Raw genomic sequence first — 55,978 nt, 5'->3', positions numbered from 1 at the left:
GGCCGCTTGCAGAATGAAGCTCCAGCCCATCCCGTCTTCCGAGCCCTTGTAGGGATTCACGGCGTAGGCCGTCATCAGCACGGTTTTCATGAGGCCAGAGCGGTTTCGCGGAGCACCGCCACCGGCTGTGCCTCGCGGGTGGAAATCACGCGGGCCGGCACCCCGGCCACGACACTACCGGCGGGCACCGAGCGCGTAACCACGGCTCCGGCCGCGACTACACACCCCGCCCCAATGCTTACGCCGTCGAGCACCGTCACCTTGCTGCCAATCCAGCACCCGGCCCCGATGTGGATGCCCCGGCGCACCACACCCTGCAGCCGGATGGGTACCCGCGGGTCGGCGTGGAGGTGGTTTTCGGGATGGCAACTGAAATACTGGCCGATGATGCAGTCGTCGTCAATCTGCAAGCCGCCGCCGCCGCCCAGGTAGGCAAACTCGCCGATGCCCACCCGGTTGCCAATCAGGATGAATGCGCCCGGCTCCTGCAAGGAAGTCGAGACAATAACCTGGCTGAAAGCGCCAATGCTCACGCGGCGGCCCATAATCAGGCCATCGGTGCTCAGGCCGCTGAAGCGCACCTGGTCGCCGGCCTTCAGCCAGGCTCCGAAGCGAATGCCGCTCAAATAGGCGAACTGCACGCCGTGGCCCAGCATCGCGCCGTGCGGGTGGCGGCCGCGCAGGCCCAGCGCCGCGCCGCGCAGCAGCGCGCCGGCCGTGCGGGCCGCAAAGCCCAGCAGCCAGCTCGTGGGCACGCTCGGATGAATGAGAAAGTCGGGGTTGCGCCGCCGCACCCACTGTTCGAGGAAAGTGCGCATGATTATACCTCCGCTTGAATGTACTGGCCGATGAGGTCCAGCGTGTTGTCCAGATTATGGTTCTCGATGGGCACGTACTGAGACTGCGGGTACTGCCCGGCTAGCTGCCCGAACAGGGCTCGGTACTTCTGGGTGAGCTGCACGATGGTTTCGCCCGAGAGCTCCTGCTTGCGGTGCAGAATCACATCCGGGTCGGCGTAGAGGAAGAAGTTGAGGCGCGGCTTGCTCACGAAGGTGTACAGGGCTTTGGTGAGGCGCTCGGGCAGGCGGATGTTGCTGCGCTCGCCGTCGTTGATGAAATCGAAGTAGTACCGGTCATACAGCACCACCTGGCCGCGGCTGGTGTACTTCAGCCATACCACCACCTGGCCCAGCAGGTAGTCGAGGTAGTAGTAGCCGAAGCGGACCAGCGAGGACTTCAGGCGGCGGTTGCCACCCCGGCGTGGCAGGCGGGCCACCGAGCGTCGCTCGGCTTCGGCCTGCCCGTGTTGCCAGGCGCTGAGGATGGGCAGCACCGAGGGGCGGTGCCGCAGCACGACCACGCGTTTGCGCCACTTTTTTTCGAGGTGCTCCTTCACCTTTTCGATGACCGTGGACTTTCCGGCTCCATCGACGCCGCTGAAGGAGATGACGAAGCCATTGGGCTGGAAAAACGAGGTGGCCTGGCCCCAGCCGTAGCGCAACGCCCGCCACTGACGCTGGAAAAAGCCGCTGCCGGGCTGGTCCCGTAGTTGCTCTCGCACCTCCTGCGCGGCCTCGGGGTGGTAAGTAGCGGCGGCCCGGATGCTGTCGAAGCGCAGGTTGTATTTGGTGGCCAGGTGGGCCAGCAGTTCGGCTTGCTCGGCCGGGCTGCACTGCTCGTAGTGCCGGCGGTGGGCGGCGGGCAGGTCGCTGCCATTCAGCCAGTAAAACAGCCAGGTGTACTCGAAATCGTGGCGCAGCGCGGGCACCGTAACGCCGGCTGCGGCGCGTGCATAAGCCAGCATCTCGGCGCGGTCCATCATGGGCACCGACTTCCGCCAGAGCTGGTGCAGCAAATCGACGGACAGAAATGTGCCGTCCTGAAAAATGCAGTCCACCGAATGCATGTGGGCCTGCCGGCGCACCGCCACCGAGCGCACTAGCGGGAAGCTGCGCAAAAACGCCACCGAACGGGCCATTTGCGCCCGGCTCACCAGCAAATCCAGGTCGGCCGTGGGCCCGGGGTAGTAGGCGTTTTCGGCCCGCTGTTTGAGCACCACGCTGGCGCGGGGCTGGAGCGAATCCAGGAAATCGTAGAGGCATAATTGGCGGTGCGCAGCGTGGGCGGCCAGCTCCAGGGTCAGCAGCTCGTTCCAGCCGACCAGCTGCCACTGCACCTGCGCATGCCAGGCTTCCTGGGCGTGGTAGGCCAGGGCGTAGCGCGAAACGTGGTGCAGCAGGTACAGCTGCCAAGCCAGGGCCAGCTCGGCTTCGGGAATGGCCGGAAACTCGGCGCGGGCCTGCTCCCACATGGTGGCGCGTACCTGCGCGGGCTGGCGGCGGCTCACCAACAAGCCCTGCTGCACGTGAAAGTGGAACAGGTCGTAGAGCAGCGGAGCCTCGGGCTGGGCAAACTCCAAATCGTAGAGGGCCACGAGGTCGGGGCCGAGCCAGCAGTTCCAGCTCGTGAAATCGCCGTGGGCGAAGGCCAGCCCTACCACTTGCTCCGAGTCGATGCGGTGGTAGAGCTGCAGCAGCTTGGCGCGCAGGCCGTAGGGAATACGGGTTTCCGGCAGCCCTTGCAGCTCCGATACCTGCGCTTCGGTGGTCTGCCAGAACGTGGTATCGGCCAGGGGGCGGCGCACAGAAGTTTCGCGCAGCTGCTCGTGCAGGTAGGCCAGGTGCCGCGGCGTGAGGTGGCCGACGCGGGTGGCCTGTGCGGGTTTCACTTCGGTTTGGTGCAGGAAATCATCGTGCGCCGCCACCACCTCCGGCACCCGGAACGAAGCGGCCGGGCGGCTGGCCAAACCTTTCAGGGCCTGCGTTTCGGCCTGCACCCGCACCGCCGCCGCCGGGGTCAGCGGCATCTTCACAAAGAAGCGTTGGCCCGTGGTGTCCGTGTGGCAGCACACGGCCTTGCGGTAGGTGCCGGGCGTGCCCGTAAAGAGTGCAAAAGCCGTCATCGACCACCCCTGCACGCCGGTGCGGCCGTAGCGGGCGGGCAAAAGCGGGAACAGCAAGCCCTGCAGGCCACAGGCAAACGCCAGCCGTACCGCCCGCTCGAATAGTTTTGCCTTCGGCGAAGCCGCGTTATAGAATTCCAGAAATAAGGGCTGGCGCAGCGTTGCCGGCCACACCCAGCGCAGGCTGCCATCGGGGTTGCGCATGCCCCGCAGCCGAATGCCGCGCGCTTCCGTCGGCAAATATCCCAGCTTGCCCATCAAGCCGGTTAGCAGTACCTCGTCAGGGGCTGATAATGTAGTAGTGGTCATGCCAGCCCTGATACCAAGGTGGTGCCAAAGCTATTTTTATGTTTAACTACTTGATAGTATGATTAATGTAATAGGGTCGTCGATTGCCGCGCTCCATAAACTGGAGTGCCGCTCCAAGGCATGGGCACCGCGAATGAGCGCCGCCCCCCTGACGCTGGGGCACCGGCTTCCAAGAATAGCGAAAGCCAGCGCTGCGGCGGAAGAATCCGCACGAAGCACTGGCTTGGGTGGTGGCTTCCGGAGCCCGGAATTGGGGCCGGGCCGCTAGGGCCGGGAGCCGCGCCGAAGCGGGCCGTAGCCCAGATGCGGGGCCCGGTGCATGCGTTGGCGCGACATCGGGTAGCGCGGGTCGGCGCTTTTCGCCCCGAAATCGGCGGCGGGGCCGCGCTCCTCCCGCTCAGCTGCGGCATACAATGCCAGCGTTTCAGGCGACGTGGCGGGGGGCCAGCCCCAGCGGCTCGCCTTCGGCATATTCCTGCTCCGAGAGGGCACTGTCGGTCAGGTGGGGCGAAAACACGCGGGAGATTATCAATATGCCCATCATCAAAGAGATACGGGGCATTAGCAGGAGGTTGTCGATTACTTTCATGATGAAGGGGTTTTGGAGTGAATAACAAGTGGAAATTGGGGAAGAGGCTGCCGGTGCGGTTGGGCTTAGCCGGCCAACGCCAGCTCGGGGCGCATACGCTTCAGAAAAAGCTGCTCGGGCGTGCTCAGCCGGGGGTTGTAGCGCAGGCTGATGAGAAAAATCAGCAGCTGGTAGAACAGGATGCCGTAGTTGGACAGGCCGAAAATGCCGAACTCGGTGAAGGAGTTGATGAGAATAGGCAGGAAGATGCCCAGCAGCAGCAGCCGGCCCTCGTGGGTGGGGTAGGCGGCAAAGCCGCGCAGGGTGAAGGCCAATTGCGCCAGCACGATGGCGAAGCCCACCAGCCCCAGGTTCAGCAGCACCTGGATGAAGGTGTTGTGCGTCATTTGGGCGGCGTAAGTGTGGGCGCTCTGGAAGTAGTCGCCGTAGGCAATCCGCATGAAGCCGTAGCCCAGCAGCGGCTCCTTGGGCAGGCCCTCGGTGAGCAGGGCGTGCCAGAACGGGAGGCGGCCGGTCAGGTTCAGCACCTCATCCAGCCCACCCTGCTTGATGAACAGCTGCCCCACCAGCGGCAGGGCCAGCAGCGTGGCCGTGGCCAGCGCCAGCTTCAAGCGGGTGCTGCGGGCCTGCCAGATGTGGAAGCCCACAATCAGCAGAAAGCCCACCAGCGAGGAGCGCGAGCCGGTGAGGACCAGCGCCGCCAGCACGGGCGCCATCTGCAACGCCGTGAGCACCGGGCGGTGGCCCCGGTAGAGGCCCAGCCACAGGCACGAAAGGCACACCACGCACAGCATGCCCAGCTCGTTGGGGTTGATGAAGTAGCCGCCGAGGCGGATTTCGGCGGCGCCGTGGGTAAGGCGGCCAAACACCTCGGGGGCCACCACCAGCCCCACCACAAACAGCAGCACCAGCCAGAACGAAGCCGTGCCCAGCACCTGCGACAGGAGCACGGAACGAGCCGGGAAAAACGCCTCAAGCAGCAAAAAGCACTTCACGAAAAAGTAGGCGAAAACCAGGCTGGCCACGTCCATCACCAGCTGCAGCAGCGAATACCCCGGGTTGGTAGACCACAGCAGCGACGCCACGCCCAGCAGCAGGTAGGCCCCGTAAAGCAGCGGGGCCAGGCTATGCTGCCACCGAAACGAGTCGACGGCCCCGCGGGCCAGAATGAGGCGGTACACGCCGTAGGCCGCCCCGGTCATGGCCACGCGGGCCACAATTTTGGCCGCGCGGGTAACGGCCACGTTGTCGGTCCAGGTAAAAAAGCTGGCCAGCATCACGAGCACGATAACCGTGAGGAGCACCTGCACCAAGCGCAGAAATGCGCTGTAGTCGGGGGCGAAGGGCAAGGAGCGTTTAGGCAGCATGGTAGGCGCGGTCGTACATGAGTTGATAGTTGTGCAGCAGCGTGGGCCAGGCAAAAGCCGTGGCCACCATGGTGCGGCTGCGCTGCCGGAATTCCAGCTGCCCAGCCCCGCCGCACTGCGCGTGCAGGCGGTGCAGGCTGGCGGCCAGCTGCTCGGGGCGGGCGTTTTCCAGCACCTGCCCGCAGGCAAAGTCCCGGATGTAGGAGCCCAGGTTGGTGGCCTCGGTCACCACGCACGGAATGCCGAGCGCGGCGGCTTCGAGCACGGCCGTGGGCAGGCCTTCGTAGTGAGAGGGATGGGCAAAAGCGTCGAGCTGGGCCAGCAGGGCCTTTTTATCGGCCCCGTAGCGGCTGCCGAGCAGCTTCACCTGGCCGGCGGGCAGCCGGGCCGCCCAGCGCGCCACCCGGTCGCGGTCGGGGCCGTCGCCAATAATCCAGAGCTCGGCATCGGGCAGCTGCTGGGCAAACTGGCCGAAGCCGGCAATGAGGCAGTCGAGGCCCTTGCTGCGCTCGTCGAGGCGCCCGCAAAAGCCCACCCGGAAGCTGTCGTGGGGCACCGGGCCGGGCTCCGCGCCACCGCCGGTTTCGTCCTCGTAGCCATAGGGCAGCAGGCAGGTTTCGAGCTCGGGCAGCAGGGCCTTCACGCCCTGCACCTCGCTTTGCCCCAGGCAATGCACCACGGCCGCGTTGCGGAGCACGAAATGCTCGCAGCAGCCCAGGTACAGGCGTTTTAGCAGGTGGTTCTTGCCCAGCGCGTGGGCATTGTAGGCTCCGTGCGGGGTCATCACGTACGCCACGCCCAGGGTTTTGAGCAGCTGGGCCGCCGAGTAATACGCCGGAATAAAGCCGCCGTGCAGGTGCACCACGGCCCCCTCCCCCGCTACCTCGGTCAGGGCCGTTATCAGCGGCTGGGACAGCTGAAACGGGTTGCGGCCGGCCCGGAACAGGCGGGTGGTGAATTCGCGGGCCGGGTAGTTCACCGCCACGTCCGGGGTGATGCCCCACACCTCCACGTCCCACTGGGCGCGGCTCTGGTGGGTGGCCAGCGCGTGCACCACTTTGTTCACGCCGTTCATGCGCTCCGGGTTGGCCTTGCCGAGAATGAGGTGAATGATTTTCATGCGTTTTCCGCTTGTAGCGCGGGAATAATGGTTTCAATACCCTTGTTTTCAACACTTTTCACCTGCACCCGCCGCACGGCCAGCGCCCAGTACAACCCCAGCACGGCCTGGGCCACCACCCAGCCCAGCACTACTCCGCTGGCCTGCCACTGCCCAATCAGCCAGCGGGCCAGGCCAAACGACACCGCCACGCTCAGCACGTAGCCTTCGAAGTAGAGCCGGGCGTTGGCCAGCAGGCGCACCGACAGCCGCAGCGGGTACACCAGCAGAATCACCACGTACAGCAGGCAGCACCAGCGCAGCACGTTGGCGTGCGCCTCGCTGCCGGCCTGCAGCCAGCCCACTAGGGGCCCGGCCAGCGCAAACAGCAGCGCCAGCGGCAGCGCGGCCACCAGCAGCAACGTGCGCCCCAGCCGCGCCCGCTGCGCCGCAAACAGGTGCGGCTGCCGATGAAACGTCTGGCTAAGCCGGGGCAGCGCGTAGTTTTCCACGGCCTGTAAGCCCACGTTGAGCACGCCCATCAGGGTTTGCGCCAGCCGCAGGATGCCCAGCATGGCCGCGCTGCCCATAAAGCCGGCAAACACCAGCAAGGCATTCGACGAGGCCCACTGCAGCAGCGCCGTGGGCAGCAGCCACCGCGCCCGCCGCCAGTGCGCCCCGGCGAAGTGCCGCAGCCCCGCAAAGCGGAGCGTGAGGCCCAGCACCCGGCCCGAAAGCAGCAGCGCCGGCACCGTGGTGAGGCCCATGGCCCAGAGCACCGCCGGCAGCGCCACCGGGCCGGAACCCAGCGCCCAGTACAGCAGCACCAGCACCTGCCCGCCCGCCGAGAGCCCGTCGCTGACCAGCGCGGCCCGCACCCGGCCTTCGGCCAGCAGCAGCTTGCGGGCGGTGTCCTGCCCGCAGCCCGCCACCAGGCATACCAGAAACGCCGGCAATACCTCCGCCGCGCCCCTTGGCAGCAGCGCCGCCCCGCCCGCCACAGCCGCCACCGCCACCAGGCTGAATGCCAGCTGCATGGCCAGCAGCGCCTGCCGGTAGGCCGGCTGTTGTGCCGGGGCCGTTTCGCCCTGCACTATTTGCATGGGCTGGGTAATGAGCGCGCCCTGAACCGACAAGGCCAGCAGCAGCACCATCTGCCAGGCGCTGTACTCGCCAAATGTGCTCAGGCCGCACAGCCGGGCAATGAAAATATTGGTGAAAAACGATGTGCCGCTCACCACCGCCTGGCCCGCCACCACCCAGTAGCGGGCCGGCAGGGCTGCCGCGCTACGCCGCAGCCAGTGCACCAGCATGAGCGGTATCGGCCGCCGCAGCCCAGGCCGTTTGGCGGGCCGGGCGCTGCCACAAGCGGGCCAGCAGGCCGGGGCGGTAGCCGGCGCGGTTCAGGCAGAGCTGCACGTTAGGCAGCTGGTACTCGGCCACCAGCTGCTCCAGCTCGCGCAGGCGGTGCAGGGGCGTGGTGCGGCTGTCAACCAGCACCAGGTTCACGGTGGCGCCGGCCATCACGGCGAGACTCAGGCTGTCGGCGGTTAGGGGCACGTTGTGCACCAGCAGCAGCTCGGTGGCCAGGGCGTCGGGGTTCAGCGAACCGGCATTTTCGATGTGAATGGCGCGCACCTTTTTGGCCTGTGCGGCCAGCGCTACCCGCAGGTGCTCGAAGAAAAACGTCTGACCTTCGCCCCCCGTGAAGGAGCTCACCAACACCTTGCTGCCTATCGCCAGCAGGCCCTTCAACTCGAGCCGGATGGCCAGCTGCCGGAAAAAAGCCAGCTGTTGGCCGGGAGATTCCAGGTGGGGCAGGCTGGTGGCCAGGGGCAGGCTCGATTCTTTCTGCACGGCATAGGTGTCGCCCGGCGTGCCGCGCAGCCCCGCAATCAGGTACACCAGCAGCGTGCCGCCGAGCAGGCCCAGAAACCCGGCCACGGCCATCACCAGCGCGTGGTTGGGCGCCACGGCTTCCCCGGCCGCGTTGCCCCGCGAAATAATGCGGTGCGACGACGTAGGCGCGGCCTTGGCAATTTCGGCTTCGGTTTTCTTCTCGTGCAGCAGAATGTAGAGCTTCTCGTTCAGCTGGAAGTCGCGCTCCAGAATGGCCAGGTTTTTTTCGCGGGTGGGCAAGCCCACAAAGCCGTGCTGGGCCTGCCCGATGGCGCGACCCAACTCGTTGTACTTAATGGTGAGAGCGTTGCGGGTGTTCTTAATGCTTTCCAGCAGGTAGTTGTTCAGGTCCACCAGTTTCCCGTCGATGGCGACTATCTTCTCATCCTGCGGCCGGAAGCGCAGCAGCAGGTCGCGCCGGTCGGCCTGCAGGTCCTTCATTTTTTTCACGATGTCGTTCGACAACTGGTCGTTGAAAGCGCCGAACGTGGGGGCCAGCTGCAAAATATCCTTCTTGCCCGACTGCATGTAGCGGTACAGGTCGTTGGCCGCCGCCAGGCTCATGTACAGGTTAGCCCGCTGAATCTTCAGCTCCGAAATCTTGTGCAAATCGGTTTCGGTTTCCTGGCCGATGTTCACGATGCGCTTCTGGTCGCGGTAGCCCTGCACGGTGTCTTCGGCGTGGCTCAGGCTGGCACTCACCGCCCGCAGCTGCTGGTCAATCACGTCCACCGAGGCATTCACCACCTTGTATTTGTTTTCCAGATAATCGACCATGTACACGTCGGTGAGGGCATTCACCAGGTCGGCGGCCTTCTCGGGCACGGGGCTGCGGTAGCTCACCCGAATCACGGCCACGTCCTTTTCCACGCTGGTTACGTCGAGCCGGTCGAGCACGTCGCTCATCAGCTTGGCCGGCGAGTGGTGCACAAATTCGTAGCGGTCGGCCAGCTGCAGGCCGGGGCGGGTTTTCAACAGGGGCTGGTTGGGGGCGATGGTCACCATCGCGCCGGGCAATTTCATTGGCTGCCCCAGCCGGCCCCACACCACCCCACCGGCTGGCGTGGTGAGCAACAACCGGCCGTTCGGCGCAATCTTCAGCTTGAACAACTCGTCGTCCCACTGCCCGTTTTGCTGCGTGATGGTGACCAAAAACGGACTTTCCGTATACATTTCCGTCTTGCGAATCTCGCCCACGCGGTACGTGCTGACGGCGAAGGGCAGGCTGAGCAGGGCCCGGCCCACCAGCAGCTCCGATTTGAGCAGCACCACCTCGGCCACGGCCTTGTTGAATGGCGCAAACGCGTCCGACGTCTTAATCAGATTGGTATTGATGGGGCCTTCGTTCACTTCGGCCAGCTTGATTTCGGCGCTGCTCTCGTAGAGCGGCGTGGCGTAGCGCAGGTACTGGTGGGCCAGGGCCAGGGCCAGGGCTAGGCAGAGTGCCACAATGGGCAGGCCGCGCCACAGCGGGCGCAACAGGCGCAGATTTTGGTTTAATTCGTTCATATCCCAGTGATGATGCGGGTGAATAAAAGGATGGCAGTAATGGCGGAGGTGACGGCCAGAGAGGTGCCGGCTTTCTTGTCGAATTGCTTGCCTTTGCGGGCCGGCACGTACACCACATCGCCGGGCAGCACCACGATGTTGTTGGCGTAGTTGCGGTCGAGTTGCGTGAGGTCGATTTCCATTTCGCGCAGGGCCGTGCCCTCCGCGCGGGCCACTTTCACGTGCCGCTTTTCGGCGTACACGGTCAGGTCGCCGGCGCGGCCCAGCACTTCCAGCAGCGTGTTGCGCTCTTTTTGCAGCAGCAGCAGGCCGGGCGTGTTCACTTCCCCCAGCACGGTCACCTCCTTGTTGAGAACCTGGATGGTAACCTGCGGATTCACAATCCACTTGCCCAGGGCGCGTTCGAGGTTGTCTTCCGCCGCCGCCACGGTCAGGCCTTCCACCGGAAACGCCCCGACTTTGGAGAACCCGATTTTGCCGTCGGGGTCCACCAGTACCCACTTGCCCTGCTCCTCGCCCGAGCTGTTGACGCTGTAGATGGAGCCCACGCTCAGCTCTTCGTGGTCCCACACGCTGATGGTCAGCTTGTCGTCTTTCCGCAGCTTGTATTCGTAGGCTTGGTCGGTCGTAAACGCTTGGTACTTGGTTTTGTCCGTCGATTGGAACAGGTTCTGGGTGCAGCCCGTCAGCAGGCACAGCACCAGCCCAAAGAGCAGTTTTCTGGCCACGGTTTTAGCAGGAAAAGAGAATGGGGTGAACGAATAGCAGCGCGAGGCTGGCGAGGCTGAAAAACGACCGCAAACGTTCGGGCACGCTGGTGGGCTTCTGCGCCAGCAGCTCGCCCATGCCCTCTATCTTGGTCAGCACCGAGCCCACCTTGGTGCTGAGCTTCTCGTCTTTCACGATGTAGTCGAACGCCCCGTACTTGAGCGATTCCACGGCCACAGCCACTTCGTGCTGCCCGCTCACAAACACCACGTAGATGTCCGGGTTGAAGCGCTTCACGGCCTTTAGCGTGTCGATGCCGGAGACACTGCCCATCACCTGGTCCAGGAAAATAATATCCGGTTCGTCGGTGAGGGCGTTGAGGCAGGCCGCGCCGCCATCGTAAGTATGCACGTCCGCAAACCCGTTGGTTTTCATGACGTGCTTCATCAGGTTCTGGCAGAACGGGTCGTCGTCTACTAGAAAGACTTTTTGTTGTTTGTGTAGCATAATGATGATGATTGTGCCAGAACATACACCATCGCCATACCAACAACCTATATTATATTCAAATACCTGTCAATCAAATTCTTAATAAAAAAAGCTATTCATGCCGTTACTCTGTAAACCGGACTTGTCTCCAGAAAATAGAGTGCCGGGATGGGCCAAACAAGCAGCAGACGCCCACTGGCACCGGCTCGCGCCGGTTGAGTGGATAGTTGCTAACCGGCATTCAGGACCGCACCACCGGGTGCGGGGGGGGACCAAGCGCACATCCCAAAGTGTGTGGCAAAGGCATGCTGCACTAACTCGGCAAGTCGCTTCCAGTGGTGGGTGCTGGCCTGGGGTAAAAATATAGTGTAGCAGTTGTGCGGACTGCCCCTGAATGTGACAGCTACTGCTGGAAATATTGCCTCCAAAGCCATAATTCCACTATTGTTCATTAATACTTTCGTGGCTGTTGCAGAACCCGGTTTAAGTGGTCCACTTTCTGGTCAGCGGCTTGGCGAGGGTCCGAGTTGGCGCTTCCGAGCGCCGGCATTGCCGCCTGACGTGCCCATTGACCGCCAGCAGGGGCCGTGGCAGGGCCACGGCCAGGCTAAGTTGCCGGTTGGGGCGGTGCTTGAGCAGTTTTTTGAGGTTGTAGGCCACGGCCGCGAGCAGCATGGTTTTGTGGGCCCCGGCGTGGCCGCGCACGTTGAGCCGGCGCATTACTCAACGACTACTGGTACATCGCCGGCACGATACCGAAAGGAAGCAAGGGAGGAGGGTTTGAAACTATCATTTCAGCCCGCAATGCCCAAATCATGAGTTCAACTCATAGCAAATAAGCGTTTAAGAAAATGGTCCGAATCGCGCAAGGGGGTGACCGTAGGGCAGCTAGGTTACTTGCCCCAACCACGCCGCCGCCGCCTCTTCGGTGTCGAAGACGCGGTACGTCAGCGCGGAGACGTTGGCGGCGTGCGTGACCTGGTCCATGGAGAGGCGGGCAAAGACGTCGTGGGCCAGGATGACGGCGCTGTGGATGCCCCCGGCCCGCTGCCGAGAACGGTCGAGCCAATACTCGACGATCCAGGCCCGTTCCTGTTCGGAGAACGGCGCCATTAGGCGCTGGTCCCCGAGCAGGCGGTGCCAGCGGTTGCGCTCGAGCAGGTTGCGCACGTGGGCCAGCAAGGCCTGCAAGTCCGTGAACTGGCGCGGACCGGGTTTGTACTCCAGCACCACGTAGCCGTCGGGGTGTTCGAGCAGGCGGCCGGCCTTGTTTTCGAAATAGAGTTTGGGAGTCGTTGGAGACAACATGGCACGAACAAAGCAGCGGCGTAGCACCGCGGGGGAGAGGGCCCAAAAATACAGCCTCTTGCTCCGGGTGCAACCGCCGCACTGCTTGCCTACTCGTTCGCGAAAACGGTCGTGGGTGTTGCGGAACTCCGGGCCGGGACGGCCAGCCGTGCTTCGCGCAGCTGAACGAGACCCCGAAGCGGGCTTCTGGCGCCTGTCCTAGTAGGTTTGCCCCCCAACTAGCCGTCCGCAAGCTTACGGGAGCGTTTTGCACCCGCCACCGTCGTTATGTACCACCCGCATACCCAGCATTCCCTTTCGGGCAGTTGCATCACCCAAAGGGTTTGCCATGATCTAATGGAAGCATTGGCGCGCAATCACACGCCCGTACACCGACCTTGAGCCCGCCGGGACGACATCGTCCCGTGCCCAGGAGCGGGGTGGGCAGGCACGAGCCCTGGGCATCGGGCTAAAAAAAACGATTGCCCCCTTTCACCCTGTGAACCCGCTAAATACCTGCCTGAACCCAGCACGGCGCGAAGGGTTCGCCTCGCTACTTCCCCGTCAGGGTAAAAAAAAAACCGGGTTTCCCTAAGGATTCCCCGCTTTCCCCGACTAATCGGGAAACACCGAGCATCTTGAAAGAGCAGTTCCTCCTCCTCCTCGAAACCCATCAGGGCCTGATCCAAAAGGTCTGCAACATGTACTGCAACACCAAGCAAGACCAGGAAGACCTCTTTCAAGACATCGTGCTGCAACTCTGGCGTGCCTACCCCACTTTCCGGGGAGGCGCCAAGGTCACCACCTGGATGTACCGGATCGCGCTCAACACGGCGATCACCCGGCTGCGGAAGGAGACCCAGGGCGAGCCATTCGCCGAGCTGGGCCCCGAGGCGTTCCAAGTGCCGGCCGTAGAAGAGGGCTCCCGCGAGGAAAGGGCGGCCATGTACCGGGCCATTCGGCGGCTCTCCCAGGTGGACCAAGCCCTGACCCTGCTCTATCTGGAGGACTGCAGCTACCGGGAGATGGGCGAGGTGCTGGGGATTTCGGAGGCGAACGTGGGATTCAAACTCAACCGGATCAAGGCCCAACTAAGGACACTCATGAGCATCGCGTAGCATGGAACTGGACGAATTCAAAAAAAGCTGGGGCGCCGTCCGCCGGGAAGGGTCCGAACAGGGGGGGCATACCCGGGAGGCATTGGACGGGATCCTCGAGCGCAACGCCAGCTCCCTGGGGGAGTTAAGCGAGAAGAGTGCCTTCTGGAACAGGATCGGCGGGTGGAACGCCGCCCTGCTGGTGCTGCTGACGGCCGGGTACCTGGTTTGGCAATACCACCGGGGCCTGGGGGCGCGCGCGTTGGCCGGGAAGCTTCCCCTGGTCGCCGTCCTGGTGGGTTTCGCCCTGTTCTCTGGGTGGACCTACCGCCGGCAGGAGGCGATCTTCTCGGAGAACACCGGCGCCAGTTCGAGGGAAGCGCTCAGCGGGATCCTGGCGGCATTTAAAAACTATTACCGGTTCACCAACTCCGTCTTCCTGGTGGTCTCCCCGGTGGCCTTCTACGCGGTGTTCGAGATCCCCGGCGCCGGCCTCTCTGTGGCAACAACCAGCCTGGCTTCCGCGGCCCTGACCGGTTTCTCTTTTCTGCTCCGCTACTGGTACTACCGGGCTGTTTTTTTTCCGAGGATCAAAGCCATGGAATCCAACCTGCGCGAACTAGAAGCACCCCCCGGCTTCGACTCCCCCCTCGGGGATAGCGGTTGAGGCGTAGCCTGTTTGCGGGCAGCGTCCCAAATGGACGCAACCGGCAAACCCGCCCGCCATACACCGGCCACAAGCCCCCCTTGTCCGCGCCCTCGTTACGAACCACTACTTTCTAACCCCTTACCCTTACCCTTTCAACATGAAACAGCTTCTATTCACCCTTGCCTTGGCCGTTAGCTGCCTGGTCGCCCATGCCCAGCACTTCGAGGGCAAAATCGTTTACCGCAACACCTACACGAGCAAAACCCCTGGCCTCTCCAATGGGCAGCTAAATTCCATGATGGGCGACGTGCAGAACTGGTACACCAAAGCAGGGGATTACCGGTCTGAGCTCAACGGCACCCAGATGGCCTGGCAGGTGTACCGCAACAGCGAAAACAAGCTGTACAGTAAGTTCACCGGTTCGAACAAGCTGCTCTGGAATGACGGGGCCGCGAACCCCGACAGCGTGCTGAGCATGACGCTTCGCAAAGGCGCCGCGACGATCCTGGGGTATGCCTGCGACGAGTTGACCCTGGTGTGCCGAAGCGGGGTGCAGAAATACTACTTCAGCCCGCGGCTGCCGGTGGACCCAGACCTGTACCAAGCGCACCGGTACGGCAACTGGTACGCCTACCTCTCGAAAGCGGGTGCGGTCCCGCTGAAGATGGTGATCGAGACCCCTCAGTTTAGCATGGAGAGCGTGGCGACCGGGGTGCACCCCATGAAGCTGGGCAACACGTTCTTCGCGATCCCCGCGGATGCGCAGACCAGCAAGAGCCCTTACTGAGACCAAAGCCCCCGGGTTATGCCAGGGGCTTTTTGAAACCACAGGCGCTTGCCGAGAGGCCCGAAGCTGAGCCGCTCTAGCACTAGCGGCCAGCAGCAGGACAGCTATTGCTTCTATTATGGCCGCCAAAACCAGCGGGGCGGCGCCCGACCAACGGCGGACACACGACGAGGCGTTCAAAGCCTAGGCCCTGCGCCTGGCGGGCGAGAAATGGCGTCCGGCCCAACTAAACCACCGCACGGGCTCGTGCTCCTCGGGCTGGGGGTAGGGGGCCACGGGCGTATCAGACGTTGAGAGGAAGGTTTAGACGTGGGAACGGCAAGGTTAGCACCGGGCCGAAGCCTTATTTGATGTATAGCCAACCGGTCGAAAAAGCGAAAGAAGCGTTCATCTTGTGAGGCTTCGTGGTGCCGCCATGCGTTGGATTCAAGTGAAATCCAGCCCTGGGTTTGCTTCACGCGTGGTATTTCGTTCTGGCTGCCGAACTTGCTTCCCCGTACTTGCCCCTGGAACCATGAAGAATTTCGTATCGAACCTGTTGCTGGCCGGGCTGGTGCTGCTGGCCACGGTCCTGCCGGGCCGGGCGCAAGCCGATTTCACCCCGGAGTGGAGCAAAGGCGTGGTCTGGTACCAAATCTTTCCGGAGCGTTTCAGCAACGGCGACCCGCGCAACGACCCGAAAGCGACCGACCAGAACGGCGCCTACCCGTTTGACGACTCGTCGGCGTTCCAGATTCATCCCTGGGCGAGCGACTGGTACCGGCTGCAGCCCTATGAGCAGAAAAACGGCCGAGACATTTATTACAACCTGCAACGCCGCCGCTACGGGGGCGACGTGCAGGGCATCCTCAACAAGCTCGACTACCTGCAGGCATTGGGCGTGAATGCCCTGTACCTGACGCCCGTGTTTTGGTCGCCCTCCTCCCACAAGTACGACGCCTTGTGCTACCACCACGTCGACCCTACGTTTGGGCCCGACCCGGAAGGCGACAAAAAACTCATCGCCACCGAAAACCCGCTCAAGGCCGAGACCTGGGTGTGGACCAAAGCCGATTTGCTGGTGCTCCGGCTCATCGACGAAGTGCACAAGCGCAAGATGCACCTCATTTTCGACGGGGTGTTCAACCACCTCGGCGCCCAAAGCTTTGCGTTTCAGGACGTGGTGAAAAACCAGCAGGCCTCGCCGTACGCCGACTGGTTTATGGTGAAGAGCTGGCGCAACGCCGCCACGGGCACGGCCTTTGCCTACAACGGCTGGTTTGGGGTCCAGACCCTGCCGGAGCTGAAAGAAGACGAAACGGGCCTTGTGGCCGGCCCCAAGCAATACATCTTCAACGCCACCCAGCGCTGGATGAACCCGCTGAACAAGGGCGCGGCCCACGGCATCGACGGCTGGCGCCTGGACGTGGCCTACGACGTGGGGCACCCGTTCTGGAAAAGCTGGCGCCAGTGGGTGCGCCGCCTCAACCCCCAGGCCTACCTGACGGCCGAACTGGTGTTTCCGGTGGAGAAAACCCGGCCCTACCTGCGCGGCGACGAGTTTGACGCCACCATGAACTACAACTTCGCTTTTGCCGTGCACGACTTCTTCGTGCAAGACGCCACGGCCATCCCCGTGACGGTGTTTGACGCCCGTCTGAAGGAACTGCGCGAAGCCTTTGGCCCGGGCGTGGCCCTGAACATGCAAAACCTGGTGGGCAGCCACGACGCCACCCGCATCGGCAGCGCCGTGGCCAACCCCGACGGCAAGCAAATGGGCGACTGGGGCCCCTACTTCAACTGGAGCCAGAAAAGCAACAACCAGGGCTACAACGCCCGCAAGCCCACGCCGGCTCAATTGCAAAAGCAAAAGCTGATTGCCGCCTTCCAGCTGCTGTACCTGGGCGCGCCCATGATTTTCTACGGCGACGAGGCCGGCATGTGGGGCCCCAACGACCCCGATTGCCGCAAGCCCATGGTGTGGGCCGACCAGCAGTACGCGCCCGAAACGGCGAACCCGGACCAGAGCAGCCACGCGCCGGACGCAGTGGCGTTCAACAAGGACTTGTTTGCGTGGTATCAGAAATTCATTGCCCTGCGCCGGCGCTCTCCCGCTATCCAGCGGGGCACCTTCACCACCGTGGCCACCGACGACGCCCGGCAGCTGTACGCCTTCCGCCGCACGCTGGGCAACGACGACGTGCTGGTGGTGTTCAACCGCGGCCCCCAGCCGGTTGCCGTCGACCCCGCGCTGCTCGCGGGCCACCGGTACCGGGACGCCTTCACGCGGGCGGCCGCCACGCGGGCCACGGTGCGCGCCATGGACGTGGTGGTGCTGCGCGCCAACTGAGCACGCCCGGCGACGGCACGTCCCCCCGGGCGCGGCCGCTGGTTGGCGGCACGGCTGGGCTCGCGGGAACAGCCCTTCACCGTCTCTTCAACCACTACCGCACAAGGGCTAATTACGTTCTCAAAAACGGTCCGAAGGTAAACGAGGGCTAGCTTAGAAGCCCCATGAGAACCTCCGTTCTTTTTTCGTTCTGCTTTCTGGCTGCAACGCTGTGCCGGGCGCAGGCTCCCTGCGATTCGTTGTATGCCCAAGAAGACGCGTTTACGGCGGGTAAAGGCGGACTTGTTTGGTTTGAAAAAGCCCCGGAAATCATAGGTGGCCGCGGGCCATTGGTCCGCTACAACGTGCCCAAAGACTCGGTTGGAGCGGTCTATTTCCGTGTCCTGATTGACGCGCAAGGCAACCCGCTGTGTTTGCGCTGGCTGCGAGTGACCAACGAGGCCCTCCGCGGCACCGCCATTGCCCTGGCCTCGACGTTGCGCTTCACCCCCGCCGTGAGGCAGGGAAAAGGCATCCCGGTGTCGATGACCTTGGTTGTGCGCTTCGTCGAAGGTCCGCCCCCCACGAAGAAAGAACTGCGGAAGGCGCGTCCGGCGCATGTCCAGTAAGCGGCCAGAGGCACGTACTGGTGGCGGCTGCCCGTGGAAAATTTGGTTCAGCTTCGTTTAGCGAAAGGGTGGTCTAGACAATGAAGCAGTTACAGCGGCCGCAACCACTGCATGGCTTGGCCTTCATCCTCAAACAAGGCAATGTCGAATGGCCGGGCCGGGTCCAGGGCAAAGGCCACTTCCTTTTGCTGGCCCGGGTCGGTGCGGTACGAGGCCGTCAGGGCCGGCGAGCTCAGCACCGCCAAGCGCCGGCGCTGAGGCGCCAGGCGCGCCACCGCCTCGGGGTAAAACGTGTGGTTCACCCAGGCGCTCAACTCCGGCGCGGCGACCTCGCGGCGGCGCACGTCCAGCAGCCAGTCGCTCAGGCCGTGCGCCTGGGCCGCGGCCAGCATCTGGGCATAGTCCGCTTGCACCGCGGCCATCGGGACCATCGTGTGCCAGCGCACCACCAGCACGCGCAGGTCCGTTCGGAAGGACAGCGTCCGGGAAGGCAACTCAGTCGGAGGAAGTAGCATGGTACAAAAGTAGAACCGCCCACCGGTCAGGGAGAGGGTCCTAATTACTAAAAGAGGATTAAAGGGCTACGGCAGGAACATACAAAGCGAGCTTGCCAGGTAGTACGCTTGCGTTGGAGAATGCATAGAGGGCAGCATCATTCGGCTGCTACCGGCGACCCAAAATGGAGGTGCAGTAGGGAATCGATTTTTACTTTGTCCAGGGGCTTGGTGAGGAAGCCGGCAACGGGAAGGTTATTGCTGCGGTCCATGTCCTGGGTGTTTAGGGAAGAAGTGAGCACGACCACGACGGCGCTCCGCTGCTGGACGGAGGGGAGGGCCTGGAAAGCCTTGAGAAATTCGAACCCGTCCACAACGGGCATGTTGAGGTCGAGCAGAACCAGCACGGGATTGGTGGGATTGAAGCGAGCGTTGGGCTGGGTCAGGATTTTCAGGGCTTGGGCGCCGTTGCGGGCCACCAGCACCCGGTCGGAAACGTTGAGGCGGAACAGCAGCCGCTGGTGGAGAAAATTGGTGGTTTCGTCGTCGTCGACCAGCAGGATAGTGCGAATTCTGCGCATAGCGTGGCTTAAGGTACAGGCAGCTTTAACCCTGGATTAAAGTGCAGATGGTGGTTCGGCAACAGCCAGCGCCGGGAGCGTAATGGTGAAGGTGGTGCCCACGTCGGGCGTGCTCTGCACGGAGATGGTGCCGCCGGCGTTTTCCACGATGCGCTTGACCATGAAGAGGCCGATGCCCGTGCCCTCGCCGTGGGTGTGCAGGCGCTGGAACAGGCCGAACAGCTTGCTCTGCTGGGCCTCGGTCAGGCCGAGGCCGTTGTCGTGCACGTCGAGCACCACGGTGCCGTTTTCGGCGCTGCGGCAGCGGAGCTCCACCCGGGGCGGCCGGTCAGGGGAGCGGTACTTCACCGCGTTGCTGAGCAGGTTGTAGAGAATGCTGCGCAGGTTCTTGGGCGCGAACGACACTCGCGGGCAGCTGGCCACGTCGATGGTGAGCTGCGCGTCGGTGGTGGTGAGCAGCTGGGCTAGGTCGAGGCGAATGTCGGCGACGAGGGTCGCCAGGTCCACGGATTCGGCGGGCTGGATGTTGGCCCGCTGCAGCTTGGTAAAGTCGGTGAGTTGGGCCAGGGTGAGTTGGAAGCGGTCCATGGCCCCCTGCATGCGGTCGAGCAGCGGGGGCACGGCGTTGGCCTTCAGCAGAGCGGCGGGCAGTTCTTCGCGCAGGGCGTGGAGCAGGCCCTCGAGGTTGGTGATGGGGGTTTTGAGGTCGTGCGACGCCGTGTAAATGAACGTGTCTAGGTCCACGTTGGTGCGTAGGAGCTGGTCGTTGCTTTCGGTGAGGGCCCGGTTGGCTTCCTGCAGCTGCTGCCGCTGGGCTTCGCGCTCGTTCCGGGCCAGCACCTGCTCAGTCACGTTGAAGGCGAAGATGGAGATGCCGGCAATGTAGCCGGCTTCCCGGAAGGCTTGTAAGGTGAAATTGAAGTACTCCTGGTGGGCCAGCAGGCCGTCGGCCGGGGTTGCGACAAAGGGCAGCTCGGCGCCGAAGTAGGTTTCGCCGGTTTGATACACGCGGTCGAGCAGGTCGATAAAGCCTTGGGCGCGCAGTTCCGGCAGGGCGTTGGTCAGGTCGTGGCCCACTAACAGCCGGCCCGGGAACAGGGACTGGTAAGCAGGGTTGACGTATTCGAAGCGGTGGCCGGGCTGGCGCACCAGGGCCACGAGGGCGGGCGTTTGTTCGAACACCTCGTGGAAGGTGTCGCGCTCGGCGAGCTGCTGCCGGGTCGCGGCCAGCACCTCGGCCTGCAGGGTTTCGGCGCGGCTACGGGCCGATACGGCTTCGGTGACGTCGTAGGCAAAGATGGACACGCCCGCGGTGCGGCCGTCTTCCTGGTAAGCGTCGAAGGAAAACGTGAAGTAATGCGTGCGGACCGGCTGGTCGCCGGCGGGCTCGAGGGCCACGGGCCGCTCGACGCCGAAGTAGGACGTGCCCGTGCGGTACACGCGCCGCAGGCGGGCCGCGAGGCCCTGCTTTACGCCTGCGGGCAACACTTCTGCCAGGGGGGTGCCGGGCGGCAGCGGACGGCCCGAAAAGAGCCGCTCAAAAGTGGGGTTGCAGTAATCGAGCGCGTGGGTGGGGCCGCGCAGCACGCAGATGGCGGCGTGGGTGCGGCCGAGGTAGCGCGCCAGGGTGGCGCGCTGCCGCTCGGCGTCGGCGCGGGCCACGGTTTCGGCGGCTCGGCTTGCGTGCAGGGCGAGGGCTACGGCGGTACACGGCTCGCCGGCAATGTCGGTGAAGCTGGTGGCCAGCCGCTCGCCCTGACGCCGGGCGGCCACGTGGTAGCTGATAGCCAAGTCGTCGAGCGCGAGGATGACCTCGAACTGGCCGGGCTCGTCGGTGGCGAACACGCGGCCGCAAAAGGCCAGCAGGCCGCTTTCGCGGGCGTTGGGGAAGAGCGCCGCGAATGTTTCTTCGGGCTGTTCGGGCTGGCCGAGCAGCTGCTGGCCGGCGGGGTTCAGGTATTCGCAGGCAAAGTCCGTGACGGTGGCGCCGTCGGGGCCGTAGCAGGGGCGCCACAAGGCCAGGGCGGTGAGGGAAACTTCGAGCAGGGCCTGCAGGTCGGCGGCGGGTGGGACGGGCCGGACGGACGGGGAGGAGGTCATGGGAAGCGGAAACATAAAGGCGGAAACCGAACTACATCGGACCGTTCGCGCGGGGCAAGTCCCACCGCTCCGGCTTGGGCCCGGGTCCGGCGGGCAGGTAATAGAAAAGCGGGCAGGGCGCACTACGCGCCCGGAAACTGGCGTTGGTAATGGAGCTTGAGGATGGTGTCGACTTTTTCCTTGGTGAGGGGCTTGCTGACGAGGCCGGCGATGGGCAGGGCTTCGATGCGGCCCAGGTCGGCGGAGTTCCTGGTGGCGGTGTGCATGACGATGACCACGGACTGCTGGTGATTCTCAGGCAGGCGCTGATAGGCTTCGACGAAGGCCATGCCGTCCATGCCGGGCATCTTCACGTCGAGTGGCACCAAGACGGGGCTGCTGGGCTGGGCGTCGGCGGCAATGTCTTCCAGGGTCGCCAGGGCCGCCACGCCGTCGGTGGCGGCGAAGTAGCGGTCGGCCAAGCCGAGTTGCTTGAGGAGGCGTTCGTTGAGGTCGTTGGTGGCGGCGGCGTCGTCGACCAGCAGCACGCTGGATAGTTTTATCATATAGAGAAGGTTAAGAGCAGGGTACCAGCCATTCACGCCGGGAAAGAGTGCGCGTAACGACCCGTTTTTACATCGACCCGCCGATACCGGAAAAGTGAATCAGACGAGGCATTAGCCTAGGAGCAGCGCTTACGCCTGGCAGTTGGCGGGCACAGGATTGTCCAGGCAATCGAGCACCTGGTCGAGGGTAAGGGTGCCCTGGATGTAGCGGGCCAGGAGTTGCTTTTCGTAGTAAGCGGGTGCCAGCGGGGTGTTTTTGGTTAGGTTGAGGCCAAAGGCGACGGCTTTGCGACGGAGGGTTGCGGAGTGCATAGGAAAGTAATGGCGTTAGTGAGTTAGACGGGTACCGGCAACGTCACGGTGAAGGCGGTGCCCACACCGGGCTGGCTGCGCACGGCGATTGTGCCCCCGGCGTTTTCCACGATTTTCTTGATGTTGTAGAGGCCCACGCCGTTGCCTTCCACGTGGGGGTGCAGCCGTTGGAACAAGCCGAAGAGCCGGGCCTGCTGGCTTTCGTCGAGGCCGAGGCCGTTGTCCTCGATTTCGAGCACAGTGGTTTTTTTGGTGGACTTGCAGCGCACGTGCACGATGGGCTTGCGGGCCGGGTCGTGGTACTTAAGGGCGTTGCTAAGCAGGTTGTAGACGATGCTGCGCAGGTTGCGCGGGGCGAAGGTGAGGCGGGGGCAGCCGGCTACGTCGACCAGCAACTGGGGCTGGGTGCTGACGACCAGGCCGTTCAGGTCGAGGCGCACGCCTTCCACCAGGGAAGCCAGGTCGACGGATTCGGCGGGCTGGGCCGGGGCGTTGTCTTCCCGGATGATGTCGGTGAGTTGGGTGAGGGTGAGTTGGAAGCGGTCAATGGCGCCCTGCATGAGGCGCAGCAGCGGGTGTACTTCGGCATCGTGCCGGACGGCGGGTGGCAACTGCTCGACCAGGGCCTGGAGCAGGCCCTCCAGGTTGGTGATGGGCGTGTGCAGGTCGTGCGAGGCGGTGTAGGCGAAGGAATCAAGGTCGGCGTTGGCGCGGGTGAGCTGCTGGTTGGCCGTGCCGAGCTCCTCGTTGGCGTCGGCCAGGGCGGCGTTGGCGGCGTAAAGCTTGTCGTTGAGGGCAGCCAGCTTGTGGTTGGCGCCCACCACCGACTGGCGGGCGGCGACTTGCTCGCTGACGTCGTTGGCCACGGCGGCAATGGCCGTGATGCGGCCGGCGGGGTCGCGCAGGGGGTGGTAAACGAAGTTGACGTGCACCGTGGCGGGCTGGCCGGCGTGGAGCACCCGCAGGGCCACTTCGTGCGCCACGTGGGGCACCCCGGTGCGCCCCACCTCGTCCAGCAGCTCCTCGAAGCCCTGGTCGCGGATTTCGGGCAGCACCTCGAACAGGGGCCGGTTGAGGGCCTGCTCGGCCGTGCGCCCCCAAATGGCCAGCATGCCGGGGTTGCATACCTCCACGCGGTAGTCGGGTCCGGCGAACACGCCCACGGCCACCGGGGCCTGGGCCAGCAACTCGCCCACCTGCAGCAGCTGGGCGTCGCGCTCGCGCCGGGCCAGCACCTGCTGGGTGACGTCGTAAGCAAAAATCAGCACGCCGTCGACGCGGCCCCGGGCGTCGCGGGTGGCCTGGTAGGTGTAGGTGGCGTAGGTGTGCTCGAGCCGGCCGGAGTTGGTGCGGTCCAGCGTCACGGGCTCGTCGACGCCGTAATACGTTTCGCCGGTTTGGTACACGGCATCGAGGCGGTCGAAGAAGGGCTGGCCTGCCAGCTCGGGCACGGCCTGGCGGTAGGGCTTGCCCACCAGCGGGCGGTGTCCGAACACCTGGTGGAAGCCGTCATTGGCAAGCTCGATGCGGTGGTCGGGGCCGGTGAGCACGGCAATCATGGCGGGGGCCTCGGCAATGAGCCGGTGCAGGCGCTGGCGCTGGCCCGTGGCCTCGGCCTGGGCACTGTTCATCAGGCGGGTGCGGTCGGTGACGGTGGCCGTCAGGCCCTGGTTGACGCGGGCCAGCTCGGTGTTCAACTCCTGCACCTGTTGGCGGGCCAGCACCTGCTCAGTCACGTCAGTGACCACCACGGTGACGCCCGATACCTGGCCGTCGGCCTCGCGTTGGGGCTGGTACACGAAGTTCCAGTACACGGTGTCGCGGCGGCCAGCGCGGTCAATGAAGGCGGGCAGCTCGTAGGCCACGTAGGGCACACCGGTAGCCATAACACCCGCCAGCAGTTCCTCGAAGCCCTGGCCGGCCGCCTCGGGCAGCAGCTCAAAAAGAGGAGTGTCAAGCGTTTGTTCCAGAGTGCGGCCCCACATGTGGAGCACGGCCGGGTTGGCCATCTGCACCACGCAGTGGGGACCGTGGAACGTGGCCAGGCCCACGGGGGCCTGCTCGAAGAGGCGCTGCAGCTCCCGCTGCTGCCGCTCGACTTCGGCGCGAGCGATTTGTTCGCGGGCCTGGCTGGCGCGCAGTGCCTCCTCTACGGGCGTGCGGTTGTGGTCGGCCGTGTCGGTAAAGCTGACGACCAGCCACTCCTCGTGGCGCTGGGCTGCAATGTGGTAGTAATTATCGAAGCCGTCGTGCTGGTAGTTGACGTCGAAGCGGCCGGGCTCCCCGGTGGTAAACACCTGGCAGTAGAAGCCAAAGGTGCCGGCAGCTTGCGTGCCGGGAAAGCGCGCGAGCAGGGTGCCGCCGGGCTGCTCGGGCAAGCCCGCCATGCGCTGACCGGCGGGGTTGAGGTAGTCGAGGGAAAAGTCTACCACCTCATCGTTGAGCCCGAAGAGGGGCCGCCAGAGCTGGATGGCGGTGAGGGAAACGTTGAGGACGGCCTGGAAAAGGCCAGCGGCGGCGAACAGTGGGTCAGCCCCTCCCGCGGTGGGGGCCGTGGAGCAAATCTCCATACGAGGATGCAACGGGCGTAAGTAGAGAGTAAAAGGACTAGCGAAACGGCGGCTTCGTGCCTTCAAAAAATGAGAGCGGGAGGGGCTGAAATTTGCAGATTACAAATCTCAGCCCCTCCCGCTCTCGGCGTTTTACATAATTCTTTAAACGTTTTACATGTTTTTCAGGGATTACGCCAAGCTCTTTTTGTGCTTCAGTCCCTTGAAGAAAGTCGGTGTCAGACCGGTTTCTTTCTTGAACTGCCCGGACAGATGGGCGACGCTACTGTAGTTCAACTTAGCGGCGATTTCGGTTAGGTTCAGTTCGTCGTACAGCAACAGCTCTTTTACCCGCTCAATTTTGTGCCGGATGATGGAGCGCTCGATGGTGACGCCGGTGGCCTCTGAAAACAAGGTGGCGAGGGAAGGATAATCGCGCTTGAGCTGCTGGCTGATGTATTCGGAGTTTTTGATTTTCGGCAGCGTATCGGCGTCGTGCACCAGCTGGAGGATGCAGGCCTGAATCTTTTCAATTTCAGCGCCTTTGCTGTGGTCGAGCAATTCGACCCCCAACTCCTGCAGTTCCTGCTGCAACTTCTCGTGCTGCTCCGGGCTGATGTCCTGCTTGAATTCCACTTCCCCCAAATCCACTTGGCCGTAGTGCAGCCCGAGCTTGTCGAGCTTGTCCTGCACCTGCATTTTGCAGCGCACGCTGACCATGTATTTAATGTAGAGTTTCATGCGGCTGATGGAGTAAAACGGTAAAGTGCGCATAAGACTACCAACCCTGGGAGGGTTCCATGCAAAATAGCCTCTTTATCCGCGAAGCCATTTAACACAGCTCTTTAGCAGGTACTCTTTTTTAAAGGTTGGCTTATATTTCTTGCACTGAGTGAGCAACCCACAAGGAGTGTTGCTCACTCAGTGCAATGACAGCGAAGACTTTTAACTGTCCGTCAGAGTTTGCCCATTTCACCACTTCGCCTCCTGCAAACCACGTTCCCGCTCTGTCCGGTTTAGCTAGACCATCTCATTTACCCAAACGGTCCGAAAGTCAGCGGAGGGTTTACCCCTCTGGCTAGGCGGTCCATTGGCTCTGCTCCGTCTGTTCCCACAGAGCGGCCACCCCCACGGCGGCGCTTGTGATTCCGCGCCCCGGGGCGGACCTTCGCGACGCGTACGGCGGCCCCCGTTCCGCGCCCTTCCTCCCCCTTTTGATGCAACGGCTGGTCTCCTATCCCTATCTTGAGTTGACCCTGCACGACGGCGCCGGCCGCGCGCTGGAGGCCCGCTGGAACGGGGTAATCGCGCCCGCGGCGCTGCGCCGGGCCACGCTCGAATGCGTGACGCTGGCCCGCGCCCACGGCGTCACCGGCTGGGTGGCCGACGACCGGCGGCTCGGGCCGGTGGCGCCCCGGGACCTGGCCTGGATTGCCACCTACGTCTTCCCCTTGCTCATCAAGTGGGGCGTGCGGCGCTTTGCCCGCCTCGAAGCCGTGGACCCGCGCAGCCAGCGGGGGCTGGCCCTGGCCCAGGAAATGGCCGCCCACACGCTGCCCTTTGCCCTGCGCTCGTTTACCGACCCGCACGAAGCCCGGGCGTGGGCCTGCGGAGACATCCTGTAGTTCAGCAAAACGGTGGGGGCTGTTGCAGAACTCGGTTCAGGAGTGCTAGTCCGAGCAATTGCTTGGCGAGTGCCCGAGTGGGGGCCTTACTGGGGGGCCTGTTTCGTCGGCAAGCGCGTGCTTGCGCGGCCAGCAGCGGGCGTGGCAGGGCCAGTGCCAGGCTCAACTGCCGTTCGGGCCGGTACTTGAGCAGCTTTTTCAGGTTGTAGGCCACGGCCGCGAGCAGCATGGTTTTGTGAGCGCCCGCGTAGCCCCGTACGTTGAGCCGGCGCAGGCCGTAGTGGTGAATCAGGTAGCCGAACACCGGCTCGACGGTACTTTGCCGGACCCGCCGCATACGCTGCCCGCACCGGCTTTGCTGGCGCTGCCAGGCCCGGCGGTACGGAGCATCGTAGAGCGTGCGGGTGAGTTGCTTGCGCTTGGCCCCGGGCACGCAGGTGGGCTTCAAGGGGCACTGCTGGCAGTCTTGGCAAGTAACCCAATAGATTTTGCTCCAGTTGCCGTCGGCCGTGGTGTCGTATTTGCGAAACGGCAGGACCTTGCCCGCCGCGCAGGTGTAGGCGTCCGTGGGGGCGTCGTAGGTAAAGCCGGCAATTTCGGCTTTGTACTGGCCGAACACGGGTATCCAGGCCGTGAGGTGCTGGGCTTCGAGCCGGGCGTAATTGGAGCAGTTGGCGTAGCCGGCGTCGGCCAGCAGCGCGCGCAGGGGCAGGCTGTCGCGGCTGTCGGCCAAGTCGGCCTGCACGTGGCGGATGACGCCGTGCGCCGTATCGACCGCGAGGCTGCAGAGGTAATTGAGCGCCCGGGCTTGGCCGGGTTTGAGGGAAATGCGCGCGTCCGGGTCGGTGGGGCTGTAGGGCGTTTTGTTGCTGAACAGGCGGGCTTTTTCGTGCTGCGCGCCGGGCACGCTGGAGTGGGCGGCGAGCCGGGCCTGATGGGTGGCCAAGTTGCGCAGCTGGTGAGCTGGGGCGGTCACCAGCCGAGCCGTCGGGGCCACCGGCTCGTCCGTCGTCAAAAACGGGCCGCGCGTGCCCGCCGCTTGCTTTTCGAGCACCGCCTCCAAGGACGCATTGGCCTTGACCGGGGCCGAATCCACGGCCTGCGTGTCGCCGACGACCAGGCCCCGGGCCACGCACTGGGCGAAGACGTGGTCGAACAGGCGCTCGAACACGGCGGCCGGGAAGAGCTGGCGGGTGCGGCTGATGGTCGAATGCCAGGGCAGCTCCTCGTTTACTTCGTAGCCGAGAAAGAACAGAATGTCGAGCCGCAGGGCGCAGTGCGCGACGAGCCGGCGGTCGCTCACGAGGTTTTCCAGCCGGTCCACGAGCACGAGCTTGAAAAAAAACACCGGGTCCAACGGGGGCTGGCCCGTGTGGCTGTACAGCGTCCGCGTTTCGTCGTAGAGAAACATCCAGTCGACTAGTTCGGCCAGTCGGCGGTACAGGTTATGGAGCGGAACCCGCTCGGAAAGTCGAAAGCGGGTCACCTCTTGGTCGAGAAACAGCTTCTTGCCTTGCATCTTCCCTCTACGAACCCGACTTCTGCAACAGCCACGGTGGTTATCAATGCAGCGTTCACTTTAGCTAACCAGCCAAGTCAGGCGGTCGCGGGCCTGCAGCAGAGTAACCGTATGGTGCCAGTAGAAAAGCGCGTTCCCGGGTACCGAGCGCAGCTTGTTGAGGTAGTTAAAGTCGGGCTGCGGCACGAAGAAGGTACGTGGGTCAGCGCCGGGCACCGGCGCCGTAGTCCTGGGTGAGCAGCCGAGCCGCCAGATACGCCACGCGGGCGGCCGCCGCCACGGCCTGGTCTTCGCGGAAGGCTCCGTCGATGACAAAGTTGCGGAAGCCGGCAATGCCGCGGCGCAGCTCGGCCGGCGCCCGGTTGAGTTTCATCTGGGCCAGCAGCAAGGCCGTTTGCAGGGTGTCCACCAGCACGTCCACCGCGCTGGTAGTGGTCAGGCGGCGGTAGCGCAGCTCCTTGGCCACCGTGGCGGCAAACGACTCGGCGACGGTGGCCACGTCCTGCACTTGGTCGAAGAGGACGCCCACATCAAAAAGCTGTTTGATGATTTCCAGTTCCTTGCCCTTGCCGTAGAGGATGCCGGTGGTGCGCGGGGCGAAGGCGGTGAGCTTGTCGCCGGTGATAGACTCGACACTTGGCGCGGCCACGCTTAGCGGCTCGCCCGCCTGGTGCAGGAAAGGGGAGGCCACCGGCAGCTGCAGCACCTGCGGGTAATTATGCTCCTCGAAGAGCAGGTCAATGGCAATGGCCCGCTGGGGGTGCTCGGCCAGCAGTTGCTGGTCCAGGGCGGAGTCGTAGTACACGTAGTAGTGGCCGCGCGGCACGTCGTCCTTGTGGCTGCGGGTGGCGTCGTACGCGAACGAGCGGAACGGCGGGCGGGCACATACCTGCGTCAGCGCCGCGTTGATGGCCGCCAGCTCGGCCTGATTGACTAGGTCCACGTCCACGGAAAAGCGCCGGGCCTGCCCCAGCACCAGCACCAGGCAGGTGCCGCCCTTGAAGGTGAAGGGCAGCCCGGTTTCGACCAGCCGCTCGACCAGGGTGAGGGCCAGAATCATTTTTTCCAGGATGGAGGGGTCCAGGCCCGGGCGCTGCCGGCAGTGGTCGAGCATCCACTCGCGGGTAAAGGAAGTCGCCGTAATCATTGGGGAAGCAGGGAAGAAAGGCCCTCGGCCAGCAACAGCTCGCGCAGGGCCGGGGCTTTGCCGCGCCGCCGGGCGTAGGCGTGCAGCGTGCGGGCGTCGAGGCGGTAGCGCCGGGCCGCCGTGCGGTAAATGGTGCGCAGCTCTTCGCCCTGATAGGAGGCCAGCAGCACGGGCTCGCTGAGCAGGTCCACCAGGATTTTTTCCAGCCGGGGCACCGGCGTACCGCTTACCAACTGCAGCGGGGCGCGGCTGACGAGCGGCAGCACCAGCACCGCATCGGGGGTTTCGGCCACGTAGAGTTCCAGCACCCGCGCATCGGGGGCCAGGAACACGCGCCCGCCGAGCCGGTCTTTCAGGGCGTAGTAAGTGGAGTCGAGCGCGGCTGGCTCTACTTCGACTAACTGCACGGTGCGCATGACCTGGTGGCTGGTAAAGTCGTTGAGCCACTGGGTGGGCCAGACGCAACCCGCGTCCAGAAATAATTCAGCGGCTACCGCCTGCCAGAGTTCCACCAGCTCCGGCGGTACCGAAGGGGCAAACTCGGCCGCCCGGGGAGCATCGGGCAAGGCATAGACGCCCCGCCCGGCGTGGACCAGTTGATTGCGCAGGGTCAGGCGGTGCAGGTACACATCCAGGGTGGCCTTTTTCAACGCCGGGTTCAGGGCTGCCACCCGCTCCAGTAATTCTTTACGCGCGAGCACCGGCTGGTCACCGAACCAGGCGCGGAGCTGGTGCTCCACCGAAATCAGAAAGTGCTCTTCGGGCAAAACCATATCGAAAGATACGCCAATAAATGCCATATGTTGGCATATCTTTCATATTGCGACTGAAGCAAATCCAAGGTGGATTAGCAAAGCCCTGGACTTATAAAATCTATTAGTTCGTCGGGTGGCAAAGCCGTCCGAAGCCTCCCTGCCTACCATGCCCAGCAAACGAGGCTTGGGGGTGCTGACGGGCTGGAAGCGTCTGTTTAAGTCGGTCAACAGTGGAAAAAGGAACAAGAGGGAAAATCAATTGATGTGCCATAAATAAGCATAAAAAGCATATGTAAATACGCTAAATAAGCAACAATATGGAGCTGTTTTGCGTTTAATAAGAAGAAGCAACGCCCAATAAAACAGTCTCTTGCTGATGGAAACGACTCCCGCGCCCGCCCCCCTTTCGTCCGGTACGATGCTCCTGGTGGCGTCGGCCCGCCGCAACCTGCGGCAAGCCTTAAACCACCCGGCTTTTAGCCCGGAGCGCCGGCAGCGAGCCGAGCAGCTCCTAAGCGGCAGCACCGACGCGGCTTGCCTACTGAAGTGGAAAGCCCTGGCCCTGCGCGAGTGCGAGGCCTGGGAAGATGCCACCCTGCTACGGGAAGAAGCCCAGCCGGGTCCGCCGGCTCATCCTGAATACGCCTACTAACGCCAATGAGCCCCTTTTCTCACCCATTCCCTTTTCGTTATGAAAGCTGCCTCCGCCCCCCGCGCCGACGTGTACGAGATTATCACCAACCGCATTATCCTGGCCCTGGAAAACGGGGTGACGCCCTGGAAACAGCTGTGGTCCGCGGCCCACGGCGCGCCCCGCAACTACCGCAGCCAGCACGTGTACCAGGGCATCAACGCCTTTTTGCTGGGCATGCTGGCCCACGAGCAGCCCTATTACCTGACCTTCAACCAGGCCCGCGAGCTGGGCGGGTGCGTGCGCAAAGGCGAGAAAGGCATGCCCGTAGTGTTCTACAAAGTGAGCAAGAAGGAGGACGCCCAGGGTAAGGAGAAGAAAGTAGCCATCCTGCAGTACTCCACCGTCTTCAACATCGCCCAGATTGACGGCGTCGACTGGCAGCTGCCCGAGCTGCCCACCCGCGAGCACACGGCGCAGGAAGCCGCCGAGCAGATTGTGGCCGGCTACGCGGGCGGCCCGCGCATCCGCTACAACGGCCCCGACGCCCACTACCGCACCAGCACCGACACGGTGAGCGTGCCCGCGGCCAGCCGCTTTCACACAGTTGAGGACTATTACTCCACCCTGTTTCACGAGCTAACCCACTCCACCGGCCACGCCAAGCGCCTGGACCGGGCCACGCTGAGCGAAAAGGCCTCGTTTGGCTCCGAAACCTACGTTAAGGAAGAACTGGTAGCCGAGTTGGGCACCGCATTTCTGAGCAACGCCGCCGGGCTGGATTTGACCCGCAGCGAGCCGAGCACGGCCAGCTACCTCGCCAACTGGCTGCAGGCCCTGCGAGGCGACAAGCGCCTGATTATCTCCGCCGCCAGCCAGGCCCAAAAAGCGGCCAATCACATTCTGGGCGTGGTGCCCAGCTACCCAGCCGAAGAGGAAGCCTCCGCAGCCGGCGAGTAGGGGAGGGGCTCAACGAGCCGGCCGGAGCAATCCGGCCGGGCTCCGAGGGCGCCGACCAAAGGAAAACGCTCGGTTAACGTCACTACCAGCAATTAGTATCATGATGAGTACGCCCGCACTCGCCGCTCGCCAACCCGAAATCAGTTCCCAGGAGTGGGCCGCTGACCCACAGCAGTGCCCCGCATGGATTGGCTTCCTCACCCGCGCCAGCCTGCCGGCTGGCCTGATTTGGTCCGGTACCGGGGAGGTCCCCGCCATAAGTACCCGCGTGCACGTTTACCTAAACAGCTTCGGTCCGGCCGTGGTCAAAGCCTACTTTCACGCCGACGGATTTTTGGGCGTGCTCGGTGAGTTTGAGCGCCTGCCAGACTGGTTTCGCCGGCAAAGCCCGGGTGTGACGATGGGGCACCTGTTTGGTCGGTAGCTGGAACCGGCCCGGCCCAGGCCCCTCAACTCGGAGAATAAATCAGGGCCAAGTTCAGCCGGGGCGGGTGGCCAGGCGGCAACGGTCAGCCCGGTTGATGACTGGATACCGGATTACCCGCCTCAGGAAGAAGAGGGAGAGGATAACCAGGACGCCAGAGAGTAGGCGGAAAACCCACCGAACGAGCTGCGCGATTAAAAGATCCGGGAAGAGGGTTGCGCAATTTGGCCGGCTGCCCTTTTTCACGCAGGTTGCCTTTTCCGCTGCGCCGAGGCTCGGGTGCTGCGCTTAGCGCAAGCCCACCATCTTCAAAAACAGCCCGCCGGGGTTCTTATCCGCTTTCACCTTGCCGGTTTTGTGCTTGTAGGTGAACGAGAACAAGGCATTCAGCTTCTTGGCGTCCCCGAGAATCTGACTGATGAGCTTGGGGTCCCGGATTTCCAGCTCCTCCAGGTTCTGCAGGGCCCGCCGCTGCTTTTCCTCCTCGGCCCCGTCCTCGAAGGGAATGGGCAGCTGCTGCGGCACCTGCCCATTCACAAAAAAGCGGATGCTGTGAAAGGAGCGCCCTTTTTTGATGAGCTCGTAGTTGATGCGCAGGTCGGTGTGCTCGTTGATTTGGGTGGTGGCCACGTCGAGCACGTACTTCTGCAGGGCCGAAATCTTCTCGTACTGCTCCGACTCCAGGCCCTTGGGGTCCTTGAGCGCGAGCATAATCTTGAACTCGTCCAGGGTGAAGGTCTTGGTTTCGCCGATGTCCTTCCACTGCGAGGCAATCTGGTAGATGCGCTTGGCGTACTTGCTCGACAGGCTGAAGACCGACTGCAGGCGGTAGGACGTGAAGTTGTTCTTCAGGTCAATCAAATAGCGCCGCATGCGCTCGGATATCTCCAGCTCGATGATGCCCTCGCCCTTCACGTAGAGCGCCGAGGCCAGCAAACCCACCTGCAGCACGTGCTTGTTGTCCTCGATGTGGTACTCGCGACTGCGCAGGTTGGAGGTCGCCTCCAGCAGGCGCTGGTAGTTCCAAACCCGGCCCGTAAGCTGCTCCAGCTCCTTGACCCGGATGCGGTAGATGGTCCCGGGCTGGTCTTCCTTGCGCAGCACCGATAAGAGCGAGAAGACAATGTCCATCTCACAGGCGCTCATCTCGTAGCGGGCCGTGGTGATGGCATTGTGCTGCCGGATTTCCAGGTAGGAGGTTTCAGTGGTGGCGGGGACGCTCATGCGGGTAGGGATAAGGCGCTTCTATGGCCAAATATAAGCAACTTGCAGTAGTTAAAAGGAAGGCTTCCTTCGCACTCTATCCTTTGGCTTACCATCTCTATCCCTACCACTTACGAAAGCTATCCTTTCGCGTACCATCCCTATCCTTTCGCTTACCGAATCTATCCTTTGTACTTACCATCCCTATCCTTTCGCTTACTATCCCTATCCTTAAATGGGTATAAAAATCAGAAAGTCAAGAGCTTGAGACCCCTGCAAATAGAGTAAATACTTGACAAATAAAAAAAACTCACAAATTTGTTGATGTTCGAATGTAAAAAGGCTTTTAGGGGTACAAAACGGGGAGGGCAAGGCAAGGAAACAACAAAAAAGAAGGCATATTTTAGCACAAACCGAGATATCACTATTTAAAGAAAAAATATACCATTATTTACTTCAACAGGTTTCCTTTAACGGTAGCCTCGTCTTTAAAGATAGTATAAAAAGTGCCTTAGAGCACCGAAGAGGCCTTTTTTACTCAGGTACTGTGATTCTTAAGCCTCGACAGTAGCGTCAGCTCCCCGCCCCGGCACCCACGAGGCCCGCAAAAGGATAGAAATGGTTGCCAGATTTCGTGGCCCAACGCGTGAAAGGATAGAAATGGTAAGCCAAACCACTCTTCCGAGGCTGAAAGGATAGAAATGGTAAGCATTCGCAGCCACTGGGGCCACTTTTTCGACCTAGCTGGGTTCAGTAAGGGAGCCGCACCCAAGCCATTGACTTACCATTTCTATCCTTTCACGGCCTCCTCCGGGACTCGCTGGCCACCTTAAAATCTGCCTCTATTAGCTGGAAAGTACGATTCAGTAAGCCAAATTGAGAAATCACGTCGCTGAACCAGGACTCATTCGAGCGGAACTGCCGGTCTCAGTAGGCCATGAGTTGACTTACAAAAACTATCCTTTCGCTAATCGAACGCTATCCTTTTGCCATCGGCTCACTAGGGGAAAGGTCCGGCCGCCGGCTGGAATGGAACCGGCATTTCCCGAAACAGCCCCCGGCCCACCGTCCACCAGGTCGACTTTGCGCCCTACCCGGGCCAGTGAAAAAACCACTTTTTATTAAGCGGGTAGGAACGGAAAAAAGCGGCGACGGGTCGCGCCCGTTTGGTCCTGTAGGGTGCCAGGCCGTAAGTATGCCAATTTAGCTCCTTTCTTTACCGGTATGAAAACCCCTAAACCCGCGCCGCCAACCATTCAGGTGATGCCCCTGGAGCGCGAGCAGCCGCCCAAGGTGGCCGTTACCTGCCGCTCGCTGGCGGAGCTGATACACTCGCTGGGTACCCGCAAGGAAGTGTCGGAAGCCTGGAAAGTAGTGCCGCGCACCCTGGCTTTGCGCATGCAGAAGCCCGAAACCGCTACTCTTGAAGAGCTGCAGCGCCTGGCCGTGCTGGCCAAGCTGGACCTGCCCACCGTATTCGAGCTGGCGTACTACCAAATGCAGCACCCGGTGGCTATTCCCACCCCGCAGCTGGGCCGGCCCAGGCAGCACTAAGGCGCGGCAGTGCCGGCCCATTCGCGTGGGCTTGGTGCATTTCATCACCAACTTTTTACCACTCGTCCTTTTTTCGCTTTAGGCGGGCCAGGGCTTAGTAGTTTCGTAGTGTACCGTCCGACAGATTAGCCCTAGGATGATTAAATGTGAACCGTATGGAAGTTGCCGAATGCCCGGAAGTGGCCCCGTTACCTTTTCCCGACCTGAGTCTAACCGTTTCCTATCCTGAGGCCCTGCGCTACGCTCAGGGGCGGCTGAAAATGCTGGGCAGCGGTGGGCTGAAGCCCTTTTGTGAAACGCACCAGCTCACCTACACCAACGTCATCAACCTCAAGAACGGCAAGCTCAAGCGCGAGAAGCCACGCCTGGTGCAGCGTTTGCTCGGCACCCTGGCCGTGCCCACCGAGCTGCTGCATTACCCGCTGGGCAGCAAGACCCCGTGCTTTCTGCTCCCGGATGCCGAGGCGCTGGCCATGTTTCGAGCCCAACTGCAGTTTCTCACCGCGGCGGAATAAGCTCAGATGAGGGAGCCATTTGCCCCGTAAAAACGTTTATGACTTAGGACCCACTAGTTGCCGATGAACCCGTCCGGTCCTAAGCCGGGCGGGTTATTTTTTACCCCTCTACCTTGACTTGTGGCCATTCAGGACGGTTTATTCAATCCCCGGGACCAGATTATCTACAACCGGCTGGGCATCACCAACCCCGAGGAACTGCGCGAGCTGGAAGGCACTACTCAATTACCATCATGGGCCAGCTGCTGGCTGGCACCCTGGACATACCGGGCCAGTTCAACGCCGCGCACCTCAAACAGATTCACCGGGAGCTGTTCCAAGACGTGTACGACTGGGCCGGGCTGACCTGCGCCCACGGGCCCGACGGACCCTTTCAGGGTCAGAAGCCGGCCTTACGTGCTCAATCCCCAGGGCGACATGATGCGGTACGCACCCTACGCGCAGCTCGACCAGCGACTGGATGCCATCGGCGCCCAGCTCCAGCAAGAGAGTACCCTCCGGGGCCTCAGCCCATCGCAGTTCGCTGAGCGGGCGGCTTACTACTTCGACCAGTACCACCATGCCCACGCCTTCCGCGAGGGCAACGGCCGCACCATCCAGGCCTTGATGGCTGTGCTGGGCCGGCAGGCCGGATACCAGGTGGAGTTGAAACCGGCTGCGGCCGCGCAGCTCAACAACGTGCGTGACCTGGCCGTCATCCGGCCCTACGGCCCTCTACAGCCAGAAAAGAACTTAGAGCCGCTGGCTTTGCTGCTGCATACGGCTATCAAGCCCCTGCGCGGCCGGGAAGCTGAAAAGCTGCGCGCCCCCAGCCAGGCCCGGCCCTTGGCGGCGCCCACGCCCGATATGCAGCGCATGGAAGCCCAGCGGGTCCTGCAGGCCAGTGCCTACGTCATTGGAGGCGCCTTGGGGGGGATACTACCCGCGGCAACCAACTCCTGCAGCAGATGAGCCAAGTATTGAACGGCCAGGATACGGCATCCGAACGAGGCGGCAGCATTCAGCAAGCGGCTTTAGAAGTCTCCAAGCACCCAGTGCTCAAACAAGAGGCGCCATTGGTGCTGCACGCGGTGGCCTTGGCCCAGAGCGTGCAGCAACTGGTCAAGCTGGAACTGCACCCGCTCCTGAAAAAATCAACACGCGGCCGAATTGAAAGGCCGGGTGTTGAGGCCCCGCCGGCCCAAGCGGTAGGCTGCCAGTTGTTAGGGCGTCGAATAACGAATTGAACTACACAGAATTATATGAAGCGCTGCTTCACTGAAGCAACATGTCATTGTTTCGTTGAAGCGATGCTTCATACATAGTAGTTGTACCAGGAAAAGCGATTTTTCAGTACCCCCGGAAGGGACTATTTCCCTGAACCCCAGCCGCACCCGTTCAGCGCGCGGGCTAGGAGAGTTAACGCGCCAAGTAGGCCCGCACGTCCGCCACCAAGGGGCCGACGGCCAGCACGGCGTTGCGCAACCTAGTTTCCGAGCAGTTCAACTGCTGGCACCAGTAGTAAACCTCGTTGGCGGAATGCAGCCCGACCCGGGTGGGGTCGGTGGGGCAGCGGGAAGCGGACATAGCAGGGAAAGGTAACGCCAGGGAAACGGGGAAGGCCAACGGCGGGCTACTCGGCCGCCACCCGCACCCCCAGGCAGAGGCCGGGGGAGGGCATTCGGGTGGCCCCGTTACTACCTTCATCTTCCGGCGTAAGGACTGAGTCCGTGCGCTGCGTCCTGGTAGGCTGAAAACCCGGATAAGGTTAGCCTTTTTTTGCGTTTGCACCGCTAGTCAGGCGACGTCCTGCTGGAGTTGGCTGTCCAAACAGTAGGGAGTAAGGACCCGCTCCGGGCCGTTACCCCTAAACCACCTCACTCGGGAGGTGGTTAACGGTGCTGGTTGGTGCATAGCCCGGTAAGTTCGCTCATGCCGCTGAGGGTGGTGGATGGCCTCCAAACGTCTGACTTAGCACAGTATTTTTAGCTTCCCGCATGCGCCAGGCTCGGCTGATATCACGCCACGTGGGGTCTTAGGAGGATTGGGTGTTGTTAAACAAATAGGGTAAAACCTCCGACCCGCCCCATATGAGTCCAATAGGCAGCACGCTCATTAACTGCTGGGATGCGTGGCCCATCGCTTTTGAAGCAGGCAGGCCCAAGTTTAGGCGTTGCCGAAGTGTTGCTGCCAGGATTGTTCCAATAAGAGATAGGTTAGTTGTGGTGCTACCAAGCCAGGAGCGCCTACGCACCAACTGCCGCATAGAGCCCCGTATTGCAGGCATTTTTGCGCCGGCTCCTGGTGTAGCCAGCCGTAGAGGAAACCGGCAAAAAAGTTGTCCCCGGCCCCGTTGCTGTCAACTAGGACCCGGGCTGGTACGGCCGCCTGCTCCAACCACTGGCCCTCGGCCGTGAGCAGGGTAGCTCCTGCCGCGCCGTGGGTGCATACCACCAGGCGCTTGCCCGCGGCCCGCAGCTGTTGCATCACGGGTCTGTAATCGGGCAGGGTATCCGAACTGAGATGAACGTAGTGAGCCACCTCGATAAACGGTTGGTGGTAGGGGTTGTGCCCATCGTAGTCGTGCAGGTCGGTCCAGATGGGGTGGGGGTAGCCAGCCAGCAAGGGAATTAACTGCTTGCAATAGCTGAGGATATTCAGCACCAGGCACGCGCTGTCTTGCAGCAGGGCCATTACCTGGGCCTGATCGAATGCCAGCTGTGGCGAGGACTGCGTGATAAACAAGGAGATGCGCTGGCCGCGGGCATCCATCAGGTTGATGTGACGCTCGGTGCCGGCGGGGTCCACCACGTAGTGGGCCCGCACACCCTGCGCCTGCAAATCCGCGACGATGTGGCGGCCGTAGGCATCATCGCCCACGGCCGAATACAACGTAGTCGGTAGGCCCAGCTTTGTGAGGGCCAGGGCCTTGCCTGCCCCGGTGGAGCCCGTTCCTTCGTGGAAAGGCGCCTGGTGGATGGTCCGCGGCTGCGGAGCCGGCAGCTCAGGCAAGGTCACGATGTGGTCGAAGCTCGTGCCGCCCAGGACAAGGATAGGTGCCATAAGCCGTAGCTACTCCTTTGGGTTTAGCGCAATTCCCACACCAGGGCGGTGTATGCCGGTACGAAGGCGGTTTGCAGGTCTGAAACGACGGCATTGGTCAGCACATCCTGCGCGGCGGTATAGCCCTTCAGGCGTTCAGCAAACCGGGTCAGCGGTACCGTTTTGGCGGCCGCGCTGCAGTTCATCATCACCAGTACGCTTTGCCCTTGGGCGTTGTGGCGGAAGTACGTATACACGCCATCCTCCGGCACGAAGTGCGTAAGCTGCCCGGTTTGCAGCACCGGATGCGTTTTGCGGTACTGGGCCAGCCGGCGTACGTACTCGTGCATGTCCTGCTGGGCCGGGGTGCGGCCGGCGGCCGTGAAGGCGTTTTGCTTGTCGCCGGGAAAGCCGCCGGGGAAATCGGAGCGCAGCAGGCCGTCGGGGCGGCTGAAGTTCTTCATCAGCACCTCGGTGCCGTAGTAGAGCTGCGGAATGCCGCGCTCGGTGAGCAGCCAGGCCAGCGCCATTTTCTGCTTGCGCACGTCTTCGCCCAGCACCGAAAACACGCGGTCCACGTCGTGGTTGTCCAGAAAAATGACGTTGCGGCTGGCATCTTCGTACATCCAGTCGCCCTGCACGGCGTAGTAGAGCTTGGCCACGCCCTCGGCAAAGCCGGCCGGTTTGGTCAGGCTCTCGAGCAGGGCCTGGCGCAAGATAAAGTCAATGGCACCGGGCAGGTTACTCTTGAAGCCGCCTACGGGCGGAAACACGTTACGGGTCCAGAACGCCTGTTGGGCCACGCCCTCGGCTTCCTGCATCCAGGTTTCGCCAAACATGCCCAGCTGCGGGTACTCGTCGAGAATGGCCTGGCCCCAGTTCATCAAAAAGGTAGGGTCAGAGTAGGTGTAGGTATCCACGCGGTAGCCGTCGACGCCGGTGTATTCCACCCACCACAGGAAATTCTGGATGAGGTACGTCGCCACTAACGGATTCTCCTGGGCCGGGTCGGGCATGGTGACATCAAACCAGGTAGTGCTGAAGAACGTGCGGTCCAAGGCGGCTACGTGCGGGTCGTTCACCGTGCCGTTGCGGTAGTTGCCCTTCGTGGGCTGGGGCCACTGGTGAAACCAGTCCCGGGCCGGCTGGTCGAGCCACAGGTAATGGCCACTGCCAATGTGGTTGAGCACCACGTCGTGAATCACTTTCAAGCCCTGCCGGTGGGCGCGTTGCACAAAGCGCACGTAGTCCTCGTTGGTGCCGTAGTGCGGGTCCACCGCATAATAGTCGGTGAGGGCGTAGCCGTGGTAACCCGCTTTGGGCATGTTGTTGTCGACCACCGGCGTGGGCCAGATGGCCGTCACGCCCAGTTCTTTCAGGTAGTTGAAATGCTGCTCAATGCCCCGCAGGTCGCCCCCGTGCCGGGCGTACATCGAGTCGCGGGCCACGCCGGGGGCGCGGTTACCTTTGACCACGTCGTTGGTCGGGTCGCCGTTGGCAAACCGGTCGGGCATGAGCAGGTAAATGAGGTCGGCGCTGCTAATGCCCTGCACTTGCGATTTGTCGCCGGGCGTCGTGCGGGCCCGCAACTCGTACGCGTACGTGCTTTTCTGCTTGCCGGCAAAGGTCAGCTGCAGCTTGCCGGGCCGGGCCGCCGGACTGATGGTGAGATTGACGAGCAGGTAGTTGGGGCTTTCCAGTCGCTGAAAGCCGTCGAACGTCACGCCCGGGTAGCTGGCCAGGCTCACCCGGCTGGTGGCCAGGCCCGGGCCGTGCACCAGCAATTGCAGTTTCGGATTTTTCATGCCCACCCACCAGAAGGTCGGGTCGATGCGGCTAATGGACGCGGCCGGCTTGGCAAGGGGCGCGGCGCTGGCGGCCAGCCGGCTCACGAGTACGAGCAGCAGCACCAGCAAGGTTTTGGGGAAGGACATGAGGGGGAAAAGCAGGGCCGGCTCAGCGGCCGGCGGGTGAACGGAAGGGTTGAGTACCGTCCCGGCCGGACGAGATATCCGTCGCCTGGCCGAATGGGTTAGGCAAACCTACCGCGCCGCTTTTCGCGCAGCGCCCCGTTTTCCGAAAGCGGTTACTTTTGACATATCCACTTTTTAAAACCCTGAAATCCTTATGATTGCAGCACAGAAAACAGGTACCGCTTTTGAAATGCGGCACTTCAGCGGGGCCGCCGCCAGGGCTCCTACCTAGCCCCGGCTCCCGTACCACGGCTGCTCACTCCTCGCTGACGCCGTTGAAATACTGGCGCGGGGTCTGGTCGGTTTGCTTTTTGAACGCCCGGTTGAAGGCGGTTTTGGAGTTGAAGCCCACTTCCAGCGCCACCCCCAGCAGGCTGTAGTGCTGGGCGCGCGGCGTGGCCATCACCGCTTTGAATTCCTCAACCCGGTAAGAATTAATGAAGTCGAAAAAGTTCTTCTCAAATCCCTCGTTGATGACTTTCGAGAGCACATGCGGCGGCAGCTTCAGGCCGGTTGCCAGCTCGTGGATGGTCAGGTTGGGGTTGAGGTACGGCTTATGCTGCTGCATGTAGTCGGTCACGGTGGCCTGCAAGGCCGGCTGGTCGAGGGCCAGCGGCGGCCGGGCCGGGCTAGGGCGCGGCGCTTCTACCGGCGTGGTGACTGGCGGTGCTGCTGGCGCGGCTGCCGGCAACGGCAAGGCAGGCGCTGGGATGTCCGCAGGATACGCCGGGGCGGCGGGCACCAGCTTAAAGATTTCGGGCTGCCGGATAGCGACGTAGCCCAAAAAGTAGGGCAGGGTGGAAAACGTCAGCCAGATTAATTCCACGTTGCGGGCCGCCAGCGAATACACATCGAACTCCACCCAACGGCTGGCCAGCACGAGCACAAACAGAAACCCCCACAAGGCCAGGCAAGCCGCCTGAATACCCAACACCGTACCGAGGTACTGCAAGTTCTGCTCATACGAAACGCTGGCTTCGTACTGCCGGGTATAGGCCCGCAGGGTGCGCCGGCAGGCCAGCCAATAGGCTCCATTGCTCAGCCAAGCGGCGGCCCCGGTTGCCAGCAGCACCGCGCGGAGCGTACCGTCGTGGCTCACCAGCTTGAGCTGAAACTCGTAGCTATCGAGCAGAAAATAGGGCAAATACACCAGCAGCTGCAGGCCCGCCGGCAGCAGATACAGCCACTGGCGGGGCGGTTGCGCTTCGTTGAACAGCAGGCGGCGCAGGTAGCAGTAAAACAGCGGCCCGTAGAGAAACCAGATAAAATCAGGCAGCAGCGCCAGTTTGGGATACGCGTTAGCCACCTCGCGGTAGCTGCTCACCACCGTGAGCAGCATGGCCAGCGCCCCCAGGCCCAACAGCCACAGCAGCCACCGATTGGCCACCCGGTTGGCGTGCTGCGTATTGGGAATGGCCACTACCAGCAGCAGCCCCTGCAGGCACGAGAACAGCAGCAACAGGTCGTAAAGGGAGTAGAATTGGAAGGTGCTGGCCAAATCTTCCCAGCTTTGCACGCGCACTTCCAGCTCGCCGGCCCGGGCCTGCTGGCGCGTCGCCACCCGGTTGGCCCGCACCTGCCCGTGCCCGCTGCCCTCAACAGCGGCCCAGCTCCCCCGCGACACCTTGTATTCGATGCGCGCCTGCGTCGTGCGCAACACCAGGCCGAACAACCCATTGGGCTGCGGCCGAAACCGGTAGCGGGCATCCGCAGGCTGCCAGTTATTGAAGGAGCCGACCAGATAGAAGGCCGCATCGGCCGGCGTATTAGCGGGTAAGCGGGTAATGATGAACCGATAGGTACTAGGTAAGTGAATGGAATCGGTCGCTGTACTCCCCATGGGGGCGGTTTGTGCCACACCGGCCACCGGCGCGGCGGCACACCCGATGAGCCAGAAGAGTAGCGAAAAGAATAACCTACTGTGGGGGCGGAAAGGCACTAGATCAGGGGGTGAAAAGGGGAACGATAAAAACGCAAAAGTTGAACATCCGGTAGTTTAGGGGGGCGCATAATAGTCGCCTTGGTTAAAAGTTAGGTACAAAGATTAAACGGACGGCCACCGAGTGGCCGTCCGTTTAATCTTTGTACCTAACTTTTAACCAAGGCGAGTTTTGGAACCCTTCAACCGAACCGCCTACTTTATTTTTTCGCCCACTTTGTCGCGGCCGTTGGCGTGCAAAATCATTGTGAGCACGCGGCCCTGCGCATCTCGGGTGAAGGACACTTCAAACTCTTCCTGCTCGCGAATAAAAAACCGGGTTTCGGACAGCGCCGCCAGTTCGCCCCGGGGGCCGTGGAAGGGATAGGTTTGCAGCACCCCGTTCTCCAGCTTCACGTCCACCACCAGGTCTTGCTCTTTTATCAAGTACGTGCCCGTGTACGGCCGGAGCATTTCGGGCGCTAGGGCAATGGCGTGCTTGGTCACAGGCAGTTGGTAAGGCTGGCCGTAGAGGACGGCCAGCAAGCCTTTCGCGATGGCATCGAGGCTGGGGGTTTCCGTGTTGCTGAGCAGCACGATGCACACGTCGTCGGCTGGAACCCGCACCAAGGTGCTGCGAAAGCCCCAAGTGCCGCCGCTGTGCGAAACCGTACGCTGGCCCGCGACGGAATCAATCACCCAGCCGTAGCCATAGTGGTTTCTTACCGGCGTGTAAGCCCGGACTGCCGACGCCGCTCCCATGGTTCGGTGGCGCTGCAGCCCCATGTGCCACTTGTACAAGTCGCCCACCGTCGAATACAGCGCCCCGGCGGCAAAGCTGATGGATGGGTCAATGGAAGGGGTTTCTTTCACGTACGCTTTGCCCACTTCCGCGTAGTAGCCCGCCGCCTTCGTGGCGTCGGCGAGGCGTTGGTAGTCGAACCCGCTACGGGCCATGCCCAGGGGAGTAAAAATGGTTTTTTGGATGGCTTGGGCGTAGCGCAACCCGGTTGCTTTCTCGATGATGTACCCCAGCAGGGAGTACCCGGAATTACTGTAACGCCAATCCGTGCCGGGCGCGAAATCCAGCGGCTGGTTCCGGAACAGCGCCAGCATCCGCTGCTCGGTGGCAGGCCGAGCCGTTTCGCTTAGCATGAAGTCGTTGAGTTGGGTGTAGTCGTAAATGCCCGACGTGTGGCTGAGCAACTGCGCCAGCGTGATGCTGTCGCCGTGCGGGAAATCGGGGTAGTGCCGGCTGAGTTTGTCCGTTATTGCCAGCTTGTTACGCTCGGCTAAGTGCAGCACGAGCGCGGCCGTGAAGGTTTTGGTGACCGAGGCAATCGGATAGCGGGTGTCGGGTCCGTTCGGGGCATGAGTGCGGCGATTAGCAAGGCCATAGCCTTTCTCTAGCAATATTTTCCCGTGCCGGGCTACCAGTACGGAGCCGGCAAAGTCGCCGCGGTCAGCGTAGGCTCGCAGCAATGCTTCCAGTTCCAGGGCGGGCGTTTGGGCGTGCGCGCACAACGGTGCCGTCGCCAGCAGCACCAGCAGCAGGGTGAGTATCTTTTTCATAAAGTAGTAAGGAATAGCAGCCGCCGGCGGGCGCAGCCGCTCAGTTTATTCGGTGAAGCTGGATAAAATCGTCTACTTCCTGGGCGTAGGTGGCACCAATGGGCAGTTCGTGCCGCTGCACCCAGACGCTGCGCCGGTCGGCCTTGGTGACCTGCTGTTTCGCCACCACAAACGAGCGGTGAACGCGCAGAAACACCGACGAAGGGAGCAGGGCCATAGCCTCGTTCATGGTCAAGCGTGACACCACGCGTTGCGTCGTCAACACGAATTGCACGTAGTTGCCCACGCTCTCAGCGTACAACACCTCGCTCAGTTCCACGCGTACCTGCTGGCTGCCGCTCTTGACGAACACGAACGTTGGTACAACGTCCCGGCTAGGCGCGTTTTTTAATTTATACTGTTCTTGGGCCCGGTTGCACGCCTGCAGGAACCGCGCTTGCGAGAACGGCTTGAGCAGGTAATCGAGGGCATTCAGCTCAAAGCTGTGCACGGCGTGCTCGCTGTGGGCGGTGGTGAAAATGACCAGGGGCGGACGGGACAGGGTTTTGAGCAAGTCAACCCCCGATATTCCCGGCATTTTGATGTCCAAAAACAGTAAATCGATGCTGTTCTGCTGCAAAAAACCGGCGGCGTCGAACGGGGAGGTGAAGTACCGAGCCACGCGCACGAAGGGCACTTCGGCCACCAATTGCCGGATGACGTCGAGCGCCACGGGTTCGTCGTCAAGGACGATTGCGTTCAAGGTGTTCACCGTTCGGTTAGTTGAGAGCGTGATTAATCCAGAGATCCACCGTGAATTCTCCGTGGCTGCTTCCGTAGGCAAGCCCGTGCCGGTCGCCGTAGACCAACCGCAGGCGTTCCGCCACGTTAGGCAGGCCCACCCCCGACGCCCCTGTGTCCGGGTCCGGGGCTGCTTGCGCGTGAACGCTGTTGCGGACCTGGAAGTGGATTCGCTCGGCGTCGCAGCGGAATCGGACGCGTATCCACGACTTTTCTGTGCCGGAGAGGCCGTGCTTGAAGGCGTTTTCAACAAAGGGAATCAGCACCATCGGGGTTATCCGGTAGCGGTCCGTGGCGTCGTCGGCGATGTCGGCTTCAATCGTTACGTGGGCCGCCGCCTGCACGCGCAACTGCTGCAAGGCCAAGTAATTCTGTAGGTAGTCCGTTTCCCGGCGCAAGGGAATAAAGTCCTGATGATTGTCGTGCAGCATGAAGCGCATCATATCGCCCAACTGCTGGATGCCTACTGCAGTTTCCTGCGCGCCGCGCGCCAGGGCCGACCCGTACAAGGCATTCAGGACGTTGAACAAAAAGTGAGGATTAATCTGGGCCCGTAGCGCCTGCAGCGTCGCGGTGGATTGGACAAGGGCTTGTTTAAGGCCGAGTAACTGCCGGATTTTATCTTTGTGCTGCACGTAGCGCACCCAGGCGGTAGGAGTGACTAGGAGCAATTGCACGGCCCAAGACCCCAGCCAAACGGGACCAAAAGGCCCTGTTTGCTGAAAAAACACAGCAAAAGGAAACGAGTACAGAGCCGTGGACAACAGCAGCCGGGCCACGAACGCAAAGGTGATGCGCGGCTGCTGCCAGTAAGTCGGAAGCAGCCAGTAGGTAAGACTGAAATAGGTGAGCGCAGCCGCGGGCAGCAGGCTGAAGTACAACAGATAAAAAAGGTCGTTGTCGACCAATTGCAGGGTGTGAAGTACCAGCGGCAGCAACAAGAAAGGAACCACGGCGGCCGTTATCTGATTGCTCACCAGCACGCGGTAAACGGCTGTAGCTCCCGGCCGTTCAAGATGCCGGATAACGTGTTCCCGTCCCATTAGGTAAGCTGCCAACACGGCGGTCAGGACCAGGGCCCGGTCCAACCCGGTCAACCAATTTGTCAGCGGGGCGTCGTTGTACCCCAACCAGGCGAGCAGGCCAAACCCGTCGTAGTTGAAGTAGGCGGGCTGGGCGTAGTAGGTCGCAACGTTCACGCCCAGCGCCAGCGAGCAGGCCGCCACGACCAACTGCAGCCCGGTCCCGGCGTGACGCAGCTGCGTTTTTCGCCGGTGGCGAGCACTCTCCGAAGCCAACAGAAAACGGCAGTACAGGTACCAGCCGTAAAAGAGCAACACCGCGCCGAACTGAGGCCCGAGCACATTACGATAAAGATCAAACGGCTGATTGTGCGCCCGAAACGGAACTGCGTAGTGGCTGTGTACTTGTTCAGCCGTGATGCGGCTACCTTCCCACAAACAGTTGATAAGTGCGAGAGAGGTCACCAGCGTAATGGTTATCAGCTCGTGTTTTGGCCAGCGCGACTTCATTATCTTTTTTCACAAGGTTAACGCATGAAAAACGCGGCCGAGTGAGAATGTGACGAAACCGCAGGAACCTGGGACAGATAGTCAAACTATAGGTCTTCTGACAAGTATACCATGAGGTGATTTAGTAGTTGGACCTAGTCCGACGTTAAACGCTGGGTGTAGCTTCAACACTGCCTGAGTTGGTCTAGGCATGACGGACAGAAGAAGGACGTATAGTTCTTCTGTCATGGCAACAAAATCAATCGGGGCGTCGCCCGACCAACGGCGTAAATATGATGAGGCCTTCAAGGCCGAGGCGCTGCGCCTGGCTTCGGAGAGTCGGAGCACGCAGGCCGCGGCCCGTCAGTTGGGCATCAGCCCCAAGCTGCTCTACCGGTGGCAGCAAGTGCAGCTCGTGGCCGAGGTGGGCAGTGCCGACGTCGCCCGCGACCCGGAGGTCCGTGCCCTGCGCGCCCGGCTCAAACGGGCCGAGCAGGAGCTCGATATTTTAAAAAAAGCCTTGGTCCTCTTCGGCCAGGCGACCCCGTGAGCACCTACCAGCACATCGCCCAGCGGCAGGCCCGGGTGCCGGTGCGCCAGCTCTGCCAGGTGCTGCGCGTGGCCCCGGCCGCCTATTATGCCTGGCAGCGCCGGCAGCAGGTGTCGGCAATAGAGCCGGCCTGGCAAGTAGCCGTGCGCGAGGCATTTGCGCGCCACAGCCAGCGCTACGGCACGCGCCGGATGCGCGCCGAAGTGCAGGTCCAGGGCCACGCGGTGGGCCGCAGGCGCATCCGCCGCGTGCTCCACGCGCACGGCCTGCGCGCCCAGCAGCCCTGCTCGTTCGTGCCGCGCACCACCGATTCCGACCCGGCCGTGCGCGCCGCGCCCAACCGCTTGCTTGGCCAGCCGGCCCCCACGGCCCCGAACCGGGTCTGGGTCGGCGACATCACATACTTGCCCCGCCAAGGCGGCGGCTGGCTGTATCTGGCCGTGTGGCTGGACCGCTGTTCGCGCAAAATCGTGGGCTGGGACGTGCGCGACACCATGCCCGAGGACCTGGTCAGCGAAGCGTTGCGCCGCGCCTTAGCCGTACGCCAGCCCCCGGCGGGGCTCATCGTTCATTCCGACCAGGGCAGCCAGTACACGGCCACCCGTTTCAAGCAACTGCTCACCCGCCACGGGGCTTTGCCGAGCATGAGCCGGCGGGGCAACTGCTACGATAACGCCCACGCCGAATCATTTTGGAGCCGCTTCAAAGCCGAACTGCGCGACGGCGGCCGCTTTTCCAGCCTGGCCGAAGCCCGGCTGGAAATCAGCCACCACATCGCTTATTACAACGCGGAACGACGTCATTCCTCGCTCGGTTACCTCGCGCCCAACCTCTTCGAAAAGCAACTTCAAACAATGTCCCAATTCTGTCCGGCTTAGCTAGATCACCTCAATTGCCATGGTTGGAGTTCTAGCAGCCAAAGTAGGCACTCAATAATGCTCGTTTTGCTTTTCAGACCATTTGGATAGCCTCTTTGCTTGTGTTTCTTACTACAGCAAGCTGCCGGCTAATGCTTCGCAAATTACCACAGGCGGTGGGCAGGGTACGTTGATAGCCCCAAACTCCCCGACTCAGCGTTAGCCGTTTCCCGCAATCAGGAGCAGCAGCATGGCGACCAGCAACACGGTGCGGTTGCGGCTCAGCTGCTGGGCAAACACTCCGCTGCTGACCAGGAGGGTTTCCAGCTCGCGGGGCAGCGCCTCCGCCGAGCGGATGACGCCCTTGCCTATAAAACTCAGGGCCGCTTGCTGGAACCGCATCAGCGTTTCCCCACCCGCCGTCTTCCAGTACGCCTCCTGTTCCCACAGGCTGGTGGAGAGCACAAAAAGTTCGCCACTCGCCCGCGTTAACGCCGGTTCGCCGAACAGGCCGAAGCGAATCTCCCCCAGCGGCTCGCCGTCTTTCGTTATGAAAATGTCGCTGCTCCAAAAGCTCTTTCGCGCAAACTGGAGCTTCGTGTCGTGGTCGGTGTATACCGCGTCATGATGCCACCAGCTCGTAAACAGCAGCTGCCCCTCCCGCTGCCGTTCCAGGGTGATGACAAACCGCTGGGCCAGCCAGTCCGCGCACTTCCAGGTTGATGTTTTCATGTTAACGCAAGGGGGTAAGGTTAAAAGAGAATGCGAAAGAAGGGTTCTGCCGGGGCATGTACAGGCCCCCGGCATTTGCCCCGGCACCGGTGCCAAGCCGCGCACCGGGTAGCCGGCGCGAGCCAACACTTCCTGCGGCGCAAATGGGCGCGGGCGCCCCCGCGGCCAGGAGCTTAGACTGGCGCATTTAGCCTGAAAAGCCGCAGGGCCGGGCCGAAACGCTTATTACAGCTCCTTCACGTTGTCGTCCAGCCGCCGGTCGATAATCATGTTGTAAGGATCTATGGCTACTGAAGCAGGCTTCTTGTTCACCACAAAGCGGAGCCGGTTGTCGCCGGGGCGCAGGCGGCGCTTCACCATCAACATCGGCGGCACGGGCTTTTTGTCTTTGCCCAGCTCTGGGAATACGGCCACTGGCAGGGCGTCGCGGCTCTGGTCGGCCGGGCGCTGATTACCGGAGCTGTCGGCGTAGAACTTGTTGCTCTTCACCGTGAAGTCCACTTGGTACTGGCCGTTGGGCAGCTTCTTGCTGGTAGCGGTGGTCACGCGGTTGTCGAACAGGGTGATGCGCTCAAACTGGTCGGTGATATACGGCTGCAGCGAGTCGGGCGCAGCGCGGCGCAGGTAGCCGATAAACTCGGGCGAGTTGGTGTAGGGCGGCTGCTGGAAGGCGGTGGCGGCCACGTACTTTTTCAGGGCGCCGTTGAGGGTGGCCTCACCCAGGTAGTCCTGCAGCGCATACATCACCACGGAGCCTTTGCGGTAGTGGATGTACTGCTGATTCTCGACCAATGCCAGCGGCACCTCCTTTTTCTGCTCGGTGCTGCGGCCCTGCAGGTAGCGGCTCATGTCGAGCTTGAGAAAGCGCTGCATGGTGCTGGCTCCGTTGTGGTGGTTGAGCACCATGAGGGCTGAGTACTCAGACATGGCTTCCGACATAAGCGTGCTGCCCTGCACGGCGCCGCCCACTACCTGGTGGCCCCACCACTGGTGCGCCACTTCGTGGGCCGTTATGTAGTAGGGTATGTTCAAGTCCTCTGGGTTGTTGTCGTCCACATCGGCCACGAAGCCAATGGCTTCCGAGAACGGAATGGTGTTGGCGAAGCTTTGGGCGAAGGCCGCATACTGCGGAAACTCCAGGATGCGCAGCTGCCGATGCTGGTAGGGTGAGAAATTCCGGGAGCAGTACGCCAGCGCGTCCTTGGCACCTTCGGCCATGCGCTTGAGGTTGTACTCGTGGCCCGGGTGGTAGTAGATAACCACCGGGATGGTGCGCCGGCCGGCCGTGTCTACCCACTGGTCGGAATAGGTTTTGTAGCGGGCCGACAGAAAGGTGTAGAAGTTTTTCATGGGCCGGTCCATCACGTAGGTGAAGTAGCGGCGGCCGTCCTTCACCCACTCCTTTTGGAGGTAGCCGGGGGCCACGGCCGTCTGGTCGGCTTCGGTGCTGACGGTGGTCCGGAAGCGTATCCAGTCGGCATCGGTGCCGATGTAGGTGTTCTGGCGGGCCTTCAGGTCATCGACCCTGGCCATGCGGGGCTTGGGCTTCAGGCCATAGTTTTTGCGGTCCTGGTCGCCGCTGATTTCGACTTCCTCGCGGTAGCCCAGGCCGGGCAGGTAGCCGTTGCTGATAAACGTGCCATTGTACACGATGTCCGTGTTGGAGCCCGCGTTAGGGAAGCCGCGCTCCTGATAAAACAAATCCAGACGCAGGGCCAGCGAGTCGCCAGGAGCCAGGGGCCGGGCCAGGCGGTAGATGCGGAAGCCAAAGGTGGTGTCGTTCAGGGCCAGGGTGGCCTGGCCGGGGGCACCCAGCGCGAGGCTACGCACCCGCGGATGCCGCTCTGCGGGCAAGCTCACAATCACCGAGTCCAGCGGCTCCGCGTGCTTGTTTACCAGCGTAAACTGACCCCGGAACCGCACGGCGCGGGTGCTGGGAAAGATGTCGGTCTTCAGGCTCACGGCCGTGACGCGGGGCTGCGGCACGTCTTTGTAGCGGCGGTACTGCTGCTCGTAGGCCAGCTGCTGCTGCTCGCCGGCCTTGGGGCTGAGGTACTGGTTCAACACGTTAGTATTGTAGAAGATGTAGCCGCCGGCACCCAGGCTGATGAGCAGGCCCAGCGCCAGCGTGGCGCTGCTGCCGGCACTCCAGCGGCGGCGCGCCTCGCGCAGGCGGCCGGTGGTGTCGGTGCCGCGCACCCAGAGCAGCGTGGCGGCCAGCACCATCAGCAGGGCTACGCCGGCCCAGAGCAGCTTGTTCCACCAGAAGGCGGGCAGAAAATGGCCGTAGCCGTTCATGGCTGAGTAGGGGCCGGGCGTGATGCTGCCCCCAAAATCCAGCAGCCGGTGGCCCAGGCCGATTTGCGGCCGAAACGCGTCGGCCAGGTAGTACACCATGATGACGGCGAAGCCCAGGTACTTATTATTCACCACTACCTGCGTTACCATGGCCAGCACACAGAGTAGCAGCAGGAAGGGCAGCTGGTAGAGGAACAGCGCCTGCAGGTACAGGCCGATTTCGAAGTTGAAGTAGCCTTTCAGCGTTTGGGTGAGCAGGCCACACCCCATCACTACGGCCATGAGCACCACCTGCACCAGTCCCAGCGCGGCCAGCTTGCTCAGAAACGGCACCCCGTTGGGAATCGGCACGGCATCAACAATCTGGGCCACGCCGGCCTGGCGCTCGCGCCAGACCAGCTCGCCGCTGTAGAAGATGATGATGGCGAACAGGAACAGGAAAAACGGCCCGCCCGCGATGCTCAGGTACTGACTGGTGAGCGGAAAGGTGGGGGTATCGAACGTCTTGCCGGCCTGGGAAGCGGTAGCCAGCAGCACAATGATGCCGGCGCCGGCAATAGCCGCGAAGTAGCGGCTGCGCACGATACCCCAAAACTCCAGCCTAGTCAGGCTCCACCACTGGCTGAGGCTCAGGCCACCGGAGAAAACCTGCGTCACGCGCGGCAGGCGCAGGCCGCCGGGTAAGCCTGGCTGCACCGCATCAGCTTCCGCCAGCGCGCCAGCCGTAGCTGCTGAGGCGTGCCGAACCTTCTTCGACACCTTTTCCGAAGCCAGCGCCGAAAACGTAAACCGCGCGTAGCAAAACGCCAGCAGCGCCAGCCCAAAGCTCAGCCACACGGCCCGGTTGAGCAGCAGGTAGCTGGACAGCGGCACGAGCAGGGTGTTTTTCTCCGGGGTGGTGAGGTAGCGCGTAGTAAATTCCAGGGCCGTAAGGCCGAAAGCGTCCAACGCCGCTACCAGGTGCTCGTTCTTCAGATCATTCAGGTAGGCGACGGAGACGATGTAAGCCACCAACAGCAGTACGGCGCCGATGTAAGTGCTCAGGATGTTGCGCGTGAGCGTGGCCGTGGTAAAGAAAATGGCGCCCGTAAACAGCAGGTTGGGCAGCACCAGCGTGAGGTAGGGCCACAGGTAGGTGCCCGGCGGCGTGCTGGCCAGAAACCGGTCCTGCTCTATCCAGGGCATGATGCCGGCCAGCCCGATGCCCAGCCCGATGCCGCTGAACACGAGCGCCGCAATCAGATAAGACCCCAGAAAGCGCCCGCCCAGGTAGCCGAATTTGCTGATGGGCGTAGTGTAGAACAACGGGTGGGTGCGGTGCTCAAAGTCGCGGTACACCGGGTTGCCCATGAGCGAAGAGGCAATGATGACGCCGAACACGCTCAGCAGGGTAATCGTAATGGAAACCGAAAACGGCGCGTTGATTTTCACCGCCTGCCCGTCGCCGCCGATGCTCACGTCGCTGCCCGGCCCGAAGCCGCCGCCCGCCGCCGTGACCAGCAGAAACGCCAGCATGAACAGGATGGCAAAGTAAATCCAGGTAGCCGGGCGCTTCAGCCGGTATTTCAGTTCGAAAAGGAGTATAGGAAGAAACATGAGCGGCAATTAGAAATTGAGAAGTGAAAACGGACGGTGGCAGCACCCTGCGAAGCCCTGCGCCAACCACGGCGGGACTCTGCGCGAAATATTCCTCACGCCGTCACAAACCCATTTTTTACTCTCCCCTCATAATTCTTAATTTCCGAGAAATACACGTCCTCCAGGTCCGGATTCACCGCCTCAAACCCACTGTCCGGGGCCGAGTCGGCCAGGATATGCACCACGGTTTGGCCCGCGAACAGGCGCGAGCTGATAACCTGCTGGCTGGCTTGCAGCGCCGGCAGTTCCTGCTTCTCAACCAGCTTTTTCCAGATTTTGCCCCGTAGGTTGTGCATCACCGTGAGCGGGTCGCCGGTGAGCAGCACCTCGCCCTTGTTGATGATGGCCATGTGGCGGCAGAGGTCACTCACGTCGCTCACAATGTGGGTGCTCAGAATCACAACCAGGTTTTCGCCAATCTCACTCAGCAGGTTGTGGAAGCGGTTCCGCTCGGCGGGGTCGAGGCCGGCGGTGGGTTCGTCCACAATGATGAGGCGGGGGTTGCCCAGCAGCGCCTGCGCGATGCCGAAACGCTGCTTCATGCCGCCGGAGTAGCCGCCCACGTGCTTTTTGCGCACGTCATACAGGTTGGTCTGATGCAGCAGGGCCGCCACCATCTCCTTGCGCTCCTGGCCGTTGGCAATGCCCTTGAGGGTAGCAAAATGGTTGAGCAGCTCCTCGGCGCTTACACTGGGATACACGCCAAACTCCTGCGGCAAATAGCCTAGCACCCGGCGCACCGCCTCCTTATCGCGCAGCACGTCAATATCGTCGAGCCGGATGGAACCCGTGTCGGCGTCCTGCAGCGTGGCAATGGTGCGCATCAGGCTGGACTTGCCGGCCCCGTTGGGGCCCAGCAGGCCAAACATGCCGGTAGGAATGTCCAGGCTGACGTTTTTGAGGGCCTGGGTGCCGTTGGGGTAGGTTTTGGAGAGGTTAGTAATGGTGAGGGACATGAGAAAGAAGATGAGGTAGTGGCTTGTGGGGGACAAATCTCCTCCTACCGTGGCCGGCTAACACATATTCATGACGGTAATCGGCTAAAGCATGACCAACTACTCTCTGGCGCTGACCAACGCAGTTGGTCATTTTAAATTGAATGCCGCTGGCCGGTTTCAGTAGTTTTGCAGCATGGCAATTGCACAGTTTATCAGGCTGCGGGCCTTCCGCCACGGGGTGGTTTGGCTGCTCATACTAGGTTACCATGGCGCCCTGGCGTGGGCCAACTTCACCGGGGCTCAACCGCAGGACGGGCTGCGGCTGCAGGTCCTCTCGCTGGTCGTGGTGGCACCCGCCATTTATGTGCACGGTTGGCTGCTCACGCGCTTCATGGAGCAACGGCGCTACGCGTTATATGCCGCAGCTACCCTGGGCTTGGTGTTGACAGCCGGAGCCCTGCTCGATTTACTCAGCGAAGTGGAAAGTATTGCGGGGGCAAACGCGGGCGCTCCGAATCAAACGGCTGCTTCTTTGTACGGCCACGCGGTGGGCAACCTGCTGCTGTTTCTGCTCATTGCCACCATTGCCCGTTACGTGCGGCGCGGCATCGTGAGCCACTTCCAGATGCAGCAGCTGCGGGCCCTGCAGCTCGAAACCGAGCTGAGCCTGCTCAAAGCGCAGGTCAACCAGCACTTCCTTTTCAACACCCTCAACAACCTGTATGGCCTGAGCCTGGCCGCCCCCGACCAGATGCCCGAGGCGCTGCTGCAGCTGGCCGGCCTGATGCGCTACCAGCTCGACAGCTCCCGCCAGGCCACCGTGACCGTGGGCACCGAGGCCGAGTACCTGGCCAACTACATCGGGCTAGAAAAGCTGCGCCTGCGCCACAACACGCAAGTGGAATTCACCGTGGACCTGCCCCACCCCGAGCAGCCCCTGGCTCCCCTGCTGCTGCTGCCGCTGGTCGAAAACTGCTTCAAGCACGCCATCGGCCCCAGCGGCCAGAACACCATTCGCATCGAACTCACCCAAACCGATGTGGGCCTGACCCTGCGTACCGGCAACAGCATTCCGCCGCACTTTCGAGCGGTGCCCTCCGGCCTGGGGCTGCCTACCTTGCGGGCCCGGCTGGCGCAGTACTACCCCGGCCAGCGCCACCAGCTTGACATTGAGTCCAGCAGCACGTTTTACGCCGCTAACCTGCAACTGGCGCTGTAGCGTTGTAGAAGACGCCTATTTGCGCCTCTACAACGCTACAGCGCCAGTTGCAGGTTAAAGGTGTCGGAAACGCGCCCAGCCACCCATTATCGTTCAATGAAGGGACGCAACTAGGCGTTTCTACATCATACATTTTCGCCCAATGCCTGCTCCCCTGCGCTGCCTGTTGGTTGACGACGAGCCCCTGGCCCACACCGTGCTGCGCACGTACCTTGACCGCCTGCCGGGCCTCGTGACCTGGGCCGGCAGCTGCTACGGCGCTGTGGAAGCCCTCACCTTGCTGCGCACCACGCCCGTCGACGTGCTGTTTTTGGACGTGGACATGCCCGAGCTCACCGGCCTCGAGCTGCTGCGCGCCCTGCCCCAGCCGCCAGCCGTGGTGCTGTGCACGGCCCACGCGGCCCACGCCATCGACGCCTTCGACCTAGGCGTGGTGGATTACCTGCTGAAACCCATTCGCTTCGAACGGTTTGTGAAGGCCATCAGCCGCTTGCAGACTGGCCTTACGGCTCCATCTGCTCTGCCTCCAGCGGCGGCCATGCCCACTGCGTCTCCGGCTCCCGACTTTATTTTTCTGAAAACCGATGCTGGCACCGAACGGGTGCGTTTTGCCGACCTGCGCATTGTGGAGGGCTACGGCAATTTTGTGAAATGCTACCTGGCCTCAGGCCGCATGCTGCTCACCGCCGAAACAATGAAGCAGATGGAAAGCCAGCTGCCCGCCGGCCAGTTCATGCGCACCCACAAGTCCTACCTGGTGAACCTAAGCAGCGTGGAGCGCCTGAGTGGCAATGTATTGCTGGTGGGCCCGCGCGAGGTGCCCGTGGGCAACACCTACCGGCAGGAGGTGCTACGGCAGCTGCATTTGCGATAGGCAGCGGCGCTACTTCAAAATGCTTTTTTTTCCAGGGCCCGAATGGCGGCATTGTCAGCGGCCGTGGCGGGCAACACGTTGCCCGCACCCCAGTAGGGCCGGCCAAACCGAGCCACCCAGCCAGCGCGAACAATCCCCAAAGCCCTTCCTCAACCGTTTGCATAAACATGGAAGCAGCAAATTCAGGGTCTTTTAATTTAAATCTGCTAATCAACATAAAGGCATGAAAATCATAAATATGCACAAGCGAAGCATTCAGCAGTCAAAGCTTCGAATAGGTGAGCTATTGAGGACCTTGTCTTCTAAGAACGACCTGATGTTGGCAACCGATAAATGGTCCCCAATGATATTAGACAAAGGATTAGCAATAGGGTCAAAAGGTGGACACGGACCAATGAAGTATGTAATTGAAAAGTATGAGCCAGATGAATTCATACAATTCACCTTCACTGGCCCCCAAGGTTTTCGCGGATTTCATACGTTTGAAATCACGGCATTAGACGATAATGTAAGCGAACTTAAACACACCATTGAGATGACTACAACCGGGTTGGCGGCGACTTTGCAGTGGTTAATCGCCATTCGTTGGCTACACGATGCTTACATAGAGGATGCCTTTGATAAAGTCGAAAGTCATTTTACAACCGAAAGGAAAAAGCGGAACTGGAGCATTTGGGTGAAATTATTGCGAAAAGCATTTAAGCCGAAACCCAATTAAAAACGAAACCATCATTTTAGCTGGTCACTTTAATAGCCGTTACAGTCCCTGCTTTGGGGCTGGCCTGCCAGCACGAGCAAGCCCCTAAGCAGGGGCAAACGCTTCGCCTCAACGCGCCAGAAGACTACTTACCCCCTCCCTCACCTAGACGAGCTCACCGGGAGTAGGGGTCGCACTGGAGTTGGAACAGAAAACAACGCTAAGGCCAGTTGGTCGAATTTTGGCGGGTGTGGGGTGTCTCATAATACGGGCCGATACTGGGGCGGTGCGGCCCTTGGCGCGTACGGCCCGGTGGAGACGGGCCTCTTGTTGAATGCGATTGCCCTGAGCTTGGTGTTGGCACGCCTGCTGGACGTCGAATGGGCGCTGGACAAGCACCCGGTGGCGTTTGTGGCCCTGGCTGGGGGCGTCCAGGTTGGCGCCTTCTGGTACTACAATCGCCGTTCCTGGCGGATTCTCAACCGCTACCAAGACGCTGAGTGGGTCAATCGCCTGCCCCTTGTGCTCGTGGTGATGACGTACTATGCGCTTAGTTTTGGGCTGGCCCTGCTTTGCGCACTGTACCGGAACCACAACGGGGTCTTTAAGTAAGGGAATAATCCCCTCCTGTTTTGAACGGAGCGCGTTTAAGCCACCACCGTTTTGGTAGACTTATGGGTAAGGGCAGCGAACTTGCTGCTCCCTTCCTGAGCTAATCCCTTTGTGAGGTGGTCTAGGAGAGCCGGACAGAAGAAGGACGTATATTTCTTCTGTTATGACAGCCAAAAAGAGCGGGTC

The 55,978-nt window shown here is 62.1% G+C and carries 55 protein-coding genes (1 of these 55 cut by a window edge); 20 read left to right on the top strand and 35 right to left on the bottom strand.

Annotated elements, in window-relative coordinates; translation table 11 throughout:
• The 12 genes from I2I05_RS19915 to I2I05_RS19860 all read right to left on the bottom strand — a co-directional run.
• On the bottom strand, positions 1-90 hold the beginning of the coding sequence (locus tag I2I05_RS19915; RefSeq protein WP_196284019.1) for a glycosyltransferase family 4 protein. Its footprint begins 1,161 nt before the window's first position; 90 of the gene's 1,251 nt are visible here — the first part of the coding sequence; it begins with the start codon at positions 88-90; its stop codon lies beyond the left edge, outside the window.
• Positions 87-818: an acyltransferase gene (locus I2I05_RS22400; RefSeq protein ID WP_196284018.1), complete on the bottom strand. Its 732-nt coding sequence runs from the start codon at positions 816-818 to the stop codon at positions 87-89. Before I2I05_RS22400 ends, I2I05_RS19915 begins: the two co-directional genes overlap by 4 nt.
• Positions 819-820: 2 nt before the next feature.
• Positions 821-3,271, bottom strand: coding sequence for a nucleoside/nucleotide kinase family protein (locus tag I2I05_RS19905; RefSeq protein WP_196284017.1), 2,451 nt, complete (start codon positions 3,269-3,271; stop codon positions 821-823).
• A 264-nt stretch (positions 3,272-3,535) separates the two neighbouring features.
• Positions 3,536-3,685, bottom strand: coding sequence for a hypothetical protein (locus I2I05_RS19900; protein WP_196284016.1), 150 nt, complete (start codon positions 3,683-3,685; stop codon positions 3,536-3,538).
• Positions 3,686-3,695: 10 nt separating this feature from the next.
• A complete protein-coding gene (locus I2I05_RS19895; RefSeq protein ID WP_196284015.1) occupies positions 3,696-3,860 on the bottom strand; it encodes a hypothetical protein in 165 nt (54 codons plus the stop codon).
• A gap of 65 nt (positions 3,861-3,925) precedes the next feature.
• Positions 3,926-5,227: an O-antigen ligase family protein gene (locus I2I05_RS19890; protein ID WP_196284014.1), complete on the bottom strand. Its 1,302-nt coding sequence runs from the start codon at positions 5,225-5,227 to the stop codon at positions 3,926-3,928.
• Positions 5,217-6,347, bottom strand: a complete 1,131-nt coding sequence (locus tag I2I05_RS19885; RefSeq protein ID WP_196284013.1) for a glycosyltransferase family 4 protein — start codon at positions 6,345-6,347, stop codon at positions 5,217-5,219. The genes I2I05_RS19890 and I2I05_RS19885 overlap by 11 nt, the downstream gene beginning before the upstream one ends.
• A complete protein-coding gene (locus I2I05_RS19880; RefSeq protein WP_196284012.1) occupies positions 6,344-7,639 on the bottom strand; it encodes an MATE family efflux transporter in 1,296 nt (431 codons plus the stop codon). The genes I2I05_RS19885 and I2I05_RS19880 overlap by 4 nt, the downstream gene beginning before the upstream one ends.
• Positions 7,614-9,734 carry a GNVR domain-containing protein gene (locus I2I05_RS19875; RefSeq protein ID WP_196284011.1) on the bottom strand — a complete coding sequence of 707 codons (2,121 nt, stop codon included), beginning with the start codon at positions 9,732-9,734 and terminating at the stop codon, positions 7,614-7,616. The genes I2I05_RS19880 and I2I05_RS19875 overlap by 26 nt, the downstream gene beginning before the upstream one ends.
• Positions 9,731-10,462, bottom strand: a complete 732-nt coding sequence (locus I2I05_RS19870) for a polysaccharide biosynthesis/export family protein (RefSeq protein WP_196284010.1) — start codon at positions 10,460-10,462, stop codon at positions 9,731-9,733. The genes I2I05_RS19875 and I2I05_RS19870 overlap by 4 nt, the downstream gene beginning before the upstream one ends.
• Before the next feature lie 4 nt (positions 10,463-10,466).
• Positions 10,467-10,949: a response regulator gene (locus tag I2I05_RS19865; RefSeq protein WP_196284009.1), complete on the bottom strand. Its 483-nt coding sequence runs from the start codon at positions 10,947-10,949 to the stop codon at positions 10,467-10,469.
• Positions 10,950-11,414: 465 nt separating this feature from the next.
• Positions 11,415-11,651 (bottom strand): hypothetical protein, encoded by a 237-nt coding sequence (locus I2I05_RS19860; RefSeq protein WP_196284008.1) that lies wholly within the window; start codon positions 11,649-11,651, stop codon positions 11,415-11,417.
• 20 nt (positions 11,652-11,671) lie between these two features.
• Here I2I05_RS19860 and I2I05_RS22470 point away from each other — a divergent pair, with 20 nt between their 5' ends.
• Complete coding sequence (locus tag I2I05_RS22470; RefSeq protein ID WP_196284031.1) at positions 11,672-11,770, top strand: hypothetical protein; 99 nt, start codon at positions 11,672-11,674, stop codon at positions 11,768-11,770.
• A 49-nt stretch (positions 11,771-11,819) separates the two neighbouring features.
• Here the strand turns inward: I2I05_RS22470 and I2I05_RS19850 are convergent, their stop codons facing one another.
• The gene (locus I2I05_RS19850; RefSeq protein WP_196284007.1) at positions 11,820-12,239 is read right to left on the bottom strand and encodes a hypothetical protein; all 420 of its coding nucleotides are present in this window, start codon (positions 12,237-12,239) and stop codon (positions 11,820-11,822) included.
• 617 nt (positions 12,240-12,856) lie between these two features.
• On the opposite strand from I2I05_RS19850, the gene I2I05_RS19845 reads away from it, so the two are divergent.
• The 5 genes from I2I05_RS19845 (at position 12,857) to I2I05_RS19825 (ending at position 17,688) form a co-directional block, all read left to right on the top strand.
• Entirely contained in the window at positions 12,857-13,336 is a 480-nt protein-coding gene (locus I2I05_RS19845; protein WP_196284006.1) for an RNA polymerase sigma factor, read from the top strand.
• A gap of 1 nt (position 13,337) precedes the next feature.
• The gene (locus I2I05_RS19840) at positions 13,338-13,982 is read left to right on the top strand and encodes a hypothetical protein (RefSeq protein ID WP_196284005.1); all 645 of its coding nucleotides are present in this window, start codon (positions 13,338-13,340) and stop codon (positions 13,980-13,982) included.
• 139 nt (positions 13,983-14,121) lie between these two features.
• Positions 14,122-14,751: a hypothetical protein gene (locus I2I05_RS19835; RefSeq protein ID WP_196284004.1), complete on the top strand. Its 630-nt coding sequence runs from the start codon at positions 14,122-14,124 to the stop codon at positions 14,749-14,751.
• A gap of 514 nt (positions 14,752-15,265) precedes the next feature.
• On the top strand, positions 15,266-17,080 hold the full coding sequence (locus I2I05_RS19830) for a glycoside hydrolase family 13 protein (protein WP_196284003.1): 1,815 nt from the start codon (positions 15,266-15,268) through the stop codon (positions 17,078-17,080).
• A 164-nt stretch (positions 17,081-17,244) separates the two neighbouring features.
• The gene (locus tag I2I05_RS19825) at positions 17,245-17,688 is read left to right on the top strand and encodes an energy transducer TonB (RefSeq protein WP_196284002.1); all 444 of its coding nucleotides are present in this window, start codon (positions 17,245-17,247) and stop codon (positions 17,686-17,688) included.
• A gap of 89 nt (positions 17,689-17,777) precedes the next feature.
• On the opposite strand, the gene I2I05_RS19820 is transcribed toward I2I05_RS19825, so the two are convergent.
• From I2I05_RS19820 to I2I05_RS19790, 7 genes are all read right to left on the bottom strand, one after another.
• The gene (locus tag I2I05_RS19820) at positions 17,778-18,203 is read right to left on the bottom strand and encodes a hypothetical protein (RefSeq protein ID WP_196284001.1); all 426 of its coding nucleotides are present in this window, start codon (positions 18,201-18,203) and stop codon (positions 17,778-17,780) included.
• 137 nt (positions 18,204-18,340) lie between these two features.
• Positions 18,341-18,763 (bottom strand): response regulator, encoded by a 423-nt coding sequence (locus I2I05_RS19815; RefSeq protein WP_196284000.1) that lies wholly within the window; start codon positions 18,761-18,763, stop codon positions 18,341-18,343.
• Positions 18,764-18,799: 36 nt separating this feature from the next.
• Positions 18,800-20,863 carry a sensor histidine kinase gene (locus tag I2I05_RS19810; protein WP_196283999.1) on the bottom strand — a complete coding sequence of 688 codons (2,064 nt, stop codon included), beginning with the start codon at positions 20,861-20,863 and terminating at the stop codon, positions 18,800-18,802.
• Between the two features lie 122 nt (positions 20,864-20,985).
• Positions 20,986-21,408 (bottom strand): response regulator, encoded by a 423-nt coding sequence (locus tag I2I05_RS19805; RefSeq protein WP_196283998.1) that lies wholly within the window; start codon positions 21,406-21,408, stop codon positions 20,986-20,988.
• Between the two features lie 129 nt (positions 21,409-21,537).
• Entirely contained in the window at positions 21,538-21,720 is a 183-nt protein-coding gene (locus I2I05_RS19800) for a hypothetical protein (protein WP_196283997.1), read from the bottom strand.
• 23 nt (positions 21,721-21,743) lie between these two features.
• Positions 21,744-24,302, bottom strand: a complete 2,559-nt coding sequence (locus tag I2I05_RS19795) for a PAS domain-containing sensor histidine kinase (protein ID WP_196283996.1) — start codon at positions 24,300-24,302, stop codon at positions 21,744-21,746.
• 159 nt (positions 24,303-24,461) lie between these two features.
• The gene (locus tag I2I05_RS19790) at positions 24,462-25,010 is read right to left on the bottom strand and encodes a helix-turn-helix domain-containing protein (protein ID WP_196283995.1); all 549 of its coding nucleotides are present in this window, start codon (positions 25,008-25,010) and stop codon (positions 24,462-24,464) included.
• Positions 25,011-25,483: 473 nt separating this feature from the next.
• Here I2I05_RS19790 and I2I05_RS19785 point away from each other — a divergent pair, with 473 nt between their 5' ends.
• The gene (locus I2I05_RS19785) at positions 25,484-25,894 is read left to right on the top strand and encodes a hypothetical protein (protein WP_196283994.1); all 411 of its coding nucleotides are present in this window, start codon (positions 25,484-25,486) and stop codon (positions 25,892-25,894) included.
• A gap of 1 nt (position 25,895) precedes the next feature.
• Here the strand turns inward: I2I05_RS19785 and I2I05_RS19780 are convergent, their stop codons facing one another.
• Genes I2I05_RS19780 through I2I05_RS19770 form a run of 4 tightly spaced genes read right to left on the bottom strand, consistent with a single transcriptional unit; the run spans position 25,896 to position 29,333 of the window.
• Entirely contained in the window at positions 25,896-27,413 is a 1,518-nt protein-coding gene (locus tag I2I05_RS19780; RefSeq protein WP_196283993.1) for an IS1182 family transposase, read from the bottom strand.
• Positions 27,414-27,473: 60 nt separating this feature from the next.
• Positions 27,474-27,599, bottom strand: a complete 126-nt coding sequence (locus tag I2I05_RS22200) for a hypothetical protein (protein WP_262895180.1) — start codon at positions 27,597-27,599, stop codon at positions 27,474-27,476.
• 16 nt (positions 27,600-27,615) lie between these two features.
• A complete protein-coding gene (locus I2I05_RS19775; RefSeq protein WP_196283992.1) occupies positions 27,616-28,560 on the bottom strand; it encodes a nucleotidyl transferase AbiEii/AbiGii toxin family protein in 945 nt (314 codons plus the stop codon).
• Positions 28,557-29,333 carry a DUF6577 family protein gene (locus I2I05_RS19770; protein WP_196283991.1) on the bottom strand — a complete coding sequence of 259 codons (777 nt, stop codon included), beginning with the start codon at positions 29,331-29,333 and terminating at the stop codon, positions 28,557-28,559. Before I2I05_RS19770 ends, I2I05_RS19775 begins: the two co-directional genes overlap by 4 nt.
• 358 nt (positions 29,334-29,691) lie before the next feature.
• Between I2I05_RS19770 and I2I05_RS19765 the strand changes: the two genes are divergently transcribed.
• From I2I05_RS19765 to I2I05_RS19755, 3 genes are all read left to right on the top strand, one after another.
• Positions 29,692-29,967: a hypothetical protein gene (locus I2I05_RS19765; protein WP_196283990.1), complete on the top strand. Its 276-nt coding sequence runs from the start codon at positions 29,692-29,694 to the stop codon at positions 29,965-29,967.
• A 39-nt stretch (positions 29,968-30,006) separates the two neighbouring features.
• Positions 30,007-30,906 carry an ArdC family protein gene (locus I2I05_RS19760; protein ID WP_196283989.1) on the top strand — a complete coding sequence of 300 codons (900 nt, stop codon included), beginning with the start codon at positions 30,007-30,009 and terminating at the stop codon, positions 30,904-30,906.
• A gap of 100 nt (positions 30,907-31,006) precedes the next feature.
• Entirely contained in the window at positions 31,007-31,330 is a 324-nt protein-coding gene (locus I2I05_RS19755; RefSeq protein ID WP_196283988.1) for a hypothetical protein, read from the top strand.
• A 288-nt stretch (positions 31,331-31,618) separates the two neighbouring features.
• On the opposite strand, the gene I2I05_RS19750 is transcribed toward I2I05_RS19755, so the two are convergent.
• Positions 31,619-32,554, bottom strand: a complete 936-nt coding sequence (locus I2I05_RS19750) for a replication initiation protein (RefSeq protein WP_196283987.1) — start codon at positions 32,552-32,554, stop codon at positions 31,619-31,621.
• 1,203 nt (positions 32,555-33,757) lie between these two features.
• Between I2I05_RS19750 and I2I05_RS19745 the strand changes: the two genes are divergently transcribed.
• From I2I05_RS19745 to I2I05_RS19730, 4 genes are all read left to right on the top strand, one after another.
• Positions 33,758-34,087, top strand: coding sequence for a hypothetical protein (locus I2I05_RS19745; RefSeq protein ID WP_196283986.1), 330 nt, complete (start codon positions 33,758-33,760; stop codon positions 34,085-34,087).
• A gap of 155 nt (positions 34,088-34,242) precedes the next feature.
• Positions 34,243-34,602, top strand: coding sequence for a hypothetical protein (locus I2I05_RS19740; protein WP_196283985.1), 360 nt, complete (start codon positions 34,243-34,245; stop codon positions 34,600-34,602).
• Positions 34,603-34,998: 396 nt separating this feature from the next.
• Positions 34,999-35,553, top strand: coding sequence for a Fic family protein (locus tag I2I05_RS19735; protein ID WP_196283984.1), 555 nt, complete (start codon positions 34,999-35,001; stop codon positions 35,551-35,553).
• A complete protein-coding gene (locus I2I05_RS19730; protein WP_196283983.1) occupies positions 35,550-35,828 on the top strand; it encodes a hypothetical protein in 279 nt (92 codons plus the stop codon). The genes I2I05_RS19735 and I2I05_RS19730 overlap by 4 nt, the downstream gene beginning before the upstream one ends.
• A 172-nt stretch (positions 35,829-36,000) precedes the next feature.
• Here I2I05_RS19730 and I2I05_RS19725 read toward each other — a convergent pair whose 3' ends face one another.
• From I2I05_RS19725 to I2I05_RS19695, 7 genes are all read right to left on the bottom strand, one after another.
• The gene (locus tag I2I05_RS19725) at positions 36,001-36,168 is read right to left on the bottom strand and encodes a DUF3606 domain-containing protein (RefSeq protein ID WP_196283982.1); all 168 of its coding nucleotides are present in this window, start codon (positions 36,166-36,168) and stop codon (positions 36,001-36,003) included.
• Positions 36,169-36,747: 579 nt separating this feature from the next.
• Entirely contained in the window at positions 36,748-37,644 is an 897-nt protein-coding gene (locus I2I05_RS19720) for a carbohydrate kinase family protein (protein ID WP_196283981.1), read from the bottom strand.
• Positions 37,645-37,667: 23 nt separating this feature from the next.
• Positions 37,668-39,557: an alpha-amylase family glycosyl hydrolase gene (locus I2I05_RS19715; protein ID WP_196283980.1), complete on the bottom strand. Its 1,890-nt coding sequence runs from the start codon at positions 39,555-39,557 to the stop codon at positions 37,668-37,670.
• A gap of 295 nt (positions 39,558-39,852) precedes the next feature.
• The gene (locus I2I05_RS22395; RefSeq protein ID WP_196283979.1) at positions 39,853-41,535 is read right to left on the bottom strand and encodes a helix-turn-helix domain-containing protein; all 1,683 of its coding nucleotides are present in this window, start codon (positions 41,533-41,535) and stop codon (positions 39,853-39,855) included.
• A gap of 195 nt (positions 41,536-41,730) precedes the next feature.
• The gene (locus tag I2I05_RS19705) at positions 41,731-43,086 is read right to left on the bottom strand and encodes a serine hydrolase (RefSeq protein WP_196283978.1); all 1,356 of its coding nucleotides are present in this window, start codon (positions 43,084-43,086) and stop codon (positions 41,731-41,733) included.
• Positions 43,087-43,126: 40 nt separating this feature from the next.
• A complete protein-coding gene (locus I2I05_RS19700; RefSeq protein WP_196283977.1) occupies positions 43,127-43,828 on the bottom strand; it encodes a LytR/AlgR family response regulator transcription factor in 702 nt (233 codons plus the stop codon).
• Positions 43,829-43,844: 16 nt separating this feature from the next.
• Complete coding sequence (locus I2I05_RS19695; RefSeq protein WP_196283976.1) at positions 43,845-45,353, bottom strand: sensor histidine kinase; 1,509 nt, start codon at positions 45,351-45,353, stop codon at positions 43,845-43,847.
• 271 nt (positions 45,354-45,624) lie between these two features.
• Between I2I05_RS19695 and I2I05_RS19690 the strand changes: the two genes are divergently transcribed.
• Positions 45,625-45,927, top strand: a complete 303-nt coding sequence (locus I2I05_RS19690; RefSeq protein ID WP_196283975.1) for a transposase — start codon at positions 45,625-45,627, stop codon at positions 45,925-45,927.
• Positions 45,924-46,805, top strand: a complete 882-nt coding sequence (locus I2I05_RS19685; RefSeq protein ID WP_196284032.1) for an IS3 family transposase — start codon at positions 45,924-45,926, stop codon at positions 46,803-46,805. Before I2I05_RS19690 ends, I2I05_RS19685 begins: the two co-directional genes overlap by 4 nt.
• 198 nt (positions 46,806-47,003) lie before the next feature.
• Here I2I05_RS19685 and I2I05_RS19680 read toward each other — a convergent pair whose 3' ends face one another.
• From I2I05_RS19680 to I2I05_RS19670, 3 genes are all read right to left on the bottom strand, one after another.
• Positions 47,004-47,516, bottom strand: coding sequence for a hypothetical protein (locus I2I05_RS19680; protein ID WP_196283974.1), 513 nt, complete (start codon positions 47,514-47,516; stop codon positions 47,004-47,006).
• 225 nt (positions 47,517-47,741) lie between these two features.
• Positions 47,742-51,410 carry an ABC transporter permease/M1 family aminopeptidase gene (locus I2I05_RS19675; protein ID WP_196283973.1) on the bottom strand — a complete coding sequence of 1,223 codons (3,669 nt, stop codon included), beginning with the start codon at positions 51,408-51,410 and terminating at the stop codon, positions 47,742-47,744.
• Positions 51,411-51,505: 95 nt separating this feature from the next.
• The gene (locus tag I2I05_RS19670) at positions 51,506-52,408 is read right to left on the bottom strand and encodes an ABC transporter ATP-binding protein (RefSeq protein ID WP_196283972.1); all 903 of its coding nucleotides are present in this window, start codon (positions 52,406-52,408) and stop codon (positions 51,506-51,508) included.
• A gap of 175 nt (positions 52,409-52,583) precedes the next feature.
• On the opposite strand from I2I05_RS19670, the gene I2I05_RS19665 reads away from it, so the two are divergent.
• The 4 genes from I2I05_RS19665 to I2I05_RS19650 all read left to right on the top strand — a co-directional run bounded on the left by I2I05_RS19665 (position 52,584) and on the right by I2I05_RS19650 (position 55,792).
• On the top strand, positions 52,584-53,609 hold the full coding sequence (locus I2I05_RS19665; RefSeq protein ID WP_196283971.1) for a sensor histidine kinase: 1,026 nt from the start codon (positions 52,584-52,586) through the stop codon (positions 53,607-53,609).
• A gap of 142 nt (positions 53,610-53,751) precedes the next feature.
• Positions 53,752-54,483 (top strand): LytR/AlgR family response regulator transcription factor, encoded by a 732-nt coding sequence (locus I2I05_RS19660; RefSeq protein ID WP_196283970.1) that lies wholly within the window; start codon positions 53,752-53,754, stop codon positions 54,481-54,483.
• 316 nt (positions 54,484-54,799) lie between these two features.
• Positions 54,800-55,201 carry a hypothetical protein gene (locus tag I2I05_RS19655; protein WP_230688439.1) on the top strand — a complete coding sequence of 134 codons (402 nt, stop codon included), beginning with the start codon at positions 54,800-54,802 and terminating at the stop codon, positions 55,199-55,201.
• Between the two features lie 234 nt (positions 55,202-55,435).
• Positions 55,436-55,792, top strand: a complete 357-nt coding sequence (locus I2I05_RS19650; protein WP_196283968.1) for a hypothetical protein — start codon at positions 55,436-55,438, stop codon at positions 55,790-55,792.
• Positions 55,793-55,978: the final 186 nt, after the last annotated feature.

Origin of the sequence: Hymenobacter jeongseonensis, from assembly GCF_015694725.1 — a bacterium.
GTDB lineage: Bacteria > Bacteroidota > Bacteroidia > Cytophagales > Hymenobacteraceae > Hymenobacter > Hymenobacter jeongseonensis.
The sequence above is the reverse complement of the archived record's forward strand: the minus strand, read 5'-3'. Positions and strand labels throughout refer to the sequence as shown.

What these genes read in the sequence shown, in the direction of transcription:
- I2I05_RS19815 (WP_196284000.1), bottom strand. Translation starts at nt 18,763, where the DNA reads ATGCGCAGAATTCGCACTATCCTGCTGGTCGACGACGACGAAACCACC.
- I2I05_RS19850 (WP_196284007.1), bottom strand. Translation starts at nt 12,239, where the DNA reads ATGTTGTCTCCAACGACTCCCAAACTCTATTTCGAAAACAAGGCCGGC.
- I2I05_RS19730 (WP_196283983.1), top strand. Translation starts at nt 35,550, where the DNA reads ATGAGCCAAGTATTGAACGGCCAGGATACGGCATCCGAACGAGGCGGC.
- I2I05_RS19860 (WP_196284008.1), bottom strand. Translation starts at nt 11,651, where the DNA reads ATGCGCCGGCTCAACGTGCGCGGCCACGCCGGGGCCCACAAAACCATG.
- I2I05_RS19820 (WP_196284001.1), bottom strand. Translation starts at nt 18,203, where the DNA reads ATGCTACTTCCTCCGACTGAGTTGCCTTCCCGGACGCTGTCCTTCCGA.
- I2I05_RS19765 (WP_196283990.1), top strand. Translation starts at nt 29,692, where the DNA reads ATGGAAACGACTCCCGCGCCCGCCCCCCTTTCGTCCGGTACGATGCTC.
- I2I05_RS19830 (WP_196284003.1), top strand. Translation starts at nt 15,266, where the DNA reads ATGAAGAATTTCGTATCGAACCTGTTGCTGGCCGGGCTGGTGCTGCTG.
- I2I05_RS19760 (WP_196283989.1), top strand. Translation starts at nt 30,007, where the DNA reads ATGAAAGCTGCCTCCGCCCCCCGCGCCGACGTGTACGAGATTATCACC.
- I2I05_RS19770 (WP_196283991.1), bottom strand. Translation starts at nt 29,333, where the DNA reads ATGGTTTTGCCCGAAGAGCACTTTCTGATTTCGGTGGAGCACCAGCTC.
- I2I05_RS19800 (WP_196283997.1), bottom strand. Translation starts at nt 21,720, where the DNA reads ATGCACTCCGCAACCCTCCGTCGCAAAGCCGTCGCCTTTGGCCTCAAC.
- I2I05_RS19790 (WP_196283995.1), bottom strand. Translation starts at nt 25,010, where the DNA reads ATGAAACTCTACATTAAATACATGGTCAGCGTGCGCTGCAAAATGCAG.
- I2I05_RS19745 (WP_196283986.1), top strand. Translation starts at nt 33,758, where the DNA reads ATGAAAACCCCTAAACCCGCGCCGCCAACCATTCAGGTGATGCCCCTG.
- I2I05_RS19655 (WP_230688439.1), top strand. Translation starts at nt 54,800, where the DNA reads ATGTTGGCAACCGATAAATGGTCCCCAATGATATTAGACAAAGGATTA.
- I2I05_RS19680 (WP_196283974.1), bottom strand. Translation starts at nt 47,516, where the DNA reads ATGAAAACATCAACCTGGAAGTGCGCGGACTGGCTGGCCCAGCGGTTT.
- I2I05_RS19720 (WP_196283981.1), bottom strand. Translation starts at nt 37,644, where the DNA reads ATGGCACCTATCCTTGTCCTGGGCGGCACGAGCTTCGACCACATCGTG.
- I2I05_RS19665 (WP_196283971.1), top strand. Translation starts at nt 52,584, where the DNA reads ATGGCAATTGCACAGTTTATCAGGCTGCGGGCCTTCCGCCACGGGGTG.
- I2I05_RS19835 (WP_196284004.1), top strand. Translation starts at nt 14,122, where the DNA reads ATGAAACAGCTTCTATTCACCCTTGCCTTGGCCGTTAGCTGCCTGGTC.
- I2I05_RS19740 (WP_196283985.1), top strand. Translation starts at nt 34,243, where the DNA reads ATGGAAGTTGCCGAATGCCCGGAAGTGGCCCCGTTACCTTTTCCCGAC.
- I2I05_RS19750 (WP_196283987.1), bottom strand. Translation starts at nt 32,554, where the DNA reads ATGAGCGTCCCCGCCACCACTGAAACCTCCTACCTGGAAATCCGGCAG.
- I2I05_RS19840 (WP_196284005.1), top strand. Translation starts at nt 13,338, where the DNA reads ATGGAACTGGACGAATTCAAAAAAAGCTGGGGCGCCGTCCGCCGGGAA.
- I2I05_RS19660 (WP_196283970.1), top strand. Translation starts at nt 53,752, where the DNA reads ATGCCTGCTCCCCTGCGCTGCCTGTTGGTTGACGACGAGCCCCTGGCC.
- I2I05_RS19885 (WP_196284013.1), bottom strand. Translation starts at nt 6,347, where the DNA reads ATGAAAATCATTCACCTCATTCTCGGCAAGGCCAACCCGGAGCGCATG.
- I2I05_RS22400 (WP_196284018.1), bottom strand. Translation starts at nt 818, where the DNA reads ATGCGCACTTTCCTCGAACAGTGGGTGCGGCGGCGCAACCCCGACTTT.
- I2I05_RS19875 (WP_196284011.1), bottom strand. Translation starts at nt 9,734, where the DNA reads ATGAACGAATTAAACCAAAATCTGCGCCTGTTGCGCCCGCTGTGGCGC.
- I2I05_RS19715 (WP_196283980.1), bottom strand. Translation starts at nt 39,557, where the DNA reads ATGTCCTTCCCCAAAACCTTGCTGGTGCTGCTGCTCGTACTCGTGAGC.
- I2I05_RS19755 (WP_196283988.1), top strand. Translation starts at nt 31,007, where the DNA reads ATGATGAGTACGCCCGCACTCGCCGCTCGCCAACCCGAAATCAGTTCC.
- I2I05_RS19725 (WP_196283982.1), bottom strand. Translation starts at nt 36,168, where the DNA reads ATGTCCGCTTCCCGCTGCCCCACCGACCCCACCCGGGTCGGGCTGCAT.
- I2I05_RS19690 (WP_196283975.1), top strand. Translation starts at nt 45,625, where the DNA reads ATGGCAACAAAATCAATCGGGGCGTCGCCCGACCAACGGCGTAAATAT.
- I2I05_RS19905 (WP_196284017.1), bottom strand. Translation starts at nt 3,271, where the DNA reads ATGACCACTACTACATTATCAGCCCCTGACGAGGTACTGCTAACCGGC.
- I2I05_RS19805 (WP_196283998.1), bottom strand. Translation starts at nt 21,408, where the DNA reads ATGATAAAACTATCCAGCGTGCTGCTGGTCGACGACGCCGCCGCCACC.
- I2I05_RS19895 (WP_196284015.1), bottom strand. Translation starts at nt 3,860, where the DNA reads ATGAAAGTAATCGACAACCTCCTGCTAATGCCCCGTATCTCTTTGATG.
- I2I05_RS19810 (WP_196283999.1), bottom strand. Translation starts at nt 20,863, where the DNA reads ATGACCTCCTCCCCGTCCGTCCGGCCCGTCCCACCCGCCGCCGACCTG.
- I2I05_RS19670 (WP_196283972.1), bottom strand. Translation starts at nt 52,408, where the DNA reads ATGTCCCTCACCATTACTAACCTCTCCAAAACCTACCCCAACGGCACC.
- I2I05_RS19675 (WP_196283973.1), bottom strand. Translation starts at nt 51,410, where the DNA reads ATGTTTCTTCCTATACTCCTTTTCGAACTGAAATACCGGCTGAAGCGC.
- I2I05_RS19705 (WP_196283978.1), bottom strand. Translation starts at nt 43,086, where the DNA reads ATGAAAAAGATACTCACCCTGCTGCTGGTGCTGCTGGCGACGGCACCG.
- I2I05_RS19880 (WP_196284012.1), bottom strand. Translation starts at nt 7,639, where the DNA reads ATGCTGGTGCACTGGCTGCGGCGTAGCGCGGCAGCCCTGCCGGCCCGC.
- I2I05_RS19890 (WP_196284014.1), bottom strand. Translation starts at nt 5,227, where the DNA reads ATGCTGCCTAAACGCTCCTTGCCCTTCGCCCCCGACTACAGCGCATTT.
- I2I05_RS19865 (WP_196284009.1), bottom strand. Translation starts at nt 10,949, where the DNA reads ATGCTACACAAACAACAAAAAGTCTTTCTAGTAGACGACGACCCGTTC.
- I2I05_RS19825 (WP_196284002.1), top strand. Translation starts at nt 17,245, where the DNA reads ATGAGAACCTCCGTTCTTTTTTCGTTCTGCTTTCTGGCTGCAACGCTG.
- I2I05_RS19775 (WP_196283992.1), bottom strand. Translation starts at nt 28,560, where the DNA reads ATGATTACGGCGACTTCCTTTACCCGCGAGTGGATGCTCGACCACTGC.
- I2I05_RS19780 (WP_196283993.1), bottom strand. Translation starts at nt 27,413, where the DNA reads ATGCAAGGCAAGAAGCTGTTTCTCGACCAAGAGGTGACCCGCTTTCGA.